The 57,445-nt window shown below is 72.5% G+C and carries 50 protein-coding genes and 1 pseudogene (1 of these 51 cut by a window edge); 29 read left to right on the top strand and 22 right to left on the bottom strand.

Annotation, left to right across the window (positions count from 1 at the left end):
• Window positions 1–132: the 5' end (the start) of a TioE family transcriptional regulator gene (locus tag ALMP_RS36465; protein ID WP_264936165.1), read on the bottom strand. Its footprint begins 621 nt before the window's first position; 132 of the gene's 753 nt are visible here — the first part of the coding sequence; its start codon is at window positions 130–132; its stop codon lies beyond the left edge, outside the window.
• A 69-nt stretch (window positions 133–201) separates the two neighbouring features.
• Here ALMP_RS36465 and ALMP_RS36460 point away from each other — a divergent pair, with 69 nt between their 5' ends.
• Entirely contained in the window at window positions 202–1,419 is a 1,218-nt protein-coding gene (locus ALMP_RS36460) for an erythromycin esterase family protein (RefSeq protein WP_264936163.1), read from the top strand.
• Between the two features lie 111 nt (window positions 1,420–1,530).
• Here ALMP_RS36460 and ALMP_RS36455 read toward each other — a convergent pair whose 3' ends face one another.
• Window positions 1,531–3,546: an FtsX-like permease family protein gene (locus ALMP_RS36455; protein ID WP_264936161.1), complete on the bottom strand. Its 2,016-nt coding sequence runs from the start codon at window positions 3,544–3,546 to the stop codon at window positions 1,531–1,533.
• Window positions 3,547–3,713: 167 nt separating this feature from the next.
• Here ALMP_RS36455 and ALMP_RS36450 point away from each other — a divergent pair, with 167 nt between their 5' ends.
• Both ALMP_RS36450 and ALMP_RS36445 read left to right on the top strand, forming a co-directional pair.
• Complete coding sequence (locus ALMP_RS36450; RefSeq protein ID WP_264936159.1) at window positions 3,714–3,890, top strand: hypothetical protein; 177 nt, start codon at window positions 3,714–3,716, stop codon at window positions 3,888–3,890.
• A gap of 22 nt (window positions 3,891–3,912) precedes the next feature.
• Complete coding sequence (locus ALMP_RS36445; protein WP_375803591.1) at window positions 3,913–4,104, top strand: hypothetical protein; 192 nt, start codon at window positions 3,913–3,915, stop codon at window positions 4,102–4,104.
• 12 nt (window positions 4,105–4,116) lie between these two features.
• Here the strand turns inward: ALMP_RS36445 and ALMP_RS36440 are convergent, their stop codons facing one another.
• Both ALMP_RS36440 and ALMP_RS36435 read right to left on the bottom strand, forming a co-directional pair.
• A complete protein-coding gene (locus tag ALMP_RS36440; RefSeq protein ID WP_264936157.1) occupies window positions 4,117–4,890 on the bottom strand; it encodes a DUF6193 family natural product biosynthesis protein in 774 nt (257 codons plus the stop codon).
• Between the two features lie 118 nt (window positions 4,891–5,008).
• On the bottom strand, window positions 5,009–5,608 hold the full coding sequence (locus ALMP_RS36435; protein ID WP_264936155.1) for a hypothetical protein: 600 nt from the start codon (window positions 5,606–5,608) through the stop codon (window positions 5,009–5,011).
• Between the two features lie 250 nt (window positions 5,609–5,858).
• Here ALMP_RS36435 and ALMP_RS36430 point away from each other — a divergent pair, with 250 nt between their 5' ends.
• Entirely contained in the window at window positions 5,859–6,620 is a 762-nt protein-coding gene (locus ALMP_RS36430) for a ZIP family metal transporter (protein ID WP_264936153.1), read from the top strand.
• Between the two features lie 150 nt (window positions 6,621–6,770).
• Here ALMP_RS36430 and ALMP_RS36425 read toward each other — a convergent pair whose 3' ends face one another.
• The gene (locus ALMP_RS36425) at window positions 6,771–7,559 is read right to left on the bottom strand and encodes a DUF5995 family protein (protein ID WP_264936151.1); all 789 of its coding nucleotides are present in this window, start codon (window positions 7,557–7,559) and stop codon (window positions 6,771–6,773) included.
• Window positions 7,560–7,715: 156 nt separating this feature from the next.
• Window positions 7,716–8,336, bottom strand: coding sequence for a TetR/AcrR family transcriptional regulator (locus ALMP_RS36420; RefSeq protein ID WP_375803590.1), 621 nt, complete (start codon window positions 8,334–8,336; stop codon window positions 7,716–7,718).
• Window positions 8,337–8,446: 110 nt separating this feature from the next.
• Here ALMP_RS36420 and ALMP_RS36415 point away from each other — a divergent pair, with 110 nt between their 5' ends.
• Entirely contained in the window at window positions 8,447–9,538 is a 1,092-nt protein-coding gene (locus ALMP_RS36415) for an aldo/keto reductase (RefSeq protein ID WP_264936147.1), read from the top strand.
• Here ALMP_RS36415 and ALMP_RS36410 read toward each other — a convergent pair.
• The 3 genes from ALMP_RS36410 to ALMP_RS36400 all read right to left on the bottom strand — a co-directional run bounded on the left by ALMP_RS36410 (window position 9,508) and on the right by ALMP_RS36400 (window position 13,564).
• Window positions 9,508–10,353, bottom strand: coding sequence for an LLM class flavin-dependent oxidoreductase (locus ALMP_RS36410; RefSeq protein ID WP_264936145.1), 846 nt, complete (start codon window positions 10,351–10,353; stop codon window positions 9,508–9,510). The two genes, ALMP_RS36415 and ALMP_RS36410, sit on opposite strands and share 31 nt — an antisense overlap.
• 259 nt (window positions 10,354–10,612) lie before the next feature.
• Window positions 10,613–12,961, bottom strand: coding sequence for an FG-GAP-like repeat-containing protein (locus ALMP_RS36405; RefSeq protein ID WP_264936144.1), 2,349 nt, complete (start codon window positions 12,959–12,961; stop codon window positions 10,613–10,615).
• Between the two features lie 141 nt (window positions 12,962–13,102).
• Window positions 13,103–13,564: an SRPBCC family protein gene (locus ALMP_RS36400; RefSeq protein WP_264936143.1), complete on the bottom strand. Its 462-nt coding sequence runs from the start codon at window positions 13,562–13,564 to the stop codon at window positions 13,103–13,105.
• Window positions 13,565–13,861: 297 nt separating this feature from the next.
• On the opposite strand from ALMP_RS36400, the gene ALMP_RS36395 reads away from it, so the two are divergent.
• Entirely contained in the window at window positions 13,862–14,308 is a 447-nt protein-coding gene (locus tag ALMP_RS36395; RefSeq protein WP_264936141.1) for a DUF6086 family protein, read from the top strand.
• Window positions 14,309–14,393: 85 nt separating this feature from the next.
• Here the strand turns inward: ALMP_RS36395 and ALMP_RS36390 are convergent, their stop codons facing one another.
• The 3 genes from ALMP_RS36390 to ALMP_RS36380 form a co-directional block, all read right to left on the bottom strand.
• Window positions 14,394–15,425, bottom strand: a complete 1,032-nt coding sequence (locus tag ALMP_RS36390) for a zinc-binding dehydrogenase (protein ID WP_264936139.1) — start codon at window positions 15,423–15,425, stop codon at window positions 14,394–14,396.
• The gene (locus ALMP_RS36385; protein ID WP_264936137.1) at window positions 15,422–16,282 is read right to left on the bottom strand and encodes a fumarylacetoacetate hydrolase family protein; all 861 of its coding nucleotides are present in this window, start codon (window positions 16,280–16,282) and stop codon (window positions 15,422–15,424) included. The genes ALMP_RS36390 and ALMP_RS36385 overlap by 4 nt, the downstream gene beginning before the upstream one ends.
• A 232-nt stretch (window positions 16,283–16,514) precedes the next feature.
• A complete protein-coding gene (locus ALMP_RS36380; RefSeq protein ID WP_375803589.1) occupies window positions 16,515–17,339 on the bottom strand; it encodes an IclR family transcriptional regulator in 825 nt (274 codons plus the stop codon).
• A 50-nt stretch (window positions 17,340–17,389) separates the two neighbouring features.
• On the opposite strand from ALMP_RS36380, the gene ALMP_RS36375 reads away from it, so the two are divergent.
• Window positions 17,390–19,102 carry an IlvD/Edd family dehydratase gene (locus tag ALMP_RS36375; RefSeq protein ID WP_264936135.1) on the top strand — a complete coding sequence of 571 codons (1,713 nt, stop codon included), beginning with the start codon at window positions 17,390–17,392 and terminating at the stop codon, window positions 19,100–19,102.
• A 164-nt stretch (window positions 19,103–19,266) separates the two neighbouring features.
• Window positions 19,267–19,347, top strand: coding sequence for a hypothetical protein (locus ALMP_RS36370; RefSeq protein WP_375803597.1), 81 nt, complete (start codon window positions 19,267–19,269; stop codon window positions 19,345–19,347).
• A gap of 37 nt (window positions 19,348–19,384) precedes the next feature.
• On the opposite strand, the gene ALMP_RS36365 is transcribed toward ALMP_RS36370, so the two are convergent.
• Window positions 19,385–21,031, bottom strand: coding sequence for an MFS transporter (locus ALMP_RS36365; RefSeq protein ID WP_264936132.1), 1,647 nt, complete (start codon window positions 21,029–21,031; stop codon window positions 19,385–19,387).
• Between the two features lie 233 nt (window positions 21,032–21,264).
• Complete coding sequence (locus ALMP_RS36360) at window positions 21,265–21,738, bottom strand: carboxymuconolactone decarboxylase family protein (RefSeq protein WP_264936130.1); 474 nt, start codon at window positions 21,736–21,738, stop codon at window positions 21,265–21,267.
• Window positions 21,739–21,931: 193 nt separating this feature from the next.
• Between ALMP_RS36360 and ALMP_RS36355 the strand changes: the two genes are divergently transcribed.
• The 8 genes from ALMP_RS36355 to ALMP_RS36320 all read left to right on the top strand — a co-directional run bounded on the left by ALMP_RS36355 (window position 21,932) and on the right by ALMP_RS36320 (window position 33,278).
• Window positions 21,932–23,245 carry a DUF418 domain-containing protein gene (locus ALMP_RS36355; protein WP_375803588.1) on the top strand — a complete coding sequence of 438 codons (1,314 nt, stop codon included), beginning with the start codon at window positions 21,932–21,934 and terminating at the stop codon, window positions 23,243–23,245.
• A gap of 206 nt (window positions 23,246–23,451) precedes the next feature.
• Complete coding sequence (locus tag ALMP_RS36350; RefSeq protein WP_264936129.1) at window positions 23,452–24,513, top strand: helix-turn-helix domain-containing protein; 1,062 nt, start codon at window positions 23,452–23,454, stop codon at window positions 24,511–24,513.
• A gap of 61 nt (window positions 24,514–24,574) precedes the next feature.
• Window positions 24,575–24,880: a hypothetical protein gene (locus ALMP_RS36345; RefSeq protein WP_264936127.1), complete on the top strand. Its 306-nt coding sequence runs from the start codon at window positions 24,575–24,577 to the stop codon at window positions 24,878–24,880.
• 480 nt (window positions 24,881–25,360) lie between these two features.
• Complete coding sequence (locus tag ALMP_RS36340) at window positions 25,361–26,257, top strand: arginase family protein (protein WP_264936125.1); 897 nt, start codon at window positions 25,361–25,363, stop codon at window positions 26,255–26,257.
• A gap of 164 nt (window positions 26,258–26,421) precedes the next feature.
• Window positions 26,422–29,265 carry a SpoIIE family protein phosphatase gene (locus ALMP_RS36335; RefSeq protein ID WP_264936122.1) on the top strand — a complete coding sequence of 948 codons (2,844 nt, stop codon included), beginning with the start codon at window positions 26,422–26,424 and terminating at the stop codon, window positions 29,263–29,265.
• A 121-nt stretch (window positions 29,266–29,386) separates the two neighbouring features.
• Window positions 29,387–30,913 carry a sugar ABC transporter ATP-binding protein gene (locus tag ALMP_RS36330; protein WP_375803587.1) on the top strand — a complete coding sequence of 509 codons (1,527 nt, stop codon included), beginning with the start codon at window positions 29,387–29,389 and terminating at the stop codon, window positions 30,911–30,913.
• Complete coding sequence (locus tag ALMP_RS36325; RefSeq protein ID WP_264936118.1) at window positions 30,910–32,055, top strand: ABC transporter permease; 1,146 nt, start codon at window positions 30,910–30,912, stop codon at window positions 32,053–32,055. Before ALMP_RS36330 ends, ALMP_RS36325 begins: the two co-directional genes overlap by 4 nt.
• A gap of 59 nt (window positions 32,056–32,114) precedes the next feature.
• Entirely contained in the window at window positions 32,115–33,278 is a 1,164-nt protein-coding gene (locus ALMP_RS36320; protein WP_264936116.1) for a substrate-binding domain-containing protein, read from the top strand.
• A 91-nt stretch (window positions 33,279–33,369) separates the two neighbouring features.
• Here ALMP_RS36320 and ALMP_RS36315 read toward each other — a convergent pair whose 3' ends face one another.
• From ALMP_RS36315 to ALMP_RS36305, 3 genes are all read right to left on the bottom strand, one after another.
• On the bottom strand, window positions 33,370–34,821 hold the full coding sequence (locus ALMP_RS36315) for a WGR domain-containing protein (protein ID WP_264936114.1): 1,452 nt from the start codon (window positions 34,819–34,821) through the stop codon (window positions 33,370–33,372).
• A gap of 306 nt (window positions 34,822–35,127) precedes the next feature.
• Entirely contained in the window at window positions 35,128–36,693 is a 1,566-nt protein-coding gene (locus ALMP_RS36310; RefSeq protein WP_264936112.1) for a mucoidy inhibitor MuiA family protein, read from the bottom strand.
• Window positions 36,694–36,699: 6 nt separating this feature from the next.
• Complete coding sequence (locus ALMP_RS36305; protein WP_264936110.1) at window positions 36,700–38,778, bottom strand: DUF4139 domain-containing protein; 2,079 nt, start codon at window positions 38,776–38,778, stop codon at window positions 36,700–36,702.
• A gap of 217 nt (window positions 38,779–38,995) precedes the next feature.
• On the opposite strand from ALMP_RS36305, the gene ALMP_RS36300 reads away from it, so the two are divergent.
• Window positions 38,996–39,445 (top strand): DoxX family protein, encoded by a 450-nt coding sequence (locus ALMP_RS36300; RefSeq protein WP_264936108.1) that lies wholly within the window; start codon window positions 38,996–38,998, stop codon window positions 39,443–39,445.
• 32 nt (window positions 39,446–39,477) lie between these two features.
• Here ALMP_RS36300 and ALMP_RS36295 read toward each other — a convergent pair whose 3' ends face one another.
• The gene (locus ALMP_RS36295) at window positions 39,478–39,993 is read right to left on the bottom strand and encodes a hypothetical protein (protein WP_264936107.1); all 516 of its coding nucleotides are present in this window, start codon (window positions 39,991–39,993) and stop codon (window positions 39,478–39,480) included.
• A 255-nt stretch (window positions 39,994–40,248) separates the two neighbouring features.
• On the opposite strand from ALMP_RS36295, the gene ALMP_RS36290 reads away from it, so the two are divergent.
• Both ALMP_RS36290 and ALMP_RS36285 read left to right on the top strand, forming a co-directional pair.
• Window positions 40,249–40,890, top strand: a complete 642-nt coding sequence (locus tag ALMP_RS36290) for a hypothetical protein (protein WP_264936105.1) — start codon at window positions 40,249–40,251, stop codon at window positions 40,888–40,890.
• 180 nt (window positions 40,891–41,070) lie between these two features.
• The gene (locus ALMP_RS36285; protein ID WP_264936103.1) at window positions 41,071–41,832 is read left to right on the top strand and encodes a class E sortase; all 762 of its coding nucleotides are present in this window, start codon (window positions 41,071–41,073) and stop codon (window positions 41,830–41,832) included.
• A gap of 67 nt (window positions 41,833–41,899) precedes the next feature.
• Here the strand turns inward: ALMP_RS36285 and ALMP_RS36280 are convergent, their stop codons facing one another.
• On the bottom strand, window positions 41,900–42,496 hold the full coding sequence (locus ALMP_RS36280; RefSeq protein WP_264936102.1) for a tellurite resistance TerB family protein: 597 nt from the start codon (window positions 42,494–42,496) through the stop codon (window positions 41,900–41,902).
• 173 nt (window positions 42,497–42,669) lie between these two features.
• Between ALMP_RS36280 and ALMP_RS36275 the strand changes: the two genes are divergently transcribed.
• From ALMP_RS36275 to ALMP_RS36250, 6 genes are all read left to right on the top strand, one after another.
• Window positions 42,670–43,560, top strand: coding sequence for an SDR family oxidoreductase (locus ALMP_RS36275; protein ID WP_264936101.1), 891 nt, complete (start codon window positions 42,670–42,672; stop codon window positions 43,558–43,560).
• Window positions 43,561–43,775: 215 nt separating this feature from the next.
• Window positions 43,776–45,014, top strand: a complete 1,239-nt coding sequence (hemA, locus tag ALMP_RS36270; protein WP_264936099.1) for a 5-aminolevulinate synthase — start codon at window positions 43,776–43,778, stop codon at window positions 45,012–45,014.
• On the top strand, window positions 45,011–45,547 hold the full coding sequence (locus ALMP_RS36265) for a GNAT family N-acetyltransferase (RefSeq protein WP_264936098.1): 537 nt from the start codon (window positions 45,011–45,013) through the stop codon (window positions 45,545–45,547). The genes hemA and ALMP_RS36265 overlap by 4 nt, the downstream gene beginning before the upstream one ends.
• Complete coding sequence (locus ALMP_RS36260) at window positions 45,544–46,626, top strand: Gfo/Idh/MocA family protein (RefSeq protein WP_264936096.1); 1,083 nt, start codon at window positions 45,544–45,546, stop codon at window positions 46,624–46,626. The genes ALMP_RS36265 and ALMP_RS36260 overlap by 4 nt, the downstream gene beginning before the upstream one ends.
• Entirely contained in the window at window positions 46,623–47,903 is a 1,281-nt protein-coding gene (locus ALMP_RS36255; protein WP_264936095.1) for an MFS transporter, read from the top strand. The genes ALMP_RS36260 and ALMP_RS36255 overlap by 4 nt, the downstream gene beginning before the upstream one ends.
• A gap of 110 nt (window positions 47,904–48,013) precedes the next feature.
• Window positions 48,014–48,877, top strand: a complete 864-nt coding sequence (locus ALMP_RS36250; protein WP_264936093.1) for a LysR family transcriptional regulator — start codon at window positions 48,014–48,016, stop codon at window positions 48,875–48,877.
• A gap of 237 nt (window positions 48,878–49,114) precedes the next feature.
• Here ALMP_RS36250 and ALMP_RS36245 read toward each other — a convergent pair whose 3' ends face one another.
• Complete coding sequence (locus ALMP_RS36245) at window positions 49,115–49,591, bottom strand: hypothetical protein (RefSeq protein WP_264936092.1); 477 nt, start codon at window positions 49,589–49,591, stop codon at window positions 49,115–49,117.
• A 133-nt stretch (window positions 49,592–49,724) separates the two neighbouring features.
• Between ALMP_RS36245 and ALMP_RS36240 the strand changes: the two genes are divergently transcribed.
• A complete protein-coding gene (locus ALMP_RS36240) occupies window positions 49,725–50,276 on the top strand; it encodes a SigE family RNA polymerase sigma factor (RefSeq protein WP_264936091.1) in 552 nt (183 codons plus the stop codon).
• Window positions 50,273–51,634, top strand: a complete 1,362-nt coding sequence (locus tag ALMP_RS36235; RefSeq protein ID WP_264936090.1) for a PQQ-like beta-propeller repeat protein — start codon at window positions 50,273–50,275, stop codon at window positions 51,632–51,634. The genes ALMP_RS36240 and ALMP_RS36235 overlap by 4 nt, the downstream gene beginning before the upstream one ends.
• 10 nt (window positions 51,635–51,644) lie before the next feature.
• Here ALMP_RS36235 and ALMP_RS36230 read toward each other — a convergent pair whose 3' ends face one another.
• Window positions 51,645–53,189, bottom strand: coding sequence for a DUF2637 domain-containing protein (locus ALMP_RS36230; RefSeq protein ID WP_375803586.1), 1,545 nt, complete (start codon window positions 53,187–53,189; stop codon window positions 51,645–51,647).
• A gap of 371 nt (window positions 53,190–53,560) precedes the next feature.
• Here ALMP_RS36230 and ALMP_RS36225 point away from each other — a divergent pair, with 371 nt between their 5' ends.
• Together ALMP_RS36225 and helR are read left to right on the top strand one after the other, a co-directional pair.
• Window positions 53,561–54,772 (top strand): glycosyltransferase, encoded by a 1,212-nt coding sequence (locus ALMP_RS36225; RefSeq protein WP_375803596.1) that lies wholly within the window; start codon window positions 53,561–53,563, stop codon window positions 54,770–54,772.
• A gap of 119 nt (window positions 54,773–54,891) precedes the next feature.
• Window positions 54,892–57,048: an RNA polymerase recycling motor ATPase HelR gene (gene helR / locus ALMP_RS36220; protein WP_264936084.1), complete on the top strand. Its 2,157-nt coding sequence runs from the start codon at window positions 54,892–54,894 to the stop codon at window positions 57,046–57,048.
• Here helR and ALMP_RS36215 read toward each other — a convergent pair.
• A pseudogene (locus ALMP_RS36215) lies at window positions 57,035–57,445 on the bottom strand (hypothetical protein); the annotation flags it as partial. The gene helR and the pseudogene ALMP_RS36215 overlap by 14 nt on opposite strands.

The following is a 57,445-nucleotide window of genomic DNA, read 5'->3' as shown; positions in this document are numbered from 1 at the left end:
GTGGGCCGTCCGGTCGGCGGGCGGAAGGATGCCGGCCTCCTCGTAGTTCCTGACCGCCTGGGTGGACAGACCGTGCCCGCGTGCCAGATCGACCGGCCTGAGTCGCTCGGCGTTTTGAAGGTTCTGCCGCATGCGGCGACCATATCGCGGCGGTGTCCGCCGGAAAGTTTCAACCGAGGGTTCAACGATACCGTTGAAGCCATGGCTACCGACATCAAGGACACCGCCCGTGCCGTCGAGGCTGCCGCCGTCATGAGGCTGCTCAAGAACCGGCCCCGGCTGCTCGCCCTGGGCGAGCCCACCCACGGCGAGGACGCTCTCCTGGAGGTGCGCAACGAGCTCTTCCGGCAGCTCGTCGAGGAGGAGGGCTACCGGACGATCACGATCGAGAGCGACTGTGTGAAGGGCCTGATCGTGGACGACTACGTCACCTCGGGCACGGGCACCCTCGACGAGGCCATGGAGCACGGCTTCAGCCACGGCTGGGGCGCCTCCGCGGCCAACCGCGCACTCGTGCGCTGGATGCGCGCCTACAACGTCCGCGCCGACAAGGAGGGCCGGCCCGCGTCCGACCGGCTCCGCTTCGCCGGTTTCGACGGCCCGCTGGAGATCACCGGCGCCGCGAGCCCCCGGCAGGCCCTCACCGCACTCCACGCGTACCTCGCGGACCGGGTGGACGCGGACCTGCTCCCCTGCGCCGGGGAAACACTCGACCGCCTGCTGGGCGCCGACGAACGGTGGACCGACCCCGCCGCGATGACGGACCCGTCCCGGTCCGTGGGGCAGTCGGCCGAGGCCGGCCGGCTCCGGCTGCTCGCCGACGATCTGGTGGCGCTGCTCGACGAGCGGACCCCGCACCTGATCACGGCGACCTCGCGGGAGGACTGGGACCGGGCGCGTCTGTACGGGCGCACCGCCACCGGCCTGCTGCGTTACCACCACTGGATGGCCGACACCTCACCGGCGCGCATGACCCGGCTGGTGGGCGTGCGGGACCAGATGATGGCCCGCAACCTCCTCGCGGTCGCCGCTCGGGGCCCGGCGCTCGTCCATGCCCACAACTCCCATCTCCAGCGGGAGAAGAGCACGATGCGGACGTGGGAGGGGCAGGTGGAGTGGTGGAGCGCCGGTGCGCTGGTGAGCGCGCGGCTCGGCGAGGAGTACGCCTTCGTGGGCACGGCTCTCGGCACGATCCGGCACCAGGGAGTGGACACTCCGCCGCCGGACACCGTCGAAGGAATGCTGTACGCGCTCCCGGAGGACCGCTGCGTCGTCGACGCCCGGCGGCTGGCCACCGTCCTCGGCGACACCAGGCCCGTGCCCCGCGTGTCCCCCTGGTTCGGCTACGGCCCGCTCGACCCGGCCCACTTGGCGGGCAGTGACGGCCTCGTGTTCGTCAAGGACGTCCAGCAGCGTTAGCGCCCGCGGCAGGGGTGCCCCGAGAGCGTGACCGTCCTCGAAGGTGACGCCGAGCGCACCGGGCCCGCACCGGCGCCCGCGCGGCGGCGCGTGCCGTGGCGCGCGACGGCGTCAGTCCGCCGTCTGTGCCGGCCCCCCGGTCACCTTCCGCAGCAACGGCCTGCTGCCGGCGATCGCGGCGAGCATGGCCAACGCGCCGACGGCCACGCAGAGCACCAGTTGCACGGCACCGGAGGTGTTGATCGTGGTGCCGGCCGCCTTGTTGAGCTGCATGGCGCCGAAGGCGCCCATCGCGGTGGTGCCGCCGGCCAGGACGGCCAACGGGATGACGGTCTCGCGGATCCGGGCCCGGTCCAGCACCTCCAGCGGGGTACCGGACAGCCGCAGCAGGCCGTACACGCGGCGCCGGTCGAGGACGTTCGCGGCGGCCGTGAGACCGGCCGAGGCGGCTGCCGCGAGGAAGCTGAGCACCAGGGTGGCGGTGCTGACGGTGGCGACGCGGGCGGTGGCCGTGTCGTCCGCCGCGGACACGTACTCCTGTGTGATGGGGTACCTGCCCGACCCGAGGGGCGTCAGCGCGGTGACGGCGGTGTCGACGCGGTCCTGGCCGCCGGAGACCTGGGCGATCACACCGTCGACACCGCCCAGCAGGCTGTCGTAGTCGTCCTCACTCGTGACGGCGACGGTCGCCGTGACGCCCGCCTCGCGCAGGAGCGTGCGGGCCTCGGCCGCGGTGTGCCGGGCGTCGTAGGCGTTCGCGGTGATCACCGCCACCTGGCCGTCGTGGCGCGGCCCCTCGGAGCCCAGCGTGCTGACGGAGAAGAACCCGGCCACGAACCCCGCGAGCACCAGGCCGCTCACGGTGCGCCAGGCACCGCGCGGGTCGTCGCTGAGCCGGCGCGCGGCCAGCAGCGTGGCCGGGCGCTTGGCGAAACGGCCCGCGATCCGGCCCAGCCGGTCCACGACCCAGGGACCGAGCAGCCAGAAAGCACCGTAGAAGAGCAGCAGCAGGGCGATCAGCTGCCGGGTCTGCAGCCGGCCGCTGTCGCCCGTGGTCGCCCAGATGCAGAGCAGGACCGCGACGAACAGCACCAGGCGGATCGCCCGGGTGCGGCGCGGGTTCGCCTGCTGGGCCACGCCCAGGGGCGAGGTGGCCACCTGCCGCAGCATCGTCACCGCGCTGACGGTGATCAGCGCGGTGACGGCCAGCACCACCGCCGCGAACCACACCGGTCCCACCCACAGCTGCCCGGTGTACCAGGCGCCGACGCCGTACGGGAGCTCGGCGAGCGCGGGCAGCAGTGCCGTGTGGGCGAGCGCGCCCGCCAGGGCCCCGACCGCGCCGACTCCCGCCGCCTCGACGGCGGTCATGGCGAGGATCTGCCGGGGGGTCGCCCCGGCCAGCCGCAGCGCGGCGAGCCGCTGCTCGCGCCGGGCCGCGCCGAGGCGTCCGGCGGCCGAGGCCAGCACGACGACCGGCATGACGAGGAGCACCACGCCCAGCAGCACGGTCCCCTGGTCGATGCCGGTGAACACGCTCCTGTCGGTGCCGGAGAACCCGGAGACCGGTGCGCGCTCCGTCAGCCCCTCGTCGAAGTAGTTCCGCTCCCCCGCCGTCGGCGAGACCGCGGGGTCGCCGGGCGCCCGGCCGACCACCGCGACCAGCTCGTCGGGTGAGGCGAGACCGGCGGCGCCGATCGTGCCGTACGACTTCACGTGCGGGAGGCGGTCGGCGAGCCGGTCGGCGGGGAGCGTGTGCAACAGCTCGGCCAGGGCCGGGGAGACATACACCTCGCCCCTCTCCGGGAAGGCGCGCAGGCCGGGCGGCGCGGGGGTCCGCGCACGGTCGGGCAGCTGGGCCAGGTTCACGACGGTGACGGGTTCCCGGCGTACGTACGTCGTGGTCGTGGCCTGGACGGCCGTCGCCCGCTTCGCCGGTACGGCGTCGGGGGTGCGCCATGTGGTGCGGTCGGCGCGGGCGCCCGCGCCGAGGGCGGCGGCGATCATCACCAGCAGGAGGAACGAGCCGACGGCGGCGGCGCCGGCCGCGAGCAGTTGGGACTGCAGTCCACGGCGGCCGGAGGACCTGGCGAGGTGCCAGGTCAGGCGCAGGACGGGGGAACGCATGGGGGCTCCGGGGTCGTCGGGGTCATCGGGATGTCCGGGGTGGGGACGCGGCCCCACCCTCGCCCGCGGGCCCGGGCGCGCGCCTCGGCCGAACGGCCGGATCGCCGGCGGGCCCCTCGACCGATCGGCTGATCCCGCTGCCGGGGCCCTGGCCTACGGTGGCCGGTATGAAGTCCGTTTCCGCCCGGGGTTGCGCCCGTGGTTTCGCCGTGGGTGTCCTGCTCGCCGCCTGTGTCGTCGACGTTCTCTTCGCCGGCTCCGACGGGACGAGTGTCCTGCCGACGGCGGACCCCGTCTGGCCGGCCCTGGCCGTGGTGCTCGTCGGGCTGACCGCCGTGCTGTGACACCGGCCGCCTGGAGGTGTCGGTGGCGGACAACGGCCGCGGCGGCAGCCAGCTTCCGGCGGCCGCCCACGGCGGCGGCTTCGGCCTCGTCGGCCTCAAGGAACGGGTGACCGCGCTGGGCGGCGAACTGGACGCCGGGCCGCGCGGCGGCGTGGGGTGGGAGGTGCGGGCGGTGCTCCCGGCCGGGACCCGGACCCGCTCGCCCCGCGCGTAGGAAGGGGCGAGGTCAGCGGGTGGCTTCCGTCGACCGGTCGACGGGACGCCAGGTCTCCTCGTCGCTCGGGGCGGCGGTTCCCGTGACGGCGGGGCCGAGGCCTGCGGGGAGGCCGGCCACCGCCAGCTCGGCGGCCTCCGCGGCCGTGGCGGCCTCACTGATGACATCGGTGTGGGAGTGTCTCAGTACGCGGTACGGGCTGTCGCCGTGCGACGGGGCGATGGCGACCTCGGTCCGGAACGGGTACCCGGTGCAGGAGCTGAAGCCGAGCGTCCAGTGGCTGCGGAACACATACAGCTGCCGCAGCCGAGGTTCGGCATGAGCCGCCTCCACGAGCGCACCGAACTCGGGGAAGTGGGATGCCTCGGCCGCCCTTCTCCGCATCGCACGCCACTGCGACTCCACCACCGCTCCCGGTCCGCGCTGATGGGCTTCGGCACGCTCACCGGAACGCAGGAACGGCAGTTCCGCCCGTATCTCCCGCAGGCTCCTGCCCCGCCCCCACGCCACCCCGGCCCTGACGACATCCGCCAGGTCGGGCGTGCCTCCGGTGATGAGTTCGATGCCCTGGCTCCAGCCGGAGACACCGAACCAGCGGCTCTCGGCGCCGATGTGGACGGACAGCGGCTCGCGCTCGGGGACCGAGGAGGCGATGCGGGCCGAAGCGAGTGCCCCCCAGTTGCCGGACAGCACCGTGAGATCGACACCGCGGCCGGCCGCCGACTGTTCCAGCGCGGCAGCGAGGCCGCCCGCCGCGGCCAGCTCGGGATACAGGTCGGAGTTCACCCCCGTAGTCTGCCCTCACCACGGCCTGCCGTCACCACGGCAGGAAGAGGGTGCCGCCGACGGTGGCCATGCCCGCCGCCGCCTGCCGGACCAGGCGGAACCGGCCTGGCCCCGCGATCTACGCCGGGACGAGGACGGTCAGCCATTCCGCCTCACGGGCCCGGTATCCGTGACGACTCATCAGCCCCGCCACGATCGCCGGGACATGGCGGGCTCCGTAGACGACGGCCACCCGGATCGGCTCGTCGGCGCGCTCCGCGTGGATCTCGCCCAGCGCGTCGAGCAACCGTTCGTCGCGCCGATCGGTCATCGCGTGCTCCACCGGGTCGTCGGCCAGCATCTCCGCCCGCAGCGTCGACGGCAGATCGTCGACCGCCAGGTCCTCGTCGAGGAAGGCGCGCGGACCGCGCAGCGCGAACACCAGGCCCATCACGGGCGCCGCGACCAGGAGAAGCAGGTACGTCCACCGCGACAGTGTCTTCAGGTCCTCGATCGCCTCCGCCGCGGTCACATCCGGGTAGACGACCGGCACGGACTCGGGAATCAGCAGCTCGTCGCGCTGCTCCTGCAGCCCGTTGCGCCGACGTCGTGGGGCGAACCGGTAGGCAAGCGTGAGGGCGCTCAACCCGGCCGACTGCCCCCGGACTCCCTCCATGACGATGAGGTCGCATCCCCTGAGCCTGAGGCGGACCTGGGAGTAGAACGTCGGCGATGCCACGTGCAGCATCGGGAAGATCACGAATTCGAGTGGCTTTCCCGTCCGCCTCATGGTGATCACAGCGGATCTGACGGCATATCCGGTGACCTCGACGATCTGCATGACTCCCCCGCGAAACTCGCCCGGTTTCCCTTCCACCCGTACGGGGACACGAGCCCGCCCAGGGCCGCGGTTCCCTCCGTCGCGGGTTCGACCGCGACCTGGAACTCCACGGGTACTACTCGCGGCTCGCAGGGGTAGACGTGGCGGCATGTCCGAGGTGGTTCAGGCAGGTGCCTGGGGATTGCTGGCAGGCTCCGCCCTGCTGCTGGGAGCGGTGTTCGGCTATGCGCTGCGCGTACCGCAGAAGGTCATCGCGCTGGTGATGGCATTCGGTGCCGGCGTGCTGCTCTCGGCCGTCTCCTTCGAGCTGATCGACGAAGCCTACGATCAGGGCGGGCTCGCTCCGGCGGCCGTGGGGACACTGGCCGGGGCAGCGGCCTACACGGTGGGCAATCTGTGGCTGGCGCGCCGGGGTGCCCGCCATCGCAAGCGGTCAGGTCATCGCCCGGCCCAGGCCCAGCCGTCCGAGCGGGAACACAGCGGCTCGGGTCTGGCCCTGGCGCTGGGCGCGCTGCTGGACGGCGTACCCGAGTCGGCCGTGATCGGCGTCAGCCTGCTCGACGGCGGCGCGGTCAGCTCGGTCACGGTGGCAGCGGTGTTCATCAGCAACATCCCCGAGGGGCTGTCCAGCTCGGCGGGGATGAAACAGGCCGGACGCGGCAGGAGTTACGTCTTCGGCGTCTGGGGAGCCATCACCGCCGCGAGTACCGTCTCCGCGGTCCTCGGCTACAGCGTCGTCGGAGGTTTCTCCCCCGCTGTGATCGCCGCGGTGACGGCCGTGGCCGCCGGCGCGATCCTGGCCATGATCGCCGACACGATGATTCCCGAGGCGTTCCAGGAGGCCCATCTGGCGATCGGGCTGGTCACGGTCGGCGGCTTCCTGGTCTCCTTCGCGCTGTCCCACGCCTGACGTCGATCGGCGTGCGCGGTCCATGCCCGGGCAATCCGGCGGCGAGGGGCCTCTCGCGCTGCCGACGCGGCCCATGGAGCCCGGTCCGGCAGCCGGGCGCGGCGGAACAGGCACTGAAACTGAAGCCGCCGCCTGCCCGCTGTCGGGCCGTCAGCCGTGGTGGCCCTGGCGGGCGGAGGGGCGCTCCATGACGTTGTCCAGATGGGCGATGACGGCCGGCACGTCATCGCTCTCGGTGCCCCGGATCAACTGCAGGGCCGGCCGGACCAGGCCGCCCGGACGCGCTGTCAACCGTGCGAGCACGGCGGCCCGGACGTCCAGCCGCTCGATGGTGGCCTCGCGCTCCTCCTCGGTCTGGCCTGCGAGCAGCACGGCGTTGTACCAGGCCTCCTCGCGGGACTGACGGACACTGAAGTCGAGGATCCGCTCGTCGGTGCGGGCTCCGATCCGGTCCAGCAGCGACATGAGGGGCGACAGGGCGCCGACCGAGTCCTGCACCGACAGCGCCACCCGCGCGAGGATGTCGTTGATCAGCAGAAAGTCACGCCGCAACGCGTGGATGGCCTCGCCCGGGCTGGTCCGCGCGGCGACGACGGCCAGGTCGAGGTTGATGTGCGCGTTCACGCCGAGTATCAGATGCTGGACGATGACGGTGTCGGCGTCGTCGAGCAGCCCGAACGCCTCACGCCAGCAACGCGGCCCGCTCCGGTCACGACGCCAGGCGTCGTACGCGTCGAAGTAGCGGTTGCCGAAGAGCGTGTCGAAACGGTCCATGCGGGCGCCGTCGTCGAACAGCCCACCGCGAATGGCCGTGCGGACCTCGACGGTCACCTGTCGGTACAGCGCCGCGAAGTACCCGACCCGGTCACCGGCGCGGCCGGCCTCCCGCACGATCCCGGCAAGACCGTCCACGACATCATCGATGTTCTCTGCCGCCATGCCCAACTCCCCTCTCCCAGCGCGTCGTTACGACCACAGCACCGCTTTAGGCCCCGTCCTACCACCGCACACCGGGGAACGTCCCCGCCGTACAGGAAACGGGACGCCTGCCCCGTTCGGCTCCCGCCGCGGCTGCCGCCTGGCCAGGCCGGTGGATCACCCACGTCGTTGGCCGCGCCGGTACGCTCCCGCGCGCGCGGCGGACGCGGCGGCCTCGGCGGCACGGTCGGCGGCGGCTTCGTCGAGGGGGTCGCCGGTGGTCAGCAGGCGGTAGTAGAGGGGGGCGGAGACAGCACGGATCACCTCGTGCGTGTCGGTGTCCTCGGGCACTTCGCCCCGGTCGATGGCCTGCTGGACGCAGGGTGCCCACTCCTTGACGCGGATGTCGTAGAAGTGACGCAGGGCCTCGGCCGCCTTGGCCTCGCAGGTGGCGGCCGCGATCACGGCCTTGAACAGGGCGCCCTGCCGCGGGTCGGCCAAGGTGCGCCGCACCAGCCGGGCGTTGGCCTTCAGGTCGCCGAGCAGGGAGCCGGTCTCGGTACGCGGCAGTGACTGCTCGGCCATGTCCATCAGCAGGTCGGCCACCAGGCCGGTCGCCGTTCCCCAGCGACGGTAGACGGTCGTCCTGCCCACCTCCGCACGGCGGGCGATGTCAGCGAGGTCCAGGTGGGCGAAGCCCCGCTCGGCCAGGGTGTCTCCGGCCGCCTGCAGCACCGCCGCCCGAACCCGCGCCGTACGTCCTCCCGGCCGGACGGTCCCCGGCTCCATCGAACTCATAATGGGACCCCAGTTTCGTTAATGGCTGACGCGTGCTACTTTAACGCAGCGCGCTAACGGGACTGGAGAACCGTTAGGCGGAGGCAGCTGAGGAAAATGGGGGAGCAGTCATGGAATACAGGCGGCTGGGTGCGTCCGGACTCAAGGTCCCCGCGCTGAGCTTCGGCGCCGGGACCTTCGGAGGCCGCGGACCACTGTTCGGCGCCTGGGGCACCACCGATGCCCGGGAGGCGCGCCGCCTCGTGGACATCTGCCTCGACGCCGGGATCACGATGTTCGACACCGCCGACGTCTACTCCGGCGGCGTGTCCGAGGAGGTGTTGGACGATGCGATCAAAGGCCGCAGGGAGCAGGTGATCGTGTCCACCAAGACCGGCCTGCCCATGGGCGACGGTCCGGGCGATGCGGGTTCCTCCCGGTCGCGCCTGATCACCGCGTGCGAGGACGCGCTGCGCCGGCTCGGCACCGACTACATCGACCTGTTCCAGCTGCACGCCTTCGACGCCGGCACACCGGTCGAGGAAGTCCTGTCGACGCTCGACGATCTCGTGCGCGCGGGCAAGGTCCGCTACCTCGGGATCTCCAACTTCTCCGGCTGGCAGGCGATGAAGTCCCTCGCAGTCGCGGAGAGGTACGGGCGTCCGCGCTACATCGCCCATCAGGTCTACTACTCCCTCCTCGGCCGCGACTACGAGTGGGAGCTGATGCCCCTCGGCCTCGACCAGGGCCTCGGGGCACTCGTCTGGAGCCCGCTCGGCTGGGGACGGCTCACCGGCAGGGTCCGCCGCGGTCAACCGCTGCCGGCGGGCAGCCGGCTGCACCGGACGGCGGACTACGGCCCGCCGGTCGAGGACGAGCACCTCTACCGCGTGGTCGACGCCCTCGACGACATCGCGCGGGAGACCGGCAAGGCCGTACCGCAGATCGCCATCAACTGGCTGCTGCGGCGGCCGACCGTGTCCTCCGTCATCATCGGCGCCCGCAACGAGGAACAGCTCCGGCAGAACCTCGGTGCCGTCGGCTGGGAACTCACCCCCGACCAGATGGCGAAACTCGACGCGGCGAGCGGCAGGGCAGCGCCCTACCCGTACTTCCCCTACGAACGCCAGGAAGGCTTCGCCCGTCTCAATCCACCCGTGGGCGGCCTCACGCCGCCGACACCGGTGTCACGTCACAGGGCATCGGCGATGCGGTCCACCTGACGCGGGTCGGCGCCGTAGCAGTAGAGCATGACCTCGTCGGCGCCGAGGTCGGCGAAGCGGGTGATCGCGTCGCGGATGTCGGTCGGCGTGGTGAGCATTCCGGCCACCATCCGGTCGGCCATGCCGGTGAAGGTGTAATACGCGTGCATGTGGGCCCGGGCGTCGCGGATCACGTCTTCAGGGCCGAGCGCGACGTTGACCTGCGCGACGATGCGCGGTTCGCCGGCGCGGTCGTACTCCCTCCAGAACTTCCGGGCGGTGTCGAACAGGCCGCCTGCCCAGGAGGGTGCCGCGGCGGCGAGGAAGCCGTCGCCCCAGCGGGCGACGCGTTCGATCGCGGCGGGCTTGAAGCCGCCGAAGAGCACCTCGGGGCCGCCGGGGCGGGCGGGCGCGGGACCGATCGGGCCGATGTCGTCGCCGTACGGCTCGCCGGACCACAGTCGGCGCATCACCGCCATCTGCTCGTCGAGACGCCGGCCCCGGGTGCGCTTGTCGATGCCGGTGACCCGGTGGTCGTCGTCCCGGCCGCCTATGCCCAGGCCGAGGACCAGACGGCCTCCTGTCATCCGGTCCAAGGTGGCGGCCTGCTTGGCGAGGAGGGCGGTGTCGCGCAGGGGAGCGAGCAGCACCTCGGTCTGGACGCGGACGCGGGAGGTGGCGCCCGCGAGGACGGCGAGTGCGACCAGCGGTTCCGGGTTGTGGTAGACGAGCCGGTCGAGCAGGCCGAGCGTGCTGAAGGGCCCGGCGTCGGCGCGCTCGGCCCAGCTCAGCAGGGTGGCGGGGTCGGCGATGGGCAGGCCGATACCGACGTTCATGAAGGGAACCTCCGAAGGGAAGGGTCGACAAGGACTTCTGCCGCCCCTCCGGCACCTCAGCAAGGTGGAACGTTCCCGCTCTGCGGCGTACTTCTGGGGGGAACGTCTCGTCGAAGTGATCTCAACTTAGGGTGCCGCGCTCTGTCGCGACAAGCCGATTTTCAGGCCGCGGGGCGCGCCTGGCGGTCGCAGACCCGCGGCCTGGCAGCCCGCGCCCGCCCGTGCGGTCCGGGCGCGGGCCGTGGTCCGGCCGGACGGCTCAGAACAGCGCGCGGTAGGCCTGCCAGCCGGAGGCGAGGGTGTAGGTGGCGCTGAAGGTGCCGTCGCCCCAGCCCTTGTTCCGCAGCAGCTTGCCGTCGGTGGTGCGGGAGACGAGGTCGGGGAAACCGTCGCCGGTGACGTCGCCGACGGTGACGATCGCGTTGCGGCCGGCGCCCCAGTCCTCGAACACCAGCACCCGGGGCTTGAAACCGCCCGTGCCGTTGCCGTCGTAGCGCCACAGTTCGCCGCCCGCGTCCCGCGCGAGGAGGTCGCCGATGCCGTCACCGGTCACGTCGGCGGCGCCGGCGATGGTGTAGCCCTTCCAGCCGGTGCCGACGCGCACACCCGGGCCCATCAGGCCCTGGGCGTTGGACTTGTACAGGTAGAGGTAGCCGGTCGCGGCCTGGCGGGCCAGCAGGTCGGGGCGGTGGTCGCCGGTGAAGTCGTCGGCGGCGACGACGGTGTCGAAGCCGCCCCAGCCGGAGCCGACCAGCGTGCCCTCGGTGTCGGGCAGGTAGACGCCGGTGCAGCCGCCGGAGTGCCGGTAGAGCTTGCCGTCGGTGGTCTTGCCGAGCATGTCGGAGCAGCCGTCGCCGGTCATGTCGCCGATGGGAATGAAGCGGGTGGCCGGGTCCCAGCCGGACCAGCCGCGGGACGTGGTCAGCGTGCCGCCGGAGAACCGGTGCGCCTCGAGCAGGCCGCCGTTGGTCATCGTGTACAGCTCGCCGTAGCCGTCGGTGTCGGCGTCACGGACGGCGGACCGGCCACCGGAGAGCCAGAAGTTCCCGGTCGGCAGGGTGCGGACAGCGCCGCCGTCGCCCGGGTCCACGGTCATGGTCCAGTGGTAGCGGCCGCTCACCGCCTTCACGCCCGCGTCGTCCTTGCCGTCCCACGCGACGCGGACGGCGGCGCCTTCGTGGGAGGTACCGGTGAGGGTGCGGACGGTGGCGCCGTACGCGTCCTTGATGGTGAGCTTCCAGGACGCGGGCGGGCGGGTGAGCCGCCAGGTGCCCTCCCACAGGCGGTCGCTCGCCGTGCGCAGGTCCACGGTGGAGTCCGTGCGCCAGTCGAACAGGCTGATCCGCGACCGCGGCACCGACACCGGCCGGATGTGGATCATGCGCTCGCCGTCGACATAGGCCACATGGCCGCCGTACCGGTCGACGGTCAGCATGCCGATCCCCCCGTCTTCGGGGGCGGTGAAGAAGGGTGTGGTGGCGGCCGCGTGGCCCCCGCCGCGGTGGAAGTCGGTGAGGGTCACCGTCCGCGCGCCCTCGGACCGCTGGATCAGGTAGCCGTCCCCGACCTTGGCGGGCAGCGCGCCGGGGACGGGGATGTTCCTGCCGGTGCTGTGATCCCACACCCCGGCCTTGTCCGACGCGGAGCAGCGCCAGTACAGCCACCGTCCGACCGCCTGCAGGTCGTCGGGGACACAGCCGGAGCCGAGTGTCACGTTCGCCGAGTTCGCCTTGGTGACCAGGTCGTAGGAGTTGACCGTGCCGGCGGCGCTGCCCGGCTTCCAGATCTTCGTCCCCCAGATGGACATCGCGGTGACCGCCCGGCTGTGGATCTGCCCCGGCCACGCCACCTCCGGGTCGAAGGAGCCGATGCGCTGCACGCTCCCGTCGTTGATCGCGATGTACGAACCGCCGGCCGCCACGACACGGTCCGGGGAGTCCCAGCCGAACGGGCCGAGGCCCAGCTCGCTCCCGGGCGCCCCGCCGCCGAGCGCGTCCTGGCCGCCCCACGGCGTCATGAAGCCGACCCGGCCGTCGCCGAGCGCCCACAGACTGGAGTAGAACGCGCTGCACGTGTACTCCGCGGGGTCGACGCCCTCGCACGGGTAGTTCGTCCAGACGTCGGAGGCCGCGAGCTTGCGGGGTCCCGGCTGCGGGGTGCCGACGGCCGGGAGGTCGAACTCCCACAGCCCGCGGTTCGGCTCGGGGTCGGCCGTCCCCAGCACGCTGAGCTTCCCGCCGCCCAGCGCGAGGGTCTCGATGTAGCCGTTGAGGCCGCCCCTGGTGCCGAGCGGGAAGACGATCTCGTCGTCGGCCACGCGCGGCGCGGCCGCCGCGGGCGCCGGGGAGAGACCGAGACCACCGACCGCCAGCGCGACGGCGATCCCGATCGTGAGCGAGGTGTGTCGTGTCCGTCTGATCGTGCGGGTGGTCATGTCAGCCCCCTGGTGGACGAGGAGTCCCGTCGTCGTCTTGGAGACTATGACCCGCAGGACTTCCCAGGGGTTGTACAGAACTGAATGATCGTCAGGGCGGCGCACCTCCCCGAGGACGGCGAGCGGCCGGCCGACGCCGTCGCGCGGCAGGGGGCGCACCATCTCGATGGCCACACAGGCAGGCTCTCCGGCGCGGCTCACGGGTGACTCACGGACGGCTCACGGGTGGCTCACGGGTGGCTCATGGGCGAGGCGGAACCTGATTGTCAGGTTCCGCCTCGTCTCTTCACCCGGCCCAGGGCGCGGGAAGGAAGATCAATCGCCGGGCTTGACGCGCCCGCGCCAGGCCCCGGACTCGCCGCCGCGGCCCTCGATGTACTCCTTGAAGCGCCGCATGTCACCCTTCACACGCCGATCGATCATGCCCAGCATGTCGCCGGTCTTCTCCGCAACGCCGGTGGGCTCGACATCCATGACGAGCTCGACCCGGGTGTGCGTGTCGTCCAGGCGCTGGAAGCGGACTGTGCCCTTCTGCTTGGTGTCACCCGTCGTGGTGCGCCACGTGATGCGCTCGTCGGGCAGCTGGTCGACGATCTCGGTGTCGAACTCGCGCTTGACCCCGCCGATCTTGGTGGTCCAGTGGTTGTGGCGGTCGTCGACCTGCCTGACTTCCTCGACCCCTTCCATGAACTGAGGGAATTCCTCGAACTGGGTCCACTGGTTGTAAGCGGTGCGCACGGGAACCTCGACTTCCACCGCTTCCTTGACCATGCTCATCTGAGAGCCTCCCTCTCTGCTGAATCAGCCGCAGCCAGGACGAACGCCCAGCCTGCGGCCTCGGCACAGGGGCCGAGTACCCGAGGACACCCTGTTTACGACCACAGGCCTCCGCCCGTCGGCTCCAGGGTCCGGCGCATGCGCGATCCGGCCGACGGCCGCCGCACCTTCGCCGTTCTCACCGACGCCGACCGGGAGAGGGCCCCTCGGCGCCGTCCGGGCGCCGTCTTACCCGGATGCCTGCCGCCGGTCCGATCATCTAGCCTGTGCCGGGGCGGCTGAGCAGGGGGATCGGCAATGAGCATGTATTTCGACATCGACGACGAGACGCTGTGGAACCCGTCGAGCGGCGTCGGCCGCCTCTTCATGCGCCAGCTCCAGGTGTTCGAGGCGGAACTCTCGCTGCCCTCGGGGATCGGCCAGGGCAGGCATTGGGGCGACCCGGACACGCTGGAGATCGATCCGGCCGTGTACGCCGAGTTCGTACGCGCACTGGTCGCCTGGTACGGCCGGACGGGGCACTCCGTGATCCGCGCGCTCTCCGAGGGCTTCGTGGCGACGGCGGTCGCGCTCGCGCGGCGGGCGGGGATCGAGGTGGCGACTCCCGACCCCGACTGCGACCCCGGGCGTGGTGGCGCCCGGCACGACGTGCAGGTCCCGGGCCCTCCTCGGACCTCGTCGACCGCCCTCGCCGACGCTCTGGACACACGGGCGCGGGAGCTGGACCGCTGGATGGCTCGCTGAGCCGGCGCCCGGGTCGGCCCCAAGGCGGGCCGCTCGGGCGCGTCCCGTTCGTCTCCGCCCTCTGGAGGGCTCGCCGGACGACGACTCACCCCAGGCGGGGATCGACCTGGATCTTCGGGCCCGGCCCCGCATCTGCCGGACGCTCGCCGGCGAGTACGGCGCCGATGCGGTCCAGGCCGACGGTCACGGCCACGAGCGGCCGAGGATCGACGACCTGCTCGGCGTACGCCTTGATGGTGGCGTCGAGCCCCGGGGAGGCCGACAGGACGCCGACCGCGGTCACGTCCTTCAGGGCGAGCGTGCGGGTGTCGATGCGGCTGGGCGCCCCGGCCAGCCCCACGTACACGACGCGTCCGGCGGGCTCGACCAGGTCGAGGGCCAGGGCCGGCAGACGGGTGGCGTTGGAGGCGTCGACGACCGCGTCGAACGGCAGGTCCGGGACGGTCCCCTCGCGCCAGACATGGGTGAAGCCCAGCGAGCGCGCGAAGGCGAGAGAGTCGTCGGTACACCCCATCAGATGCACCTCCGCCCCGGCGGCCCGGGCGAACATCGCGACCAGCAGGCCGATCGTTCCCGGCCCCAGCACCAGCACCCGGTCGCCCACGCCCGCCTCGGTGGCCCGCGCGGCCCGCAGCGCGTTGCCTCCCGGCTCGACCAGCGCGCCGAGCACGGGGTCCACGGAGTCGGGCAGGACATGCAACGATCCGACGGGAACGGCGAGTTGCTCGGCCAGGGCGCCGGGCCGGCCGTTCCGGATGCCGACTTCGTGCCGCTCCTCGCAGACGTGCTGGTGGCCGCGACGGCAGCGACGGCACGTACCGCAGCCGAGCATGGTGTCGCCCATGACCCGACGGCCGGCCCAGGAGGGATCGACGCCGTCGCCGACGGCTGTCACGCGGCCGGCCCACTCGTGGCCCAGCCGCATCGGATAGGCGGCATGCCCCTGGTGCAGGTAGGCCATCTCACCGGTGAAGAACTCCACGTCGGTGCCGCAGACACCCACCCGCTCGACATCGACGACGACTTCACCCGGAGCGGCCACCGGCGCCGGCACCTCCCGCACCGAGCACACGCCGGGCGCCGTCAGGACGAGCGCGCGTATCAAGCGTGTGCTCACCGCGGGCCGAGCACGTGCTGGCGCTGTGTGCCGAGGCCTTGGATGCCGAGCTCCATGACGTCCCCGGGCCGCAGCCAGACGGGCGGGTCGAAGCCCATGCCGACACCGGGCGGGGTGCCGGTGTTGATGAGATCGCCGGGCTCCAGGACGAGGAACTGGCTGAGGTAGTGCACGATGAAGTACGGATCGAAGATCATCGTCTTGGTGTTGCCGTTCTGGCGGCGCACGCCGTTGACGTCCAGCCACATGTCCAGTGCGAGAACGTCGTCGATCTCGTCGGTGGTGGCGAGCCAGGGACCGGCGGGGTTGAACGTCTCGGCGGACTTGCCCTTGGCCCACTGTCCGCCGCGTTCCAGCTGGAAGGCGCGCTCGCTGACGTCGTTGACGACCAGGTAGCCGGCGATGGCGGCGCGCGCCTCCTCCACCGAGTCCAGGTAGCTGGTGCGCTTGCCGATCACGATGCCCAGTTCCACCTCCCAGTCGCATTTGGTGGACCCGCGCGGGATACGCACGTCGTCGTACGGACCGATGAGAGTGTTGGGCGACTTGGTGAACAGGATCGGCTCGTCGGGCACGGGCATCCCGCTCTCGGCCGCGTGGTCACGGTAGTTGAGCCCGACGCACAGGATCTGGTGCGGGCGGGCGATCGGGGCGCCGACGCGTTCCCCGTCGAAAAGGGACACCTGGCCGGCGGCCGCACGCTCGGCCACCACGGGGCGGACGCGGTCGATGCCGCCCGAGCCGAAGAACGCTTCGTCGAAGTCGGTGACGACGTCGGACAGGTCGACGTAGGTGCCCTCGTCGACGCGGGCGACGGGCCTCTCGGCGCCCGGGGCGCCGATGCGCATGAGATACACGGGTGGGTCTCCAGGGTGGGGCGGCGGTCAGGAGGTGGGGGCAAGCGGCCGGGGCGGGCCGCCCGGTCGGGCACGGGGGCGCCCGGCACATCGGCACGGGCGCTGGAGGGCCGTCCGGAGTCGGGGCGCGCGTGCCGTTGCCCGGCGCCGAGTTCCGCGGTGGCGGTGGTGGCGACGAGGGTGTGCGGGTCCGGTCGGGCGGAGGACCGTCGTCACCGGGAGCATCGCGCGCTCACTGGTGTGGTGCGTCGAGCGGGCCGAGGGCATCGCGGATCTCCTCGACGGCGTCGACCAGCGTCCGCAGGGGGGTCCGGTAGGTCAGCGCGCTGATGCTCACCGCTCCGGAGGGGGCCGTGGGCGACGTCGCGTACACGGGCAGGGCCAGGCAGTTGATCCCGGTCTCGTTCTCCTGGTCGTCGAGGGCGTAACCCCGCTCGCGCGTGGCCTGGAGGTCGGCGTGCAGGGCCTCGGCGGTGCACAGGGTCCGCGGCGTCCGTCGTACGAGCGGGGCGTCGGCGGCCCACGCCCGGACCTGCTCCAGGGTCCGCACCTCATGGGCGAGCAGGAGCTTGCCGACACCGGTGGCGTGGGCCGGGTTGCGTCCGCCGACCGTGGATGTCAGCCGGACGGCGCCGCTGGGCGGGTCCACCTTGGCGCGGTAGACCACCTCCCGGCCGTCGAGCACCGCGTAGTGCGCGGTCTCGCCGAACCGGCCGGCCAGCGCGTCCAGCACGGGACGGACGCGGACGTGCTCGGGGCGGGCCTCGTGGTGAGCGAAGGCCATCCGGAGGAACTCGTCGCCCAGCAGGTAGTGGCCCCGGGCGTCCTGATCGGCCAGACCGGCCCGGCGCAGGGCGCCCAGGGCCCGGTGCACGGTCGGCTTGGGGCTGTCGATCACCCGGGTGAGCTCTTCGAGCCCCACACCGTCCGGATACCGCGCGAGTTCCTTGAGGACGGCGAGGACCCGGTCCGATCCCACCAGGCGGCTGCCGTCGGCGCGTTCCGCGCTGCCGGCGTCAGAGGCTGCCGGTCCGTCGGACATGTGCGTATGCTTCATGACGTTCCACAGATTAGACCGTCGTACCAATTATTGGAAAGGGCTGTTCTGTGAAACTTCGCAGCGCGCAGTGGTACGCGGGTCAGGACCGCAACGCCTACATCCACCGGGCCTGGATGCGCCGGGGTGTCCCCGAGGACGCCTTCTCCGGCCGTCCGCAGATCGCCATCGCGAACACCGCCTCGGATCTGACCCCCTGCAACGCGCACCTGAACGAGGTGGCCGCGTCGGTCCGTGACGGTGTGTACGAGGCGGGAGGCATTCCGCTGGACCTGCCCGTGGTCTCCCTGGGAGAGACGCAGGTCCGTCCCACGGCCATGCTCTGGCGCAACATGGCGGCGATGGCCACCGAGGAGATGCTGCGGGCCAACCCCATCGACGGCGTCGTCCTGCTGGGCGGCTGTGACAAGACCATCCCGTCGCTGCTGATGGCCGCCGCCTCCGTCGATCTGCCCGCCGTCGTCGTTCCCGGCGGTCCGATGCTGACCGGCACGTTCCGGGGAACGCCGCTGGGCTGCGGCACCGACGTGTGGCGGCTGTCGGAGGAGGTCCGCGCCGGCACCCTGACCCAGGAGCAGTTCACCCGCTCCGAGTCGTCGATGATCCGCAGCCGCGGCCACTGCAACACCATGGGAACCGCCTCCACCATGGCGCTCGTGGCCGAGGCCCTGGGCACGGTCGTCCCCGGTACGGCCGGCACCCCCGCCCCCGACAGCCGACTGCTCCAGGCTTCGCACCGGACCGGACGGCTGGTGGTGGACATGGTCGGCCTCGACCGGCGGCCCGGCTCCTTCCTGACCAAGGCGTCCTTCCACAACGCGATCGTGGCGCTGGCCGCGATCGGCGGTTCCACCAACGCGGTCGTCCACCTCCTGGCCATCGCGGGCCGCCTCGGCGTCGACCTGACGCTCGACGACTTCGACCGCATCGGCTCCCCCGTGCCGGTCCTGGTGGACCTCCAGCCGGCCGGCCGCTTCCTCATGGAGGACCTGCACCGCGCCGGAGGCCTGCTCGCCGTTCTGCGGGAGGTCCGTGACCTGCTCGACCCCGACGCGCTGACCGTCACCGGAAGGCCGCTCGTCGACCACCTCGACGACGCCCGCGTCTGGGACACCGAGGTCATCCGCCCGCGCTCCGAACCGCTGGTCGCCGAGGGCGGTATCGCCGTGCTGCGCGGCAACCTCGCCCCCGACGGCGCCCTCGTCAAACCCGCCGCCGCCTCGCCGCACCTGCTGCGCCACCGGGGCCGGGCCGTCGTCTTCGACTCCATCGAGGACTTCCACGCCCGCATCGACGACCCGGATCTCGACGTCGACGCCGACTCCGTCCTCGTGCTGCGCGGCTGCGGACCCAAGGGGTACCCAGGCATGCCCGAGGTCTCCAACATGCCCCTGCCGAGGAAGCTGCTGGAGCGGGGGGTGCGTGACATGGTCCGCGTCTGCGACGGCCGGATGAGCGGAACCGCGTACGGCACCGTCGTGCTGCACGTCGCCCCCGAGGCCGCCGCCGGAGGTCCCCTCGCGCTCGTGCGGAGCGGCGACGTCATCAGCCTCGACGTCGAGGCCCGGCGCATCGACGTGGACGTGCCCGCCGACGAACTCGCCGCACGTACCCCGAACGCGGCCACCACCGCCGGCTTCGCCGACCCCGCACGCGGCTGGGAGCGCCTCTACGTCGACCACGTGCGGCAGGCCGACACCGGCGCCGACCTCGATTTCCTCGTCGGGTCCAGCGGCTCGGAGGTCAGCCGTGAATCGCACTGACCGCCGAAGCCCCTCCCGGGCCGCCGACCCGGATCCGCTCGCCCGGCCGGCGGGAGAGAGATGACGACCACCAGGACCGCCCTCGTCACCGACGGCGCGGGCGGGCTCGGCGCCGCCGCGGCCGAACGCGACGCGTCGGGCGCCCCGAAGAGGTCGCGGAGCTCGTGACGTTCCTGGCCTCGGACCGGGTCAGCTTCTCCACCGGCGCCGTCCACGACATCAGCGGCGGCCGCGCGACGTACTGACGCCGAGGCCGCGGGCGACTGTGCCGAGGCCGGGTTCTCAGCCGTTGGGCCGGCCCGGCAAGGAAAGAGAGGGAGTTCCCGCTCCCTCTCGATGCCGCTCGGGTCCCGGAGCGGCGGGCACCGTGTGGCGCGTGCCGGCTTCGGCGGGCGGTGCGGTGTGCCGCGGGCGGCGCAGCAGCAGCGCTCCGAGGACGGCGGCGAGCAGGGTCAGTACGGCGGAGACGATCAGGCAGAGGTGCAGGCCGTCGAGGAAGGCCTCGGACAGCGCGCCCAGCACGCGCGGCGTGTCCGCGCCGAGGTCGAGCCCGCCGACCGCGCCGAGCCCGCCGTGACCGGCGACCGCCCCGACCTGCTGCACCGTCCGCTCGGTCAGGCCCGCGTCGGTGAGGTGACCGGGCAGGGCGTCGACGGCCTTGGTGGACAGCAGGGCGCCGAGGACCGCCGGGCCGAGGGCGCCGCCGACCTGACGCAGGGCGTTGTTCGCGGCGGCGGCCATGCCCGCCTGGGGGAACGGCACCGAGCTCACAGCCGTGGCCGTCATCGGTGTGATGACGAAGGCCATGCCGAGTCCGAGCAGCGCCAACCGCCAGGCCATCGAACCGAAGGAGGTGTGCACGTCGAGGTCGGTGAGGGACAGCAGGGCGGCCGTCATGACCAGCAGTCCGCCGGGGATGAGAACACGCGGCGAGACCCGGTGGACGAGCCTGCCGACCGGGGCGCCGAGCAGCAGCGGGCCCATCGTCACCATCAACAGGCGCCAGGCGGCGTCCAGGGTGGACAGACGCTGGACCATGCCGAAGTAGAGGCTGAGGGCGAAGAAGAACCCGATCAGGCCCAGGAAGCTGATCATGGCGATGAGGGTGGTGGCGGTGAAGGCCGGGCTCCGGAACAGCGTCAGATCCAGCATCGGGCTGGAGCTGCGGCGCTCCACCAGGACGAACGCGACAGCGGCGACGGCCGCGGTGGACAGCGCGACCAAGACCTGGGTGTCGGTGAACGACTCGGCTCCGCCTTCGATGATTCCGTAGACCAGGGCGGTGATCGCCAGCGCGGCGGTGAGCTGGCCGGGCCAGTCCAGACGGCGGGAGCCCGGCGCCCGGGAGTCGGTCAGGAGTCTCGCGGCGAAGGCCATGGCGAGCAGTGACGCGGGAAGGGTGGGGAGGTAGATCCAACGCCAGGCGAAGTGGTCGACGACGACGCCGGCCAGGAGCGGGCCCATGGCCAGGGCGACAGAGAGGGAGGTGGCCCACAGGCCGATGAACTTGCCGCGCTCGCGCGGGTCGGGAACGGCGTGGCTGATCAGGGCGAGGGTGGTGGGCAGCAGCGCGGCCGAGCCCAGTCCGGCGAGGGCCTGGCCGGCCCACAGGACCTGGACGGACTGCGCGCACAGGGCGACGAGGGCGCCGAGACCGCTGAGGGCGAGGCCCGCCTGGTAGACCCGTTTGCGGCCGAGTACGTCGCCGAAGACGCCGGCGGTCAGGATGAGGGCGGCCATCGGCAGGACGAACGCGTCGGTGACCCAGGACAGCTGGGAGGTGGAGGCGTTCAGGGCCCGCTGGATGGCAGGCAGGCTCACCGAGACGGTGGTCACCGGCAGGTAGGCGACGAACATGCCGACGCAGGCCATGACGAGCGTGGCGGCACGCCGTTCCTGCGGCGCGTTCGCCGGGGTCGTGGCATTCACGGAGACTCTCCCTCGCAGCGCCGGAAGCGCTGATCAACGGGGTTGTGGGCTGGCGTGCACACCCTCCGTGCCGCCGCGGTCCGGACCCGGCCACCACCCGCCGGAACCCGGAAAGGCGACATCGGACCCCTGTTTTCGGAGGATTCTCGACTCATGCCTCGGGGCCGGCCTCGGCGCGAGGGGGTACGCGATCCCCGCGCCGAGGGCGGACGCGCGCCCGTGGCTACGGCACGTCAGTGGAACTGTCCCGGCTCGTAGTCGCCGGCGGGCTGCTGGGCGATGATGTTCAGCCGGTTCACCGCGTTCATGAAGGAGACCAGGACGGCCAGGGCCGTGAGCTGTTCCTCGTCGTAGTGTTCGGCGGCCGACGCCCACACCTGGTCGCTGACGCCCCTGCCCGCGTCCGCGACCCGGGTCCCTTCCTCCGCCAGCTCCAGGGCGGCGCGTTCGGCCTCGGTGAAGACCGTGGCCTCCCGCCACGCCGCCACGAGGTTCAGCCGTACGGAGGTCTCGCCCGCGGCGGCGGCGTCCTTGGTGTGCATGTCGATACAGACGGCGCAGCCGTTGATCTGGCTGACGCGCAGCGCCACCAGCTCCTGCGTCGCGGCGGGCAACGGCGAGTCCTTCATCGCCCGGCCCGCCGCCATGAAGTGCTTGAGGACCGGGCCCGCGGTCGGGCTGGCGAAGTAGTTCAGTCGCGCGTCCATGTCTGCTCCTTCGTCGTCGTCAGTGGCAGCACCTCTGAGACGAGGCAGCCCGGCCTCCTGTGACATGGCCGCCGCCGGTGCTCGCCCACGTCCCCGGGCGGGCGACCAAAAGACCCGGACGGCATACCTTCGTAGGCCGCGCCGAGACCCAAGACCGATGTCCCGGTACCGGGCGCTTTCCTAGCGTGGCCGTGTGACGACGACCGACACCGAGTCCGAGAACGCCAGGAAGGCGCCGCTGCGGCGCGGGGCCGTGCGGGGTGAGGAGCGGGCGCCGGCGCCCGATCTCGCGCGCGGTCTGATGCTCCTGCTCATCGTCCTGTCCAACACCGCGTTCCACCTCTGGGCGGCCCGGCACGGCCCCTCCGGCTGGCAGCCGGTCGACGGCACGTGGGCCGACCGCGCGGTCCAGTTCACCATGATCACCGTCCTGGATCTGCGGGTCTACCCGCTGTTCGCGTTCCTCTTCGGCTACGGGATGACGCAGCTCTACCTGCGGCAGACCCGCGCCGGGACCCCGGCGCGCGCCGCGGTGGGGGTCCTGCGCAGGCGCAGTCTGTGGCTGATCGTCATCGGGCTGTCGCACTCCACCCTGCTGATGGCCGGTGACATCGTCGGCTACTACGGGCTGCTGAGCCTCGTCCTCGGCCCGCTCTTCATCAGGCGCAGTGACCGCGCGTTGAAGTGGTGGATCGGGATCGCGGCCGCGCAGCTGGTGTTCTTCACGGCCCTACCCGTGGTGACAGCCACGCTCCAGGGCGAGTTGGGGTCCCTGGGGAACTCGGAGGCGGAGGCGGACTACGAGGCGTACGGGTCGGGTGAGGAGAACGCGCTCACGGCGCTCACCACCCGGTTGACGACGGGCCTGTACATCACCTTCGCCGCCGCCCCGCTGACCCTCCTCGGCGGCGGCTACCTGATCTTCCTGCTCGGCTTCTGGGCGGCACGCCGCCGCGTCCTGGAGGAACCCGGGAAGCATCTGCGGCTGCTGCGCCGTACCGCGGTCGTCGGCATCGCGGTCGGCTGGCTCGGCGCCCTGCCCGCCGCGCTCGCCCACGTCGGCGCGCTCCAGGTGCCGGACGACGCCCAGAGCGAGGAAGGCGCGCTCACCATCCTGCGGGACTTCACCGGAAACGCCGCCGGCATCGGCTACGTCGCCGCGGTCGCGCTGTTCACGCACTGGTGGACCAACCGGCCCCGCCGGCCGGGCCGGTGGGGCGCCACCGCCTTCGACGCGGTGTCGGCGGTCGGCAAGCGATCGCTGTCCTGCTACCTGACGCACTCGCTGCTCTTCTCCCCGCTGCTGGCGGCCTGGGGTCTCGGCCTCGGTGAACACCTGACCAGCGCGACCATGGCCCTCTTCGCGATCGGCGTCTGGCTGATCACGGTGGCCGGGGCGTACGTCCTGGAACGGGCCGGACGACGCGGCCCGGCCGAGACACTGCTGCGCCGGCTGGTGTACGGGCCCCGGCGGTCACCGGATGTGGCGGCGCGTCAAGCGGGGTGAGCGCCGGCGCCCGGATCGCCGGTGCCCCGTGGCGCCTGGAAGCACCGGCTCCGCGGTGTCGCTCGGCCAAGGCAGGAACTGTTCGAGCCGTTCGATCCGCCACACGAGGTGCCGGCGCGGGGCCCTCGGCACGCTGAACTCGGCGGTGGTGCTCATCGGAGACGCCGGTGAGGCACCGTGGACACGCGACGTTCCCAGGGGGCCCAGTGAACGTGACGGAGTTCCGCACGGACCGTTACCCGACGGCGGAACGGTTCATCCGATGGCGCGACAAGCTCGTCGAGGAGTTGGTACCCACCGTCGTCCGCAGTGACGAGGCGGACGACTTCCGGGCGAGCGCACGGCTGCTCGACCTCGGCCCGGTGCGGCTGTCCGCGCTGACCCACCCGTCGGTGGAGGTCTGCCGGACATCGAGGCTGGTCCGGCAGTCCGACACCGAACGCTGCCTGTTGCTGCTGAACCTGCGCGGCAGCCAGAGAGTGGTGCTGGGCAGCCTGGACACCACGATCGGCCCGGGTGAGATGGTGCTCGTGGACACCTGGCACCCGTGGCGCTGCTGGGCACGCGCCCGGGACGGTGCGGTCGAAGCGCTGTGGCTGCGCGTTCCCCGGGCGCTGCTGCCGTTGCCGATCGACAAGATCAATCAGCTCGCGGCCGTGCGATTACCGGGCGGTCAGGGCCTGGGCGTCCTGCTGTCCGGCTATCTCCAGCAGTTGCTCGCCGGTGCCGCGGCGTACCGGGCGACGGACGGGGCGGGCCTGGCCACCGTCACCGTCGATCTCCTGACCGCCTGGTGCGTCCACCACCTCGACGCCGAGGCCCGGTTGACGCCCGAGGCGCACCAGCGGGTCCTGCTGCAACGGATCCACGACTTCATCGACAGCCGGCTGGGCGACCCCGGCCTCTGCCCGACCGCCATCGCCTCGGCCCACCAGATCTCCACCCGCTACCTGCACCGGCTCTTCCAGGGCCAGGGCATGACAGTCGTCGGCCGCATACGCCAACTCCGCCTGGAGCGCTGTCACCGAGACCTGGGCAACCCCCAGCTGGGCTCCCGCCCCATCCACGTCATCGCCGCCCGCTGGGGCTTCACCGACGCCGCTCACTTCAGCCGCACGTTCCGCGCCGCCTACGGCATGCCGCCGAGGGATTACCGGTGCCTGGTCCACCACGGCCGTGGCGGGCACGCATCGTCAAGTACTGGGCATGGACCGACAACGACACGCGCTTCCTCACGCTCAAGACTTGGCACCGAACGGATCGCTTGATGCGTTCATGCCCAGCACCCCCCGGGGTGTCGGGCAGGCAGTCCAAAACGGAGGGAAACCAATGAAGCGCTATCTCGTAGGGGCAGCCGGTGCGCTCCTCCTCGCGGCGGGGAGCCTGGCGGGCGCCTCGGCCGCCGGGGCCGCCCCCGCCTCACCGGATCACGTGTCGTACTGCGACAGCTTCGTCAACTACGGCACGAGCTGGAAGGCGAACTGCCGGGTCGACTACGGGCGCTCCGGGTCGGTCACCGTGTGTTCCGACGGAACCAGGATCTACGGCCCCCTCGTCGGCGTCGGCTACTGGGTCTTCGGCGGCAACTGCTCCGGCCACGGCACGGTGAGCAGCTGGGCCGTCTACGACGGCTGACCACCCGTAGACCGTCCGCTTCTCCCGGCGCTCCCGGCAACCGCCGCTCCGGCGGCCGCCGGGAGCGCCGGCTCGTCCGGCGGCGGGGCCGGTCCTGGCGGTCCCGACGTCCGGGTCAGCCCGGCGAGGGGGGTGTGGACGCCTGCCCCTTAGAGGTCCTGGTACTCGGCCGGCTGCCGCACCACCGCGCTCACGCGGTGCCCCCGGTCGACGGTCTCCGCGACAGCAGCCGCACCTCCGACGCCGAAACCCATCCGTACGGCCCAGACCGGCCCGGCAGCCTCGCGGGTCGTCGCCGAACCCGTCCGCGTGGCCCGGGCACCGCGGCGCCCGACCGCGACCGGCGCGGCCGAACACAGCCTGGGCCGGGCGCCGCCGAACACGGCCCCGACCAGGCGCCGACTACCCTGACCGCTACAGGCCGGCTCAGGGGAGGCGTGCCGGCCGCAGGGGGCCGGTCCGTCGGCGAAAGGTTCGGACGTGCAGGAGCTGGCGATCATCGAGGCGCCGTCCGTGCTGGGGCTGCGGCCGTCCGGCGTCCAGGATCTCCCGGCGGCTCTTCTCGAAGCCGGTCTGCCGGACCTTCCGGGGGCGGCGCGGGCCGGCCGGGTCGAAGCGCCGGCGTACGACCCGCGGCGGGACGAGGCCACCGGGATCCTCAATCCGGTCGGCATCGCGCGGTACTCCGTCGCCCTGGCCGACGCGGTGGGCGGCGTCCTGGACCGTGGCCGCTTTCCCGTGGTCCTCGGCGGTGACTGCAGCATCCTGCTCGGCGCTCTCCTCTCCCTGCGCCGCCGCGGACGCCACGGCCTGCTGTTCCTCGACGGCCACACCGACTTCTACCAGCCGTCGGCGGAGCCGGCCGGCGAGGCGGCCTCGATGGAACTCGCCCTGGCCACGGGCCGTGGACCCCGGCTGCTCACCGACCTCGAAGGCCGTGGTCCCCTGCTGCGCGACGAGGATGTCGTCGCCCTCGGTTTCCGCGACACCGGCGAGTCCGCCGAGGCCGGGATGCAGCCACTGCCGCCGGGGCTGTACGCGATCGACCTCGACGGTGTGCGGACGGCCGGCGCCGCCGCGGCGGCGCGCCGGGCGGTCGACCGTCTCACCGCCGGCGACAGCGCCGGGTTCTGGGTCCACCTCGACGTCGACGTCCTGGACGACGCCGTCATGCCAGCCGTCGACTACCGTCTCCCCGGCGGGCTGACATGGCGGGAACTGGAGAGTGTGCTGCGGACGGCACTGGCGGACGAACGAGCCGTCGGCCTCGATGTCACGATCTTCAATCCTCGCCTCGACCCCGGGGGAACGATCGCCGCCCGCCTCGCCGAGTGCCTGCGCCGGGGCCTGTCGTCACGGACCGGCGGCACAGGCTGAGCAAGCCGAGCAGGGCCGCACCCCCGTCCCGTGCGGACCACCCCGCCCGGTCACCGTCCGTGAGGCGTTTGCCGAACCGTGACTCCGTTCCCCAATGCCCGTATTCTCGTCAATGCCATATTCTTCCGAAAAGCGCATGATCCAGGGCGCGAGTGAGGCGCGGCATGGTGCGGTCCGACAGCGAACCGACGGAGGCGGGCCGTGCGACAGGCGGCACGGGGCCCGCCCGCTTCCGTGAGCGGTTCTTGCAGGGTGAGCCGGTCGAGACGGGTGTGCGGCCGTCGATCCTGAGTTCCTGGCAGCGCTCCCGGTCCCTGGGGCTGTCGCCGGACCAGTCCGAGCTTCCCTTCCGGGGGGACTTCGACCCGGACGGCCGGATCGTCCGCGCGGCCGTCCCGGTCCTGGACCGGTTGCAGGCCAGGTTCGACGGCAGCGACATGAACATCTCCGTCGCCGACGCGAGCGGGACCGTTCTGCTGCGCCGTTTCGGCAAGGCGTCGCTGGCCAGGAGACTCCCGCCGATCCAGACCGTCCCGGGGTTCATGTTCGCCGAGCGGTTCGCCGGCACCAACGGCATCGGTCTCGCCCTGGCGGAGCGGAAACTCATCCGGGTCTACGGTGCCGAGCACTTCGCCGAGCGCTCCCAGGGCAGCGCCTGCCGCGCGCTTCCCCTGCGTGACCCGCTCGGCGGAGGCATCGAGGGTGTCCTGTGCTTCGGCTATCCGCGCAGCGCCGAGCACCCGTCGCTGGACACCGTGATCCGCAGGGCGGCCGCGGCCATCGAGCGGCGCCTGCTGGCGCAGAGCTCCAGCCGTGAGCGCGCTCTGTTGCGGGCCTACCTGGACGCCCGCGCCCAGCACGGCGTCGACGTCGCCGAGCCGGCCCTCGGGCTGCGCCCCCACGACCGGGCGATCCTCATGGAGAAGGCCACGGAGCTGATCGCCCGGGCGCAGCGGGCCGCCGTCGACGTGCCGCTGCCCGACGGCCGGCGGATCACGCTCGTGAGCCGTCCGATGACCAGCGCCTCCGGCGTGGAGGGCTTCGCCGTCGAGGCCGTGTTCCCCGGCACCCCGCCCTTCGCGCGGCTCGCGCTCCGGCACCCGGCCGACGAGCCGCCGGGCTTTCCCGCCGAGCGGGCCGTCCTTCCTGTCGCCCCGGCCGGGCCCCTCGCCGTCGCGGCACCCGGGCGTTCCTTCCCCGAGTTCCAGGAGACGGCGCCCGGCCGCGTCACCTCGGGAGGCTCGGGCGTCGCGGCCGCCGGCGTCGACGGCCCGGCCGGTCCGACCGCGGATCGTCACGACTCCCCGCTCGCGAGCGGGCTCGTACTGGTGGGCGAACCCCAGGTGGGGGCGTTGGCCCTCGCCGCGCGGCGCCGCCTGGAACTGCTGTCCGAGGCGGGCAGCCGTATAGGCACCACCCTGGACGTACGGCGTACCGCCGAGGAACTCGCCGAGACCGCGGTGCCGTCACTGGCCGACTTCGTCACCATCGACCTGCCCGAGGCGGTACTGCGCGGCGAGGAACCCGTCGACCCGCGCAGCGACCTGCGCCGCACGGTCGTCCACGGCATCCGCGACGACTGTCCCTTCAGTCCGGTCGGCAAACAGGTCGCCTACGGGCCGACGACGCCCCAGTCGCGGTCCCTGATCAGCGGTCAGGCGGTGCTGGAACCCGACCTGAGGGCCGCCGCGGCGTGGCTCGCGCGGGACCCCGAGCACCCCGAACAGCTGCTGCGCCACGTGCACTCCCTGATCACGGTTCCCCTGGTCGCCCGCGGCGTGATCCTGGGCGTCGTCGGCTTCTACCGCGCGCAGGACCCCGCCCCCTTCGAGGACGACGACCGCTCGCTGGCACAGGAACTCGCCCACCGCGCCGCCCTGTCCCTCGACAACGCCCGGCGCTACACACGTGAACGGGCCATGGTCCTGGCCCTCCAGCGCAGCCTGCTGCCGCACGGCCGGCCCGAGCAGGACGCCGTCGACATCGCCCATCGCTACCTGCCGGCCGAATCCGACGTCGGCGGGGACTGGTACGACGTCATCCCCCTGTCCGGGGCCCGCATCGGCCTGTTCGTCGGCGACGTCGTCGGCCACGGCATGCTCGCCGCCGCCACCATGGGCCGGCTGCGCACCGCCGCGCGCAGCTTCGCCGAACTCGACTTCCCGCCGGACGAGGTCCTGACCCACCTCGACAACCTCGTGGGACGCCTGGACCGGGAGGACCCCGCCTCGGACGGCAGCGGCCTCATCGGCGCGACCTGTCTGTACGCCGTCTACGACCCGACCTCCCAGCTGTGCGCCATGGCCCGCGCCGGCCACCCCCCGCCCGCGCTGGCCCGTCCCGACGGCACGGTGTCCTTCCCGGAGCTGCCCGCCGGGCCTCCCCTGGGACTCGGCGGACTGCCCTTCGAAGCCGTCGAGATCCACCTCCCCGAGGACAGCCTCCTGGTCCTCTACACCGACGGGCTGATCGAGGACCGGAACCGAGACGTGGACCTGGTCCTGGAGCAGTTGCGCACGGCCTTGGCCCACCCGGGCCGCACGCCCGAGGAGACCTGTCAGGTGGTCCTGGACACCGTGGCGCCCGCCCGCCCCTACGACGACATCGCGCTGCTCGTCGCCCGTACCCACGCCCTCGATCCACGGCGGATCGCCACCTGGCACCTGCCCGCCGACCCGGCCCTCGTCAGCGAGGTCCGCGCCTCAGCCACCCGGCAGCTGGCCGACTGGGGACTCGACGAGGCCGCGTTCTCCGCGGAACTCATGCTCAGCGAGCTGGTCACCAACGCCATCCGCCATGGCGCCGGCCCCGTCCAGGTGCGGCTGCTCTACGACCGCAGCCTGATCTGCGAGGTCTCCGACACCAGCGACACCGCTCCCCATCTGCGCCGGGCGGCCGTCACCGACGAGGGCGGCCGTGGTCTGTTCCTCGTCGCGCAGCTGTCTCAGAGCTGGGGGACGCGCTACACCCCGGAAGGCAAGGTCATCTGGGCGGAATGCGGCCTGTGACCGCCGCGAACGGCCCGGTCGAGCCTGCCGGCGGACACTGACGCGTCGAGACCACGAGAGGCCGAAATATCCGAAATACAGGTACACGTTCCACTAATATCGCTTCTGACAGTCGGGAAGAATGCCACGTCGATCACCGGAGGCGTCCGTGGAACCTCTGGTTCGCGTCCGGGGGCTCGCCAAGCGGTTCGGCGCGACCGTCGCACTGGCCGGCGTCGACCTCGACGTCCGCACCGGCAGTGTCCTCGCCCTCCTCGGCCCCAACGGAGCCGGGAAGTCCACGCTCATCAAGGTGCTCGCCGGCGTCCATCACGCCGACGCGGGGCGGGTCACGGTGGACGGCCACCCGCTCGGGAGTCATGCCGCCACCCGCAGCATGTCCTTCATCCACCAGGACCTCGCTCTGGTCGAGTGGATGACGGTCGCCGAGAACATCGCCCTGACCACCGGGTACGCGCGCCGCGCCGGACTCATCTCCTGGCGGCTGACCCGGGAGCGCTGCACCGAGGCCCTGGGAACCGTCGCCGGACATCTCGACCCGGACGCGCCGGTCGCCCGGCTGGCCCCGGCCGATCGTTCCCTGGTCGCCATCGCACGGGCCCTGGCGGCGCGGGCGAAGCTCATCGTCCTCGACGAGCCGACCGCCCGCCTCCCCGCCGCCGACTGCGCCCGGCTCTTCCACGTCCTGCACACCCTGCGCGACCGGGGGCACGCCGTCCTCTACGTCAGCCACCGCCTGGACGACGTGTACGAGGTCGCCGACACCTTCGCCGTCCTGCGCGACGGCCGGCTCGTCCGCCACGGCTCGCCGGCGCACCACAGCCCCGCCCGGCTGACGCAGGACATCATCGGCGAGGAGCCGAGCGACCACCGCCCCGCCACGGCGTCGGCCCACGGACCGGCCGTCCTGACCCTCGACGGCGTACGGACCGCCGGAGCGGGGCCGGTCGATCTGGAGCTCAGGGCGGGGGAAGCCGTGGGCCTGGTCGGTCTCACGGGCGCCGGACAGACGGACCTGGGCCGAGCCGTCGCGGGTGTCCGGCCGCTCCTCGAGGGACGGGCCCGTCTCGGCGGCCGGCCGTACCGTCCCCGCTCGGTCGCCGACGCCGTCGCGGCCGGCGTCGGCTTCGTGCCCGGTGACAGACAGCTGGAGGGCTGCTTCACCGAGCTGACCGTACGGGAGAACCTGCTGGCCAATCCCCGTGCGGAAGGCCGGTCGGCGCTGCGCCCGATCAGTCCCCGCCGTGAACGCCAGGAGGCCGCCGCCCTGATCGAACGGTTCTCGGTGCGTCCCCGCGACAGCGAGCGCCCCGTCGGCACCCTGTCCGGAGGAAACCAGCAGAAGGTCATGATCGGACGGTGGCTGCGGGCGGGCCCGCGGCTGCTGATCCTGGAGGAGCCGACGGCGAGCGTGGACGTCGGCGCCAAGGCCGCGATCCACCGCCTGCTCGACGAGGCGCTGGCCGCCGGCCTTGCCGTCCTGCTCGTCTCCACCGACTTCGAGGAGGTCACGACCGTGTGCCGGCGCGCCCTGGTCTTCGTCCGCGGGTCCGTGACGGCGGAGCTGAGCGGTCCCTCCCTCACCGTCGCCGGGCTCACCCGGGCGGCCTCGGACCTGCCCCTGTCCGGAACAGCGACGAGCCGGTGACCGCCTCGCCCTCGCCCCGGCCGCGACCCCGACGACCGGGGCCGCCCAGCCGGCCCGGCCGACAGATGCCGCGCCCTTCGGCCCACCTGCGCGACCAGGGGGGACACCTCATCGGCGCCTACGGCCTGCTCGCGCTCACCGCCCTCCTCGTCCTGGTCTTCTCCCTCACGCTGCCCCGCACCTTCCCCACCCTGGACACCGTCGACTCGATCCTGTCCACCCAGTCGATCCCGGCCATCCTCGCCCTCGCGGCCATGGTTCCGATCGTGACCGGCGCGTTCGACCTGTCCATCGGCTACGGCCTGGGCCTGGCGCACGTCATGGTGATGCAGCTCGTCGTCAACGACGGATGGCCCTGGCCGCTCGCCTGCCTCGCGGTGATCGTCGGCGGCGGTGTCGTCGGTGCCCTCAACGGGGTCGTCGTCGAGTTCGGCCGGATCGACTCCTTCATCGCCACGCTCGGCACCGGCAGCATGCTGTACGCCGTGACCGGCTGGATCACCGACGGCGGTCGGATCGTCCCCGGTCCGCAAGGCCTGCCGGCCGCGTTCACCGATCTCTACAACTCCACGTTCCTCGGCCTGCCGGTGCCCGCCTTCTACCTGCTCGCGCTCACCGCCGTCCTCTGGCTGGTGCTGGAGCGGCTGCCGCTCGGCCGGTCCCTGTACGTCGTCGGCTCCAACCCGCGCGCCGCCGACCTCCTCGGCATCCCGGTCCGCAAGCACACCGTGTACGCCTTCACCGCGTCAGGGCTGATCGTCGGGTTCGCCGGAGTGCTGCTCGCGGCCCAGCAGCAGATCGGCAATCCGAGCGTCGGCCTCGACTACCTGCTGCCCGCCTTCGTCGGCGCCCTCCTCGGCTCCACCGCGATCAGACCGGGCCGCCCCAACGCCATCGGCACCCTGGTCGCCGTCACCGTCCTCGCCGTCGGCCTGACCGGCATCAGCCAGATGGGCGCGGAGTTCTGGACGGTCCCGTTGTTCCACGGCGGCACCCTGCTGCTCGCCGTCGGCCTGGCCGGCTACGCCGCGCGCCGCCGCCTGCGCACCGGAGCGACCACCGCCCGCGACGCACCCGCCATGCCGTCGAAGCAGCCGTCCTCCCCGACACAGGACGGCGGCACGGCGGACGGCACCTCATGACCCACCCGTGGGCATCGCCCCCGGCCTCCCGCCCACGCATCCTCCGTGAGGAGCTTCCCGTGCACGGCAACCGCAAGACCACCCCCGGCGCCCTCCCGGCCCGGTGCGCCGCCACCGCGCTGCTGGTCACGGCGACCGTCCTGGTCGGCTGTGAACGCGGCTCGTCGGGCGGCCCGGCGGACTCCCCCTCCCGGCCGAGCGGCTGCCCCGAGGTCCAGGCCAGGGCCCAGGCCGCCGTCAGCCGGGCGGAGCGGTCCGACACGCCCTGGAACGGACCGACCAGCGGTCCCGCCGCGGTGTCCGGCAGAAGCATCGTCTATGTCGCGCAGACCATGACCAACCCGGGAGTCGCGAGCGTCGCCGGCGCCGTGCGGGAGGCCGCGCGGGTCATCGGCTGGAACGTCCGGGTCATCGACGGAGGCGGTACTCCCGCCGGCATCCAGGCGGCGATGAGCGAGGCCCTGGCCCTGCGGCCGTCCGGCATCGTCATCGGCGGTTTCGACCCCGCCTCGACCTCCCAGCAGGTGGCGCGGGCCAACGCGTCCGGCATCCCGCTCATCGGCTGGCACGCGGTCGCCTCCCCCGGCCCGAGCCGGCACCCCGAGCTCTTCACCAACGTCACCACCGAAGTCGACGACGTTGCGAGGATCAGCGCGCAATGGGTCATCTCCGACTCGGACGGCAACGCAGGGGTCGTGATCCTCACCGACGCCTCCATCCCCTTCGCCAGGAACAAGTCCGAGCTCATCAGAGAAGAGCTCGCCACCTGCTCGGGGGTGCGGCTGCTGGCGTACGAGAACATCCCGATCCCGGACGCGAGCAGTCGCACGCCCCGGGAGGTCTCCGCGCTGCTCTCCCGCTACCGGGACAGGTGGACCCACTCCGTCGCCATCAACGACCTGTACTTCGCCGACGCCGCCCCGGCCTTCCGCGCCGCCGGCGAGAAGGGGGCCGGCCCGCCCTTCAACATCGGCGCCGGAGACGGTGATCCCTCCGCCTTCCAGCGCATCGACAACGAGCAGTACCAGGCGGCCACCGTCCCCGAGCCGCTCTCCCTCCAGGGCTGGCAGATCGTCGACGAGTTCAACCGCGCCTTCTCCGGCCGTCCCGCCAGCGGATATGTGGCCCCCGTGCACATCAGCACGACCGACAACACCGACGGCGCCACCACCTGGAACCCGTCGGGATACCGGGAGGCGTACCGGAAGATCTGGGGGAAGTAGGCACCAGGCAGAACAGGACGCCCGTGAGACGTCGCCTCCTCGCCTCTCTCTGTGACGCGACCGAGGCGGGGGCTTGCCGGGCCGGTCCCCGTCACAGCAGGCGCCGGATGTCTCCGCGCACCCGGTAGAAGCCGCCGGCCGCCGGGTGCAGGTCGTCCACCACGTAGCGCGCCCCGGGCTCCCGTATCGCGCGGGGAAACTGCACCTTCCAGGACGAGTCGTAGCCCTCGGACACGACCCGCACCCGCAACCGGCCGCTCTCCTGGACACACTCGACGACGATCGTCCCGGCGGGGGCCCGGGTCACGGTGGCCACCGCGTCCACGGCCGTCGCCGGCGCGTGGGCCGGCAGGGCCGCGGCGAGCTTGATGTCCCGCGCGACCGGTACCGTGCCCTGCTGAGCGGCGGAGACGGCCGCCTCGCTCGCGTCCACGCACACCAGCGAGCCGTCCGTGGTCACCAAGTACAGCCGCTCGTCGTGGTACTGCATCGACAACGCCGAGCCGCCGCCCGTACCGAGCTTCCACAGCCGCGTACCGTCCCGGTCGAAGCAGTAGACGGACGACGCGGCGTCACCGGCGAAGACGAACCGCCCTCCGGGTGACGTGGCGCACGAGTACACCGCGCTGTCGCAGACGTAGGTGGCCTCGATCGCGCCGTTCGCCTTCGCCAGCCGCTGGACCACGCGGTGCGCGGTGCCCGCGTACACGGCGTGGTCCTCCTGCCAGCCGAACAGGACGCCGCCCCGGGTGGGGGTGTGCCACAGTTCGCCGCCGCCGTCGGGGACGTACGCGGTGACGCCTCGGTGGTGGCCGTGGTAGACGGCCCGGTCGTCGGCGCGCACCATCCAGGCGTGCTCGCCCTGGCTGCGGCGCGCCCACTGGTGCTCGTCCTCGTGGTCGATGACGGTGAGCCTGCCGTCGCGGTCGGAGACGTTCAGGATGCCCTCGTGGATGTCCAGCCAGAAAATGTCGACGTCCGCGGAGATGTCGTACGCGGCGAACGGCAGCTTGGAGGACAGGTCGTAGACCTTGCCGTCGTCGCAGCCGGCGTAGATCCAGAAGTCGTCGGCCACCAGGCACTTCACACCGTCCGGCAGGCTGAAACGGGCGAGGACGCCGCCGTCGTGGTCCAGGGTGTAGACGTCGCCCTGCTGGTTGCCCACCCAGCAGCGCTCGTCGTCGACGTGGATGCCGAACGCCGACGAGCCCGTGCGGAACCGCCACAGCACCGGTGCCACGGCGCGCGCGGTGGACGGGGCGGAGGTCACCTGACGCCGGGTCACCGGGCGCGGGGCTCGCTGCCCGGGGACGGCCGGCGCGTAGCCCTTGCGGACCTTCTCGCCCACCTTCCTGGCGGCGGCGGCCTGCGCCTTCTGCGGTGTCGCGAAGGTCGTCGTCGTGGTCTGGCCGGCGGCTCCGATCCGTCCGTACCGCACCGTCACCACCGTGCCGTCGACCGCCACTTCGTAGAACTTGTGCGCCCCGCCGCCTTCCTGCGACAGCTCCAGATACGTCGTCGACACCGCGGACCCGGCAGACATGGCAGACCCCTCCCAAGGACGTACGGACCTGCTGTCTTCGGGCAGGTCCCACTGATCACACCGTAGGGGGAGCCACTGACAATCGGGCGGGCCGACCGCCTGGGCGCGGTACGGCGGGCGGTCGGCCGGTCAGGCGATGCCGCCGTCGGTGAAAAGCACCTGGCCGTCGACCCACCGGGCCGGCGAGGAAGGCGCCGGTCTCTCGGCGATGCCCTCCGGGGTGCGGGGCCGCGAGAAGCGACCCCAATGCCGGTCCGCACGGGTCCGTTCCCGGGGGTCTCGCCCCGGTCCCCGCCGGAGCCTGCCTCACAGGAGCCCTGAGACCTTGGCGCTCGCCGACAGCTCGTACACCAGGGTGACCGTACGACGGCCGCCGGGCGGGAGCATGACGTCCCAGCGGGCGACGCCGTCCGCGTCGACCGCGTCGGGCGGCGGGGAACAGGCTTCCTTGCGCAGACGCACCTCCACCGCCGCGACCTCCGAGACCGGGATCCGCTCCCGCAGGACGACCACGCGTGCGTCCTGCTCACCGGGCGCGGAGAACCGGGACAGGTGCAGTCTGACCGTGCGGGTGACGACGGTCCGCTGGGTCATGCCGACGGTGTCGCGGGTCTCGTCGGCCTGCCTGACCACCCGGTAGTCGTCGCGGCTGCCGAAGGCGAGCTGGAGGGGCGCGCCGGGGGCGGTGAAGTCCAGCGTGCCGCGGCCGCTGAAGCCGCTGCCGCGGACCAGGTCCACGGGCCCGGCGAGCAGCGCGTGACCGGACAGGTTGTCACCCCGCACCACCTGGGTGACGAGCGGGGACAGCTCGGGCGAGCACGCGTACTCGCTGCCGGCAGCGGTGGTGAACGCGGAGAGCGGCACCCGGTGGGCGCGGCCGTCGCCGGGCACGGAGACCGGTGCGGGCGAGGTCAGCACCCGCGCCTCACCGCCGTCGTCCACGCCCGGCAGGCCGACCACCGGGGCCGGGCCGAGGTCCCCGATCTCCTCCTCGCGCCACTGGACGTCCACCGTGCGGCGCTCCGCGGCGGGGCGGTCCACGAGCGTCAACCGGTCCTCGGTCAGGCGCGGCGGCTCGGTGGCCAGCGCCGACCGGGCCGTCGACAACGTCAGCCGTACGTCCGACCAGTCCTCGCCGGTGCGCTGCCAGACCATGGCGTCGGTCTCCAGCGTCAGGCGGTCGCCGTCGAGCACGGCCCGGTAGGCGGGCCGCCACAGCGCGCACGGGGTGAGGTGGCTCAGGCGCAGCGCGACCGGCCCGTCGGCCGTGGCCTGCACGGTCAGCTCGACATGGCCGACCAACTCGGCGGGTTCCCGCTCGAAGTGGTCCATGGCCCGCCGGGCCGCCCCGAGTTCCGCGGTGAGGGCGGTCAGACGGGCTTGCACGGTGCGCAGTTCCTCGCCGTGGGTGTCCCGTTCGTCGTCCACGCGGTCGAGTTCGCGGGCCCAGCGGGGCGCTTCGTTCTCCCCGGAGCCGGCGCCTTCGCCGATCTCCCGCAGCAGGTCGGCGGCGAGGCGGCCGAGCAGGTCGAGGCGGGCACGCAGCCGATCGCGTCGCTGTTCGAGGGCGACTTGCTCCTCCTCGAGGGCGTGCACACGGTGGCGCAGGGGGGAGTCGTCGTCCGTGAGGGGCTGCGGTCCACGAGGCGTCCAGCTGCGGACGATCCGCGCGTCGAGCACGGTCGCGGGATGCTCGGCGGTCAGCTCAGCATGGAGGGTGCGGTCGACGGCCAGCGCGCTGACCGGTCCGAGACGCAGCCGCTGGACGCCGGCCCGCAGGTCGAGCACGGCGGTGCGCTCGATGTGCGCACGGTCCTCCAGGCAGGTGACGGCGGTGACGGGGAGGGCGATCGGCTGGGAGGCCGTGGACATGGTGTGTCAGCTCCTGCGGTTGCCGCCGGCCAGGGTCTTGTCGGCCGGGATGCGGATCTCGTAGCCGCCGTCAAGGGTGGCGGTGCCGCCGGCGGGCAGGTCCACCCGCCAGACGCGGGTGCCCGGGGCATGGTGATCGGGCCCTGCGCCGGCCTCGGGTGCCGTCCAGTCGGCTCGTTCCTCGATCCGGACGTCCGGTTCGGAGGTGACCGGTACCCGCTCGCGGACCTCGACGGTGACGGGCCGCGCGAGCCGGTTGGCCAGCTCCACATGGACGCGGTGGTCGAGCACGGTGACGTTGTTGCGCAGACCCGCGGTCGACTCGTGCAGGTTCGTGCGGCGGGTGACCCGGATGCTCTCGGCCTGGCCGAGTCCCACCCGGCTCACCCCGCCGGGGGCGAGCGTGGGGAGCGCGGCCGTCAGCAGGAAGTCGTCGTCGACGGTGACCTCCACCGGGCCGGCCAGCAGTGCCTGGCCGGTGGCGTTGGAGAGAACCAGTGTCGCGTACACGGTCTGCTCCACGGACGGCACGCACAGGTACTCGGTGCGCAGACCGACCGGGATCTCGCCCACGGTGACGGTGTGCCAGGTGCCGTCCGACGGGATGTCGGCGCGGGCGGTGGCGTCGAAGCGGTGGTCGAAGGAACCCGCCGACTCGCGGGGCCGTACGGCGTGTCCGGGCAGGGGCAGCTTGGCCACCGCTTCGGCGCGCCGACGGTACTCGGACGCCACCGGGTCGTGGGCGGAGTGGGGGAACAGCCGGCCCCTGCGGCCGCGCTGCTCGTCGGGTCCTGACAGGACGAGGGCGGCGTAGTCGAGTTGGTCACCGCTCGGCTGCGGCGGCCCGGGCGCGACCTCGACCCGCGCCTCGCGCGCCCTCGCCGGTGCGGCGGACGGTGGCGGCGCGGCCCCGGGAGCCGCCGGTGCCATGGCGGCGGGAGCCGCGAAGGGCGCGCCGCCGGCCCGTGGCGGGCCGCCCGGTGCCGAGGGGGCCCGCCGGGCGAGTTCGGGTGCCGCGGCGCCGACGGCCCCCGGGAAGGCGCCGCCGGGCATCGGGAGCGCGGTGGGCGGCGCGCCGTACACCTGCGGTGCCGGCGGCGGTGGCGGAACGGGAGCGGGCGCCGAGCCGCCCGCCGAGGCCACGGGCACGGCAGGCGCGGTGGCGGGGCGGGGGCCCGCGGCGTCGTAGCCGGTGAACAGGTCGGCCAGCCCCGCCGGCGGCTCGCGCCAGCCAGAAGGTGCGGGATCGGGCTGACGGCGTCCGATCCGGACCGAGCGGAGCCTCGGCAGGTCGGTGCGGCGCCGCAGATCAGCGGTGGCCAGGGCGAGGCGTACCCCGGTCCAGTCCTCGCCGGTGCGCTGGGCGACCGAGGCGCGCAGCACCAGACGGCCGCTGTCGTCGCCCTGACGGTGGGTGAGACGGTAGGCCGGAACCCAGACGGCGCCCGGCACTCCGTACTCGAGTTCCACGTCCGCGTCTCCGGCGCCGTCGAAGGTCACGACCGCGCAGACCGTGGTGCGAAGGTGGGCCGACGGCGCGTCGGTGGAGGCGCGGGCGATCCGGTCCTCGGCGACGGCGAGGTCGTGCTCGGCACGCCGCAGCGCCTCCTCCGACTCGGCGAGGCGCTCGTGCAGGTGTGTCAGCCGTGCGTCGACGAAGTCGGCGAGCCCCAGCCAGGCGTCGGCCGGGGTGCGGCGGTGCGGGTCGTCGCGCCTGCGGGTGGGCGGAACGGGGTGCAGCGCGGTGATCTCCGCGATCAGGTTCAGCTGACGGTCCCGGCGTCCCCGCGCCGCCTCGCACACCTCACGCAGCCGCTCGGCCTCGCGCAGCAACGCGTCGGGGGTGCCGGTGTCGAAGGGCTGGGCGTCGACCTCGACCCGGGCCTCGGTGACGCGGAGCCCGGACGTGCCCACGACGCGTGCCCGCAGTGAGCCCGGGTCCAGCGAGCGGGGCAGTCCCGCCACCCGCACCCGGCCGTCCGGCGGCACGCTGCCCCGGGCCAGACGGCGGCAGAGCGCACCCTGCGCGTACACCACGACCGCGTCGAGGGTCGACTCCCAGCTCTGTGTGCTCTCAGGACTCATGTGCTCCGCCCCCCGCCGTGTCCTTGCAGGCTGAAGCCTACGACGGTACGGGCGCCGCGGCCCCGTCGGGTGCTCAAGCGGTATGTGCCCGTTCGGTTTGAACCCGGAGCAATGCGCGCACGTACGGACGGCCGGGACGTACGCGCCCTGCCCGTCGCGGTCAGCCTTCCCCGGCTCAGCGTCGGGCACTGTCGATCAGATTTCGAGGAGTACACCGATGACCACCTCGCGCCTCAACGACTGGCTGACGGCACGTCAGCCCCTCGTGCTGGGTCTGTTCCGCATGGTCCTGGGCCTGTTGTTCACCACGGAGGGCGCCGCGACGGTCTTCGGCGTGCTGGGTCGAAAGGCCAGCCCGACAGGTGACTGGCCTTTCTGGTACGCCGGGGTGATCGAGCTGATCTGCGGCGCGCTCGTCCTCCTCGGTGTCGCCACCCGCGGCGCGGCCTTCCTCAGCTCGGGCATCATGGCGTTCGCCTACTTCACCGAACACCAACAGGACGGCCTCTTCCCGCTGCAGAACGGCGGCCTGGCCCCGGCGCTCTTCTGTTGGGGGTTCCTGCTGCTGGTGTTCTCCGGCCCGGGCGGCCTGTCGCTGCCAGGCCTGGTGGGCCGGGAGCGGCACGGGCGACCGGCCGCTCACCGTGCGACCGAGGTGTCTTCCTGAGGACTGCCGGGCCGGTGGACGGCGTCCCGAGGTCAGTGCGAGTCGTCGCCGGTCCACTTCCGCAGCAGTGCCTCACGCTCTTCGCGCGGCGGGGTGCCGTCGGTGGCGTGGTCACGGCCCCAGGCGAGCAACTCGCCGACAGCGACGGCACCGTCGGTGAGCCGCGCCAAGAGCGTGCGGGAGAGCTCGTACTCGACGGGTGTGTAGATGCCGCCGGTGACCGCTGAGGCGACGCTCACCTCGACGGCGTCCGCATCGGTATCGGTCTCCACCCTCACGGTGTAGTCGGGCGGGAAGCCCCCGGCGCCGGTCACCGCCACAAGCACTGAGTCCAGGGCCACGGACGCGAGGCGGCGGGCGGCGGACCGCACGGCCACGTCACGGACGTCGATCCGCCGCACCTGGTCCCAACCCCACGACCTGCCCTGGTCGACGCCGACGGTCTCGACGCCGTCCTCCGTCAGCCGCACCCCGGTCGCGGCACCGACGGCCTCGGCTCCCACCCACACCGATTCCTCAGTGATCCAGAACAGACCGACCATGGCCATGAGGTGCCTCCAACAGCGATGCGATGAGCGAACGACACGGCGCTCTCCCGTGTCACTGTCTGAGACGGCATGGAAGGATCTGTGGTTCATCCCTCTCCGCGCAGCCCGATCGGAAAGGAAAAACCTGTCCCGTTTCCGTGGTATCACTACACAACTGGGCAGCAGTAGCCGCTGACGGCCGCAGCACCAGCACCGTTTCCGGACGCGGGTCGTGGGCCCGTCGCCCGTGAGGGTCATGAAGGAGCGTGAGGATCAATGTCTGACACCTCGACCGAACCGGACGGAGTGACCTCCCAGTACGCGGCGCAGGTCGCCGGTGACCTGGAGCGCAATCTCAAGGAACAGGAACGCATCAGCGGTGAGATCGCCACACTGCAACAGCAGTTGGCGGCGTTGGAGAAGGACCGCTCGGTGCTGCTGAACGTCCGGCAGGCGCTGGGTGTCGAGCCTCCTCAAACCGCGCCGGCGGCCGAACCGGTCACGCCGGCGGCCGAGCCGGTCGCGTCGGTGCCCGCGCCTCGCAAGAAGACCGCGGCAGCGGCGGGTACCGCCAAGCAGACGAAGGCCAAGAAGGCCGCTCCGGCGGCCCGCAAGCCGGCCGACAAGAAGAAGGCCACGCGGACGGCGAGCATGGAGCCCGCTCAGCCCTCGCTCGTCTCGCTGGTCCGTGAGCATCTGGCCGGGCAGAGTGAGCCACGCTCCGCGGCCGAGGTCGCCCAGTCGCTGGGGCAGCAGTATCCCGAGCGGGGTATCAAGGCAACCGTCGTGCGGACCACCCTCGAAGGTCTGGTGGCCAAGAACCACGCCCAGCGCACCAAGCAGGGCACGTCCGTCTTCTACACCGCTCCGGACGCTCAGCCGCCGGCCGAGGAGCAGAAGCAGGAGCCATCGGCCTGAGCCGAGGCCGTGCGGAGTCAGCGGGAAGCCGTCCGTCTTGAGCAGGGGGCCGGCTTCCGGCACTCAGGCGTGTACCTGACATGAGTGCGCCGCTCTCCCCGCCGCAGGGACGGAATGAAACATTCCGGTTCGTCGTTCCGACTGAAGAGACACTGTCGATGTTCAGGCGGTCGAGAACCCATGCACGCTGCCCGTCATGCCCGCTCCGCCGTCGCGGCCGCCGCCGCGACGGCGGTCGTCGTGCTCGTGGGCTGCGCCGCCGCCCCGGGTGCGAAGGTCCCGAGCGACACAAAACCCGCGGTGTCCACACCGACACCACCGACACCATCTGCGCCGGCGCCACAGACGCCCGTCGCCGAGCCGTCCACCGCTGAAGCCGCACCCTCCTCCGCCCTCTCCCCCACCCCCGCTCACCGGCCCAGACCCGCCGACCTCGACATACCGTCGATCGGCGTGACGGATCTGCGCATAGTCCCCTACGAGGGGACGACCGACGACCGGGCCGGCACACGGATCCAGGACCGCGGCGTGGCCGCGAGCCCCCACGGAGAGCAGGGCGGCGTGGGGCCGGGTGAAATCGGCAACTACCTGGTGACGGCGCACCGGCTCAGCGCCGGCGGACCGCTGCGCGAGCTGCCCGCCGTCGATGTGGGCGACACGGTCTTGGTGACGGCGGACGGCACGGTGTACGAGTACCGCATCGTCCAGACCCGGACGACGTCCTTCCGCTCCGCCCGCTCCCTCGCCGAACAGCGGGCCGACGTCCCTGGCGCGCCGGGGAAGAAGCCCACCCAGGCGATGATCACCCTCTCCACCTGTGCCACCCCGGAGGACAACGCGGCGGGCAACTACTGGCGCGACGCCCAGGGCAACCCCGAGCACCGCATCGACAAGATCGGCGTCCTGTCCTCGACCCGACCGGCGGCGGCAAGTCCTCAGTAGCCCCTCGGGACGGGCCGGAGTGCTCGGTCACAGCAGGTGACCGAGCACTTCCTGCCGGTCCCGCCCGTCAGAGCTGGAACTCCGCGGGGGACACACCGAGCGCCGCGCAGGCCTCCCTGAGGACCTCCTGCTCCGCCTGGGAGAAGTAGCCGTCGGCGCCGGCGATGACGATGCCGGTCTGGATCACCGCCCGGGCCTCGGCCGGCTTCTTGGCGGCCTTGGCGATCTCCTGCATCGCCTCGGCCTTGCCCTGCGGGAAGTTACGTGTGAGCAGGTCGACATGCTTGTGGAAGCGGTCGCGCAGCTGCTCCGGCGGGAAGTTCTGCAACACGTCGTTGCTGAGGATCATCGACTCCATCTGCTGCCGCTCGGCCGCGTCCACATGGCCGTCCGCCGCCGCGACCAGGGCGCACATCGCCATGCTCGCGTCCCGGTACGCACCGCTCTTCAACTCGGTCTTCAGGGAGCCCAGCTGTGTTTTCAGCAAGCCGACCAGCTGGGCGCGCGAGCCACCGCTCGAACCTCCGTGCGGCGCGCCGTGCGACGCGCCGTGCGCACCACCGCCGAAGCCGGGAGCGCCGTGTCCGCCGGTCGCGCCACGACCGCCCTGAACCTGCTGCTGCAGGTTCTTCGCCTGGTCCTTGAGCCGGTCGAACAGTGCCATTGACGTCCACCTCGATACTCGTCCGAATCTTCTCTCATCCGTGGAACGCCCACCTCCAGGCAATGGTTCCGCCAAGCCCCTCCGAACCCGCGGCCCACGAACCGGCCTTTTCGAGTCGCACCGGGCGGGGAACCCGGCGTTCCGTACGGACCCCCGGCAGGCAGGAGGCCGACGTGACCGACGAACACACCACTCGGCAGGACCCGACCACACAGCAGCCGCGCCCCGACTTCCCCTCCCAGGACCAGCCGCACCCGGGCTGGACCGGGCCGATGGACCCGCCGCCCGACCACGGCGAGGAGTCGTACCGCGGCTCGGGCCGCCTGGAAGGGAGCCGGGCCGTGATCACGGGCGGTGACTCGGGGATCGGCCGGGCCGTGGCACTGGCCTTCGCGCGCGAGGGTGCCGATGTGCTGTTCACCTACCTCCAGGAAGAGCAGGACGAGGCGCGTGAGACCTCCCGCCTCGTGGAGGACGCGGGCCGCAAGGCGGTCGCCGTGTCCTGTGACATCCGCGACGAGGACAACTGCCGCTCGCTGATCGAACGGGCGGTCGCGGAGTTCGGGCGTATCGACGTGCTGGTGAACAACGCGGCCTACCAGATGTCACAGCCGGACGGCATCGAGGCGATCACCACCGAGCAGTTCGACCGCGTGATGCGCACCAACCTGTACGGCATGTTCTGGCTGACGAAGTACGCGCTGCCGCACATCCCGGCGGGCGGCAGCGTCATCAACTCCACGTCGGTGCAGGCGTACAAGCCCAGCCCGCATCTGCTGGACTACGCGATGACGAAGGGCGCGATCGTCACCTTCACCCAGGGTCTGGCCCAGATGCTCGCGGAGCGCGGCATCCGCGTCAACGCGGTCGCGCCGGGACCGGTGTGGACACCGCTGATCCCCGCGACCATGCCCGACACCGCGGAGTTCGGCAAGCAGAGCCCGCTGGGCCGACCGGCCCAACCGGCCGAGCTGGCGCCCGCGTACGTCTATCTCGCCTCGCAGGAGGCGAGCTTCATCACCGCCGAGATCCTCAACGCCACCGGCGGTACTCCGCTCCCCTGAGCGAGCCGTCGACGGCGGCCCCGGCGGCCGTCGACACCCATGTGACGCGCGTCTCCCTAGCGGTGCGGCGCCGTCCTCAGCAGCGGTCATACAGCCCGCACATGACTCATGTACCGATCGTATTGGTGTAACAGCCATCCATGTCTGTCTACTGCTGTCGACCCGTACACGGCCGGTGCCCTTCCGCGTCGGCCCATCAGCAGGAGGCAACTGAGGTGCTGGAGGACTTTCTCGCCGCCAAGCTCGACGGTCTGCGGCGCAGTGGACAGTACCGGGAGTTCGTGGACATCAACCGCCGCGCCGGTGCCTATCCCTTGGCGACACGCCGCGCCCCCGACGGCCGTTCCCAGCAGGTGACCGTGTGGTGCAGCAACGACTATCTCGGCATGTCGCAGCATCCCGCCGTGCTGGAGGCGATGCACCGGGCCGTCGACGAGTACGGAGCGGGCTCGGGAGGCTCGCGCAACATCGGCGGCACGCACGCGCACTACGCCCGGCTGGAGTCCTCACTCGCCGAGTGGCACGGCAAGGAGGCCGCGCTCGTCTTCCCGACCGGTTACGGCTCCAACGACGCGACCCTGCAATGCCTGCTGCGCGTCCTGCCCGACCCGGTGATCGTCTCGGACGAGCTGAACCACGCGTCCATCATCAACGGCATCCGCAGCACCAAGGCCGAGCGCCATGTCTTCCGGCACAACGACGTGGGCCACCTGGAGGAGTTGCTCGCCCGGCAGCCCCTGGACCGGCCGAAGATCGTCGTGTTCGAGTCCGTCTACTCGATGGACGGTGACGTCGCCCCGATCGAGGAGATCGCCAAGGTCGCCCAGCAGTACAACGCGCTCACCTACCTCGACGAGGTGCACGCCATCGGCATGTACGGGCCGCGCGGTGCCGGCATGGCGGCACAGCTCAACGTCGACCACCAGATCGACGTCATCCAGGGGACCATGGCCAAGGCCATCGGGGTGATCGGGGGCTACATCGCCGCCTCGGCGACGCTCGTGGACGCCGTGCGCAGCTTCGCCTCCGGTTTCATCTTCACCACCTCGCTGCCGCCGGCCGTCGTCGCCGCCTGCCATGCGAGCATCGAGCACCTGAAGTCCTCCGAGACCGAGCGTGGCGCGCTGCGACGCAAGACGGCGCACCTGCGCGGCGCGCTCGCCGAGGCCGGCATCGAGGTCATGCCGTGCAGCACCACCCACGTGCTGCCCGTACTGGTCGGTGACGCGGAGCTGTGCAGGCGGTCGGCGGTACGGCTGCTGGACGAGCACGGGGTGTACCTCCAGCCGATCAACTCCCCGACCGTTCCGGTCGGTACCGAACGCTTCCGGGTCAACGTGACCCCGAACCACGACGACGAGGACATCGCTCACCTGGTGCGCTCGCTGAGCGAGGTCTTCCGGTACTTCGGTGTCTCCGGCCGTACGGCGGAACCGGCGGGGCGGGCGGCGTGAGCGGGCCCGCGGACATCGCCGTACGGGGAGCCGTGGCCGGCGACATCGACGAACTGATCCGGCTGCGCGCCCATCTGCTGGAGGACGGCGCGGCCGCCGGGCTGCCGTACGCGGCCACCGACGCGGCGCAGAGCGCGGCCTGGCGGGCGGCGTACCGCTCCTGGCTGGCGGAGCGGCTGGGGAACGGCCGTGAGGACACCGGTGTGCGCGTCGCGGTGGTGCCCGGGGCCGGGCGGTTGAGGGCCTGTGCCACAGCCGTCGTCGACCGGCGCGCGCCCTCCCCCGCCTGCCCCAGCGGCCTTGCGGGGTGGATCCAGTCGGTGGTCACCGATCCGCGCGACCGGGGGCAGGGGCTGGCCACCGCGGTCCTGGAGCACCTCCTCGCCTGGCTGCGCGACCGCGGTGCCGACGAGGTGGTGCTGCAGACCACCCCGGCCGGCGCCTCCCTCTACCTTCGCTCCGGTTTCCGGCCCAGCGGGGAGGAGTTGCTGTTCACGTCACTGCGCGCCGCCGAGGAGGCCACGCCCGTATGAGCACGGTGAAGGTACTGATCGCGGGGATGGGGTACGCCGGATCCCGTTTCCTCAAGGCCCTGCGCGGCCTGGACGGGCCGCAGGGGGTCGGGGCAGATCTGGAGATCGCGTATCACGCCCGTCACCGCACCCGTGAGGACATCCCCTACTTCCCCTCGCTGAAGCAGGCCCTGACCGACTTCGCGCCCGATCTGGTCATCGTGGCCGTGACCGACTCGGCACACGCCGAGATCCTCACCGGGCTCGCCGGTTACCGGGGGTTCGTCCTCGCCGAGAAGCCGCTGACATCCCGTCATGACGACCTCGGCGCCGTGACGGACGCCCTGCGGGACGTCTCCGGCTTCGCCATGGACCTGGTGGAGCGGTACTCCGACGCGACGGCGGCGCTGCGCGACCACGTCCGGCGCCACCGTCTGTCCCTGGTGCGCGCCCACGCCACCTGGGGCAAGGACCGCGTCAACGACCACCGGCCCACCGTGGGGGTGACCAGCGAGGTCATCCACTCGCTCGACCTGCTGCGCTGGACAGCGCCCGACGATCATCCCGTCGAGCTCACCGGGGCCCTCGCGGTCACCTCCGACTTCTCCGTCTCGGGGGACGCCGTGCTCGACAGTGTCGCCCTGACCGCCACGCTGGGCGAGGCACCGGTGACCGTCTACAGCAGCTTCGTCAACATCACCCGGCAGCGCACGGTCGACTGCACCTTCCGCGCCCCGGACGGCGAACTCGTGTACGCGTCGGCCGAGTACGACACCCCGGTGTGGGACGCCGACCGTCTGCGCGTCTGGCGCCGCACACGGGACGGCGAGGAGACCTTGTGCGAGGTCGACACCCGCGGTGAGCAGGCCCCCGACGGACTGCGGGGCGTCGTCAAACTGCGCCGGCTCGTCGCGGACGCGCTGCGGTTCGTGCTGCGCGGCGAGCGGCCCTCCGTGGCCTTCGCGGGCCTGGGCGAGTCGATCGCACTGCAGCGCCTGCTGAACCGCGTCGAGGAGACGGCACGGACCACCGGGCCCGCCCGCTACTTCCCCGCGGGCCGGACCATCGTCACCGAAGTGGACTGGGAGCGGCTGGGATGAGCACGGACACCACCGGCACGGACACCACAGACATGGACACCACACGCACGGACGCCTCCGGTACGGACACGGGCACCGGCAAGGGCGCGGGGCGCGGCAGCCGGTTCGTCCCCCTGCTCGCCGTCGGGGCCTTCGCCCTGGGCCTGGACGCCTATGTCATGGCCGGTCTGCTGCCGGATGTCGCGAGCGGCCTGCGCGTCTCGGAGGCGTCGGCCGGGCAGATGGTCACCGTCTTCACGTTGTGCTACGCGCTGGCGGCCCCCGTCTTCGCCACCGCGCTCGCGGGACGTCCCGCCAAGGTCGTGCTCGCCTGCGCGCTGGCCGTCTTCTCCGTGGGCAACGCGTTGAGCGCCCTCGCGCCGTCGCTGCCGGTGCTGTTGGTGGCCCGGGCCCTGGCCGGGATCGGGGCCGGGCTGTACTCCCCGACGGCGGCGGCGACCGCCGCGGGCCTGGCGGGCGAGGAGCGCCGTGGCAGGAGCCTCGCGCTGGTCATGGGCGGGATGAGCATCGGCACCGTGGTCGGCGTTCCGCTGGGTGTGATGCTGGCCGAGCACATGGGCTGGCGCGGCACGCTGTGGCTCATCACCGCGCTGGGCCTGCTGGCCCTCGCGGGCATCGCCCTGCTGCCGACCACGACGGCCGGCCCGCCGCCGGCCCTGCGCGACCGCGTCCGCATCCTGGCGGACGGCCGGGTCGCGGGCATCGCGGTGGTCTCCCTCCTCGGCGGCATCGCGAGCCTGGGCCTGTACACCTACCTTGCGCCGTTCCTCAAGGACGCCGCCGGCTCCGGTGACACCGTGGGCCCGATGTGGGCCTGGGGCGCGGGCGGGGTGGCCGGGAGCCTGCTGATCGGGCGGATCGTGGACCGGACCCGTCGTCCCTTCGCGGTGGTCACGGGTGTCCTCACCCTGCTGGCGGTGGCTCACCTCGCCCTGCCGTCGGCCGCCGGTACGAGCTGGGTCCTGTTCGTCCCCCTGGTCGTCTGGGGCGCCGCCGGCTGGGCCCTCCAGGTGCCCCAGCAGCACCAGCTCATCGCCGCGCAGCCGCAACAGGCCCCGGTCGCCGTCGCGTTGAACAGTTCCGCCGTCTACCTGGGCAGCGCCATCGGCTCGGCCCTGGGCGGCACCGTCATCGCGGCGGGAACGGCGCCGGCGGCCCTGCCGTACTGCACGGCCGGTCTCGCTCTCCTGGGCCTCCTGCTGCACCTCACCGCCGTGCGCCGCGCCACCCGTCGCGGTACGGCGGACCGGGCGGCGGACGGGCCGGACGAGCGGTGACCGTGGATGGCCGGTCCGGTGGATGAGTTTCGCCACAGTGCCGCGGACGAGGGCCTGGCAGGCCGCCCGTCCGCGGCACGGCCGGCCGGACAGGGCCTAACCTGTCGACCATGGACATCGGCATACAGCACCTGCGATGCTTCCTGACCCTCGCCGAGGAGCAGCACTTCACCTGGGCCGCCGACAGACTCGGCCTGTCCCAGCCGACGTTGAGCCGTCACATCCAGCGTCTCGAAGAGGTGTTGGGAAGAGCGCTGGTCGACCGCAGCACCCGGCATCCCCGGCTCACCGTCGAGGGACGGCGTCTGAAGGCGGAGCTGGAGGCGCTGCTGCCCCGTCTGGAGGCCGCGCTGTTCCCGCCTCCGCCGGAGGCTCCCTTCCGTCTCGGATACGCCTGGGGTTTTCCCACCGCGGTGGGCCGTCGTGCCATCGAGCTGATGGAGGAGCGCCATCAGCTCCTCGTCCAGCCGGTACGCGTCGACGACTGCACGGCGGGGCTGCGGGACGGCTCCGCCGACGCGGCCCTGCTGTGGGGTCCCGTCCGCGACCCCCGCCTGGTGGCCGTGGAGATCGTCCAGGAACGTCGTGTCGCCGCCGTCTCGCGCCGTTCCACGCTCGCCGTCCAGTCCGCCGTCTCCTGGCGTGAGGTGGGACGCCGGTGCCTGGTGGTCAACACCGTCAGCGGCACACTCACGCCCGACGACTGGCCCAGCGCGTACCGGCCGGAGGTCGGCGCCGAGGCCACCAACATCGACGAGTACCTGCACGCGGTCGCGATCCGCCGTGGTGTGGGCGTCCTTCCCGCCTCGGTCGCCGCTCAGTACCCCGACCCGGACATCCTCTACCTGCCCCTGACCGGGTCCCCGCCCGCCACCCTGCACTTCGTCCACCCCCGCACCAACCCCCACCCGCACACGGAAACCCTGGAGTCGGTCCTGCGTACCTGCGTCGGGAGCGAACTCGTGCCCCGGTGACCTGGGCTCGGGCGGCGGCCGGAACACGCGGCGAGCCTGGCGACCGTCCACGCGGTTCCGGGTTTCAGCAGCCGGTCCGCCGCCCGGTCGACCTGGCCCGGTGCGCGGCGACGACCATGACGACGGCGCCGAACATCCCGCCGTAGCTGAGCGTGGTGGCCGCCAGGGCCAGCCAGACCTGGCCGCACCGGTCGGCATCCGTTTCTCTCCGGTCGGGTTCCGCCTACAACCCTCCGATCAGTCCCAGGCGTTGAAGAGCAACCCACCCAGCGTGGTGATGCCGTAGAGACGGACGTGGCGCCACTCGTCGCGCGTGAGCGCCGAGGTGTCGACGCCGGAGAGGGGCATGGTGAGCTGCTCGCTCCCGAGTACCGTGAACCCGGCGTGCGTGAAGACGTCGGACCACGGGGGTGGTGCGAGGAACTGCTCGGTGTACCAGTCGCGGCGTTCCCTGGCGAACGCGATCCAGGGGTGGTGGGCGTGGGCCAGGACGATGTGTCCGGCCGTACCGACGACGACCGTCGCGGAATGGAAGGTACAGGGGTATTCCCGCTCCTCCCACTCGCTCACCCTGCCTCCGGCGGCGCGGGCGGCCGCGTGCAGCGCGGCACGCAGCCTTCGGGGATCGGTCTCGGGAAGCGGGCCGTCCTGCGGGCGGAAGAAACCTGTCGCTCCGCGGGGCAGCGCGAATCCCGCGTTCTCGTCATCGGCCATGCGCTCATCCTGCCGAGCGGCTCGGGTGATTGCACGCCCGGAAGTCGGCGTTCTCGGAGAAAGCCCGGAGCGGCAGGCATAGATCGTCCGGGGCCCACGCGTCCTTGTGAGCGTTAGGGAAACGGGAGGGCCCATGGACCCACAGGACCACGAGAGATTCCGGGACTTCGTCGACACCCGGTGGAGCACCCTGCTGCGCCTGGCGAACCTTCTCACCGGCGGCGACCGGCACGACGCCGAGGATCTCGTACAGATCGCGCTGATGAAGGCACTGGGCCGCTGGCGGCACATCGACGACCCGGAGGGTTATGTCCGCAAGGTGATGTACCGGCATCAGATCAGCCGCTGGCGACTGCGCCGCCCGCACCGCGAGCCGACGTTCGCCGTGCCGCCGGAGGACCCCGGCGTGGCCGACGGCACGTCCGCCGCCGATCTGCGGATCACCGTGGCACGGGCGCTCGCCCGGCTGACCCCGCGGCAGCGCACGATGCTGGTGCTGCGCTATTTCGAAGACCTGTCGGAGACAGAGGTGGCGAGCGCCCTGGGCTGCTCGGTGGGCACGGTGCGCAGCACCACCCATCGGTCGCTGGCCCGGCTGCGCGACCTCGCGCCGGAGCTGGGCGCCCCGGTGCGGACCGCGGCCGCCGCCCCGAGCAGCATCCTGCCGAAGGGAACCCACTCATGAACGCCGACCAGCTGGACCGCGCGATCCGGGACGCCCTGCACGCGTGGACCCCCGACGACCCCAGCGCTCCCGCGGGCATCGCCGACCGCCTGGTGCGCCGCCGCCGACGGCGGATCCTCGTGCGTGCCACCGGCGCGGCCCTCGGCCTCACCGGTGTGGTCTTCGGCGCGGCCCTCGCCACGGGCACGGGTGGCGGCGACGACGGGACGCGGCCGCCGGCTTCGCGCGAGACCCAGCAGAGCAAGCTGCTGTGGCAGACCTCCTTGCCCGCCGTGTCCTGGGACGCCTGCACCACCGGTGCCGACGCCGTCTACTGCCGGGGGCCGCGGTACGACGGCATCAGCGTGGACGCCCGCAGCGGAAAGATCGTGTGGCAGCGCGAGGCCGAGGAGGCCGACAACGACGGCTCTCCGGCCGGATCACTGCCCGGTGTCCGCGACGGGGTGCTGTACACCTACGCCGATCACGACCCGGGGGCGTCCAGCGCCGGCACCGATCTCGTCGCGATCGACATCGACAGCCGGCGGGTGCTGTGGAAGCACGAGCTGGCGGGCGACAACCGCGACCGGGCCTCCGCCGTGCCGTTCGACGGCGGGATCCTCGCCAACTCCCCGACGTTCAAGAGCGTGGCCGCGCTGGACGACAAGACGGGCCGGACGCTGTGGACGTACTCGTGGAAGCAGGCCGACTGCGACCGGGTGGCGGTCGGCGGCGTCCCGTACCTGATCTGCTCCCCGGACAGCGAGAAAGCCACGCAGCGCAGCACCGTCGTCCGGCTGGACCCGGCGACCGGCGTGGCGCGGACGGTCGCGACCGTCGACGGCCCGACGGCCTACCTGGGCACGGACGGGGACGCCGTACTGCTGGGCGCCCCGGCCGGCGGACAGCGGTACTTCAACGACCCCGGGCCCGCCACCCTGACCCGTGTCGACCTCGGCTCGGGCAAGGTGTCGCAACACCGCGTCGACGGCATGCCGATGGGTGTGGTCGCGGACGGCATCATCGTGATGTCCGGCGGCGACGGCCGCGCCACCGCGTACTCGGCCACCGACGGCAAGCGGCTGTGGACGCGTGACCTGGGGCTGCGACTGCGTACGGACCCGCGCCACGCCACGATGCGGGAACTGGCCTCCGACGCCGCGGTGGATCTCGACAGCCGGGTGGCGTACTACCTCGATCCGTCCGGGAACCTCGTGGGCCTCGACCTGGACAGCGGTGCGGTGCGCTGGCGCGGCCAGGTGCCGATGCCGCAGACCCCGGTGGAGGCGGGGGTCGCCCCGGAACTGATGGTGTACGACCACGGCCTCATCGGCCAGGTCGGCAGCGAGCTCTTCCGGATCGAGCCCGTGCTGCCCTAGACGGGTTCCTTCACCGGCCGAGCAGGTGCCAGCGCCGCTGGAAGTCCTCGGTCTGCTCGGTGATCTGAGCGGGGGTCACCGCCCTGTTGTACTGGGCGGTGATCCCGCGGTCCGCGCAGTCCTGCGCGACGGCGTCGGGCGACGGCGCCTCGGTGTGCGCGCGGTGGTCGGCCCAGACGGCGTAGACGCGGAACTGGAGCGAGTAGCGGCGCAGCGTCGACGGGCTGACGGGATTCCCGCCCCGGCCGAGGACGCCGTTCTGCGCGAGGAAGGCGGACAGTTCCTCGGGGGAGGGTTCGTCGCCGTGCCGGGTCCGGTACTCCGTCCACGCGAGGTAGTAGCGGTCGGCGACGGTGAGGCCGTCGTCCTCGGCGGGGAGGGGAGCCGGCGGCCGCTCGTCGACCTTGGCGTCGATCCTCGGGCCGCGCGGCTCCCTGGCGGCCTGGGTGCCGGAGTGCGCGGTCTGCTCGGTGGTACGGGCAGCCGCGTCGGAGCCGTCGTCGCCGTGCTCACGGCCCTGGAAGGCGACGACGTAGTAGTGCAGTTCGGCCGCGGTGATCGGCCGGCCGCCGGCGCCGGTGATGCCGTCGCGCCGGTGGACGTACTCGGCGAGGGCGGCAGCGTCCGGATAGGCGCCGTGCTCGGCGGCGTACGCGCGCCAGGCGGCGTAGAAGTAGTCGCCCCACATCAGTCCGTCGTCCGCGGCCTGGGCGTCTTCGGAGGCTGCCTCGATCTCGGTCTCGATCTCGATCTCGGTCTCGCCCGCCGGCTCGGGGGCCTCCAGCCGCTCGTGTGCCTCCAGCGGTGGCTGCGGGGCAGGCTCCACCCTCGGCTCGACGGCGGCCTCGATCGCGGGGCTCTGCCGCTGCGGCGGCACCGGGGTCCGCCCCACCGTGAGCCGGGCCGACGGTTCGCCGATACCCGCCGCCGCCAGGCCCGCCGGGGCGGTTTCGGCGAGGGGGACGCCGTAGCGGGCCAGGCGCAGGGGCATCAGGGATTCGACGGGGGCCTTGCGGCGCCAGCCCCGGCCGAAGCGGGAGCGCAGCCGGGCCTGGTAGACGAGACGTTCCTGCTCCAGCTTGATGACCTGTTCGTAGGAGCGCAGCTCCCACAGCTTCATGCGGCGCCAGAGCAGGAACGTGGGGACGGGGGAGAGGAGCCAGCGGGTGAGGCGGACTCCCTCCATGTGCTTGTCGGCCGTGATGTCGGCGATGCGGCCGATGGCGTGCCGGGCCGCCTCGACAGTGACCACGAACAGGATCGGGATCACCGCGTGCATGCCGACGCCCAGCGGGTCGGGCCAGGCGGCCGCGCCGTTGAAGGCGATCGTGGCGGCGGTCAGCAGCCACGCCGTCTGCCGCAGGAGCGGGAAGGGGATGCGGATCCAGGTCAGCAGCAGGTCGAGGGCGAGCAGGACGCAGATGCCCGCGTCGATGCCGATCGGGAAGACGTAGGAGAAGTCCCCGAAGCCCTTCTTGACGGCCAGCTCGCGGACGGCCGCGTAGGAACCGGCGAAGCCGATGCCGGCGATGATCACGGCGCCGGTCACGATCACGGAGATCAGTACGCGGTGAGTCCGTGTCCACGTCGGCGTCGTTGTCCGTGCCGTCACCTGCTGCCGCCCCCTCCGTCACCGCCATCACACTGAGCGCCATTCACACTCTCATGGCGGTATGACATCGGGACGGTCCGGGTCGGTTGCGCCACAGGACCTCCATGGCGGCTTTTCCGTCCACGGCGGTCGACCAGAAGGGGGCAAAAGACCAGAAGGCCAGAAAGGGGGACAAAAAAACAAGGCAAGGAGAACACCTCTCCTTGCCACTCTCAACTTATAGCGCACCGGGGGGCTTGCGGCAAGGCCCCGTTGGTGCCGCAGAATCTCCGGCCTAGGCCAGGATCTGCGGAAACGGGAGTCATCACGTGCGTGTGTTGTTGTCGACGTATGGGTCGCGCGGGGACGTCGAGCCGCTGGTGGCACTCGCGGTGCGGTTACGGGAAGTCGGTGCGGAGGTGCGGGTGTGCGCGCCGTCGGACGAGGACTTCGCGCGGCGGCTGGCCGGTGTCGGCGTGCCGATGGTGCCGGTCGGTCCGTCGGCGCGCGCGCTGACCACCGCGGTTCCGCCGCCGACGGCGGCGACGCTGCCCCAGCGCGCGGCCGCGGTGATCGCCGCCCAGGTCGAGGCGCTCGCCGTGGCGGCGGAGGGATGCGACGTGCTGGTGGCGACGGGCATGATCCCGGCCGCGGCCGGCGCGCTGTCGGTGGCCGAGAAGCTGGGCGTCCGCTCGGTGTCGGTGACGTTCCAGCAGCTCACCCTGCCGTCGCCGTACCGGCGGCCGCTGGCGTATCCGGGCCGGCCGTTGCCGCCGGAGGTGACCGACAACCGGGTGCTGTGGGAGCTGGACGCGCAGAGCGTCGACGCGTTGTTCGCTGAGGCGCTGAACACGAACCGGGCGTCGATCGGCCTGCCGCCGGTGGACAACGTCCGCGACTACGTCATCGGCGACCGGCCGTGGCTGGCGACGGACCCGGTCCTGGACCCGTGGGAGGAGACGTCGGGCCTCGATGTCGTCCAGACCGGCGCATGGGTCCTGCCGGACGAACGGCCGCTGTCGGCCGAGCTGGTGGAGTTCCTGGACGCCGGCGCGTCGCCGGTGTTCGTGGGCTTCGGCAGCATGCCCATGCGCGACGCGGCGGACGTCGCCGAGGTGGCCGTCGAGGCGGTCCGCGCGCAGGGCCGTCGCGCGGTTCTGGCCCGCGGTTGGGCCGATCTGGCCCTGGCCGACGACCGGGACGACTGCTTCGTCGTCGGCGAGGTCAACCAGCAGGCGCTGTTCCGCCGGGTCGCCGCCGTCGTGCACCACGGCGGCGCGGGCACCACGACGACGGCCACCCGCTCCGGCGCGCCTCAGGTGGTGGTGCCCCAGGCGGCGGACCAGCCGTACTGGGCCGGCCGGGTGGCGGGCCTGGGCATCGGCGTGGCCCACGACGGTCCGACGCCGACTGTCGCGTCCCTGTCGGCCGCGCTCGGGACGGCCCTGGCCCCCGGCACCCGGGCGCGAGCGGCCGCCGTGGCCGGCGAGGTCGGCACCGACGGCGCGGCGGTGGCCGCGAAGCTGCTGCTCGACTCGGCCGGCTGAGAAGGGCCGCCCCTGCCCGCGTGAACCCCACGGAACCGGCGAGCGAGGTTCGTCCCGCCGGTCCTGAACGCCTTGCCGCACACCACGGTCGCGAGCGACCCGATATCGGAGCTGATGACGTGAACCCCCTGACCACCAGCGTGTTCGACCTTCCCGACCGCCTCTCCCCCAAGGCCGACCCGGCGCTGATCGCCGACGACGAGCTGCACTTCGCGGCCGTCGCGGAGTGCCTGGAGCAGTCGATCGCCGAGCTGTCCGACCGTCTCGAGGCCGAGCGCAGGGCGCCCGGCGGCAAGGGCAGGCAGGCGATGGACAGGGACGCGGAGATCCACCGGCTGAGCACCCGCCTGCGCGCGCTGCGCCGCTTCGGCCTGGACCTGTGCCTCGGGCGCATGGTCGGCGCGGACGGCTCCGAGCCCGTGTACGTCGGACGGCTCGGCCTCACCGACAGCGCGGGGCGTCGGCTGCTGGTCGACTGGCGCTCCCCCGCGGCCGAGCCGTTCTTCGGCGCCACCCACGCCAACCCGATGGGCCTGGCGAGCCGGCGCCGGTACCGCTGGACGCGGGGCCGGATCGGTGACTACTGGGACGAGGTGTTCACCGCGGACGGCCTCGAACGGCACGCCGCTCTCGACGACCAGTCCGCGTTCATCGCCAGCCTGGGCACCAACCGCTCGCCGCGGATGCGGGACGTGCTCGGCACCATCCAGGCCGACCAGGATGCCGTGATCCGCGCGGGTTCCCGTGGCGCGCTCGTCGTCGACGGCGGTCCGGGGACCGGCAAGACGGTCGTCGCCCTGCACCGCTCCGCCTACCTCCTCCACTCCGACCCTCGTCTCGGTCACCGTCGGGGCGGTGTGCTGTTCGTCGGTCCGCACCGGCCGTATCTGGCCTATGTCTCCGATGTCCTGCCCAGCCTCGGGGAGGAGGGCGTGCAGACCTGCGTGCTGCGGGACCTCGTCGCCGAGGGAGCCACTGCCGGGGCCGAGACCGATCCGGAAGTGGCCCGCCTGAAGTCGTCCGCGGACATGGTGAGGGCGATCGAGGCGGCCGTCAGGTTCTACGAGGAGCCGCCCGCCGAGGGGATGACGGTCACGACCCGGTGGTCCGACGTCCGGCTGAGCGCCGAGGACTGGGCCGTGGCGTTCGCCTCGGCGGAACCCGGTACTCCGCACAATGAGGCGCGCGAGCAGGTCTGGGAGGAGCTGCTCACGATCCTGGTGGACAAGCACGACGGCGACGCGTCGGACGAGCTGCTGCGCACAGCGCTGCGGCAGGACCGGGAGCTGCTCACGGCCTTCCATCGCGCCTGGCCGCTGCTGGAGGCCGCCGACCTCGTCGGCGACCTGTGGTCGGTCCCCGCCTACCTGCGGCTGTGCGCTCCCTGGCTCAGCCGCGAGGAGGTGCGCTCACTGCAACGGGCGGAGCCGCAGGCCTGGACGGTGTCGGACCTGCCGCTGCTGGACGCGGCGCGGCAGCGGCTCGGCGATCCGGAGGCCTCACGGCGCAAGCGCCGGCACGACGTCGCCGTCGCCACCGAACGGGAGCGGATGGGCCAGGTCATCGACGACCTGCTCGAGGCCCACACCTATGACGACGGCGAAGGCGTGCTGGTCATGCTGCACGGGCAGGACATGCGCAATTCCCTGGTCGACGAGACCGTCCTGCCCGCCGCCGACCCGGACCGGCTCGCCGGCCCGTTCGCGCACATCGTCGTGGACGAGGCGCAGGAACTGACCGACGCGGAGTGGCAGATGCTGCTGCTGCGCTGCCCGTCCCGCAGCTTCACCATCGTGGGGGACCGCGCCCAGGCCAGGAACGGGTTCACCGAGTCGTGGCGGGAACGGCTGGAGCGGGTCGGGTTCGACCGGATCAGCCTGGCGTCCCTGAGCATCAACTACCGGACGCCGGAAGAGATCATGGCGGAGGCCGAGCCGGTCATCCGGGCCGTGCTCCCGGACGCCAACGTGCCGACGTCCATCCGCGGCAGCGGCGTTCCCGTCGTCCATGGATCGGCGTCGGAGCTGGAATCGGTCCTCGACACCTGGCTCGCCGCGCATGCCGAGGGCATCGCCTGTGTCATCGGCGCCCCCGCGTTCCGGCCGGCGACGTCCCGTGTCCGGTCGCTGACCCCGCAGTTGTCGAAGGGGCTCGAGTTCGACCTGGTCGTCCTCGTCGACCCGCAGGAGTTCGGCGACGGCGTCGAAGGAGCGGTCGACCGCTATGTGGCGATGACGCGAGCGACCCGGCAACTGGTCGTCCTCACGAGTTCCTGACGGCGCCGGGAGGGATGTCCGCCGGCAGGAGCCGCGACATCACCTCGGGTGGCAGGGACGGGTTGGCGGCGGCGGCTTCGACGACCTCCCCGTCGTCGTCGGCGAGGAGTTCCACGAGGGTCGACGGTGGCAGCGCCGGGTGGCCGGCGGCCAGGGGGCGCGCCCGTGTGTCCGCCAGGCACGCGAGCAGCGCCGGGGCCGTCGCGTTCGGGTGTCGGGCGATCTGGCGCAGGGCCTTGGGCACGGGCGGCTGGTGCCGGGCCAGATCGCGCAGCAGCGCGTGCGGCGCGTCCGGGTTGGCGGCGACCTTCGCGAGGACCCGTCCGCCGTGCCGGTCGGTCATGGCCCGCAGCTGCGCTTCGGAGAGGCCGGGGTGCGGTGCCAGGGAGGCGAGCAC

Source organism: Streptomyces sp. A012304 (genome assembly GCF_026008495.1).
Lineage (GTDB): Bacteria > Actinomycetota > Actinomycetes > Streptomycetales > Streptomycetaceae > Streptomyces.
The sequence above is the reverse complement of the archived record's forward strand: the minus strand, read 5'-3'. Positions and strand labels throughout refer to the sequence as shown.

Excerpts from the sequence above, each read along its gene's own strand:
- ALMP_RS36460 (WP_264936163.1), top strand. The coding sequence starts at position 202 with ATGGCTACCGACATCAAGGACACCGCCCGTGCCGTCGAGGCTGCCGCC.
- ALMP_RS36455 (WP_264936161.1), bottom strand. The coding sequence starts at position 3,546 with ATGCGTTCCCCCGTCCTGCGCCTGACCTGGCACCTCGCCAGGTCCTCC.
- ALMP_RS36450 (WP_264936159.1), top strand. The coding sequence starts at position 3,714 with ATGAAGTCCGTTTCCGCCCGGGGTTGCGCCCGTGGTTTCGCCGTGGGT.
- ALMP_RS36430 (WP_264936153.1), top strand. The coding sequence starts at position 5,859 with ATGTCCGAGGTGGTTCAGGCAGGTGCCTGGGGATTGCTGGCAGGCTCC.
- ALMP_RS36425 (WP_264936151.1), bottom strand. The coding sequence starts at position 7,559 with ATGGCGGCAGAGAACATCGATGATGTCGTGGACGGTCTTGCCGGGATC.
- ALMP_RS36420 (WP_375803590.1), bottom strand. The coding sequence starts at position 8,336 with ATGAGTTCGATGGAGCCGGGGACCGTCCGGCCGGGAGGACGTACGGCG.
- ALMP_RS36415 (WP_264936147.1), top strand. The coding sequence starts at position 8,447 with ATGGAATACAGGCGGCTGGGTGCGTCCGGACTCAAGGTCCCCGCGCTG.
- ALMP_RS36410 (WP_264936145.1), bottom strand. The coding sequence starts at position 10,353 with ATGAACGTCGGTATCGGCCTGCCCATCGCCGACCCCGCCACCCTGCTG.
- ALMP_RS36400 (WP_264936143.1), bottom strand. The coding sequence starts at position 13,564 with ATGAGCATGGTCAAGGAAGCGGTGGAAGTCGAGGTTCCCGTGCGCACC.
- ALMP_RS36395 (WP_264936141.1), top strand. The coding sequence starts at position 13,862 with ATGAGCATGTATTTCGACATCGACGACGAGACGCTGTGGAACCCGTCG.
- ALMP_RS36380 (WP_375803589.1), bottom strand. The coding sequence starts at position 17,339 with ATGAAGCATACGCACATGTCCGACGGACCGGCAGCCTCTGACGCCGGC.
- ALMP_RS36360 (WP_264936130.1), bottom strand. The coding sequence starts at position 21,738 with ATGGACGCGCGACTGAACTACTTCGCCAGCCCGACCGCGGGCCCGGTC.
- ALMP_RS36345 (WP_264936127.1), top strand. The coding sequence starts at position 24,575 with ATGAAGCGCTATCTCGTAGGGGCAGCCGGTGCGCTCCTCCTCGCGGCG.
- ALMP_RS36335 (WP_264936122.1), top strand. The coding sequence starts at position 26,422 with ATGGTGCGGTCCGACAGCGAACCGACGGAGGCGGGCCGTGCGACAGGC.
- ALMP_RS36330 (WP_375803587.1), top strand. The coding sequence starts at position 29,387 with ATGCCACGTCGATCACCGGAGGCGTCCGTGGAACCTCTGGTTCGCGTC.
- ALMP_RS36315 (WP_264936114.1), bottom strand. The coding sequence starts at position 34,821 with ATGTCTGCCGGGTCCGCGGTGTCGACGACGTATCTGGAGCTGTCGCAG.
- ALMP_RS36310 (WP_264936112.1), bottom strand. The coding sequence starts at position 36,693 with ATGTCCACGGCCTCCCAGCCGATCGCCCTCCCCGTCACCGCCGTCACC.
- ALMP_RS36305 (WP_264936110.1), bottom strand. The coding sequence starts at position 38,778 with ATGAGTCCTGAGAGCACACAGAGCTGGGAGTCGACCCTCGACGCGGTC.
- ALMP_RS36300 (WP_264936108.1), top strand. The coding sequence starts at position 38,996 with ATGACCACCTCGCGCCTCAACGACTGGCTGACGGCACGTCAGCCCCTC.
- ALMP_RS36295 (WP_264936107.1), bottom strand. The coding sequence starts at position 39,993 with ATGGCCATGGTCGGTCTGTTCTGGATCACTGAGGAATCGGTGTGGGTG.
- ALMP_RS36290 (WP_264936105.1), top strand. The coding sequence starts at position 40,249 with ATGTCTGACACCTCGACCGAACCGGACGGAGTGACCTCCCAGTACGCG.
- ALMP_RS36285 (WP_264936103.1), top strand. The coding sequence starts at position 41,071 with ATGCACGCTGCCCGTCATGCCCGCTCCGCCGTCGCGGCCGCCGCCGCG.
- ALMP_RS36280 (WP_264936102.1), bottom strand. The coding sequence starts at position 42,496 with ATGGCACTGTTCGACCGGCTCAAGGACCAGGCGAAGAACCTGCAGCAG.
- ALMP_RS36260 (WP_264936096.1), top strand. The coding sequence starts at position 45,544 with ATGAGCACGGTGAAGGTACTGATCGCGGGGATGGGGTACGCCGGATCC.
- ALMP_RS36255 (WP_264936095.1), top strand. The coding sequence starts at position 46,623 with ATGAGCACGGACACCACCGGCACGGACACCACAGACATGGACACCACA.
- ALMP_RS36250 (WP_264936093.1), top strand. The coding sequence starts at position 48,014 with ATGGACATCGGCATACAGCACCTGCGATGCTTCCTGACCCTCGCCGAG.
- ALMP_RS36245 (WP_264936092.1), bottom strand. The coding sequence starts at position 49,591 with ATGGCCGATGACGAGAACGCGGGATTCGCGCTGCCCCGCGGAGCGACA.
- ALMP_RS36240 (WP_264936091.1), top strand. The coding sequence starts at position 49,725 with ATGGACCCACAGGACCACGAGAGATTCCGGGACTTCGTCGACACCCGG.
- ALMP_RS36235 (WP_264936090.1), top strand. The coding sequence starts at position 50,273 with ATGAACGCCGACCAGCTGGACCGCGCGATCCGGGACGCCCTGCACGCG.